The organism is uncultured Lentibacter sp., assembly GCF_937123735.1.
Classification (GTDB): Bacteria; Pseudomonadota; Alphaproteobacteria; order Rhodobacterales; family Rhodobacteraceae; genus Lentibacter.
Genome location: NZ_CAKZKL010000011.1, coordinates 1 through 55144, shown reverse-complemented (window position 1 = coordinate 55144; position 55144 = coordinate 1). Strand labels below are relative to the sequence as shown.

Sequence of the window (55144 nt, the reverse complement as noted above, 5' to 3'; positions counted from 1 at the left end):
TGGAGGGCTACACCGCCTACGAGGTGACCTATCGCGAGATGGTGATCGAAGGCTTGCGCGGCATTGCGCGCAGTGAGAGCCCACGCAACATTCAAGATCAAATGGCGGCAAATCTGCCGCCCAAACTGCAAGCCAAGCTCGAAGCGGCCTAAGCGCGCCGTAAGAGAACCTTAGGCTTTCAAGGAGTCACCCATGGCTGATCCGATTGAATTGGAAGAAGAACAAGAGGAAGAAGAATGCCCAAAGTGCCCCCCGGTTGGGGCGCCTGCCTGGATGGCCACATTTGCTGATATGGCAACGCTTCTGATGGCTTTCTTCGTTTTGATCTTGTCTTTCGCCGAGTTTAACACCCCCAAATTCAAGCAAATTTCGGGGTCTTTGAAAAATGCGTTTGGTGTTCAGAAAGTTGTTCCGGTGGTGGAGCAGCCCAAGGGCACAACTGTGATCTCCATGGAGTTTAGCCCCTCGCCCAGCCCTTCGGTGACGCAGGAGATGACGCAGGAAACCACAGAAGTTCAAAAACCTGAGATAGAAGTCGACAGCAAAAAAGAAGATTCCGTCGATGGCGACCGGGATGATGATTTCGGACAGAGCGAAGGCTCAGGCCAGCCCGGGGAAACGGAAGGTCAGAAAACCGCTGCGGAAATGAATGCGGCCGAGCTGGGAGAAGCCTTGCAAGACGCGATCGCGAGTGGTGAGGTCTCTGTTGAAATGATGGGTGAGAATGTTGTGATCAACTTCCCGACCCAGGATCAAACCGAAAAAGACCTGCCAAGCTTGCTGGAAGAAACCCTTGCCGCGCTTGCAGAAGCGCGCAACGCGAGCGGGCAAGCCGAGAGCGAAGTTTTGTTTGGCGGACTGGAGCAGCAGCTCAAGGAGCTTGCGCAAGTCACCAGTGCCGACCGGGAGGGCGCGGGCCCGTCTGAGCAGACAATTATTGAAGCCCAGCAAAAACAGGCCGCCATCCAGAGCGCATCCCTGACACAAGACAGGCTCTCTGTGGCGCTCGAAAGCGAGATTGCACAGGGTCTTGTAACGGTTGAACAACGCGAAGATTCTGTCTTTGTGACCATCGGATCGGGCGGGGCATTTCCGTCAGGTTCTGCGGATCTGACCCGTGAGGCCACTGAGATCCTCAGCCGTGTCGCCTTTGCCTCCATGGAGGGGGACAGCGAGGTGACAGTGACCGGGCACACCGATGATGTTCCCATTTCCGACGGCGCTCTGTTTCGCGACAATTGGGATTTGGCTGCGGCTCGCGCGGCGAGTGTGGTTCAGTCCATGCAGGGAACCGGGCTTGTGGCCCCCGGAAAAATGAAGGCTGTCAGCTTGGGAGAAACGCAGCCGATTGAAGACAATTCCACGCCTGAAGGCCGCGAGAAGAACCGCCGGATCGAAATTGAGATCAGCTACTGAACCGGCAAGGTCAACTTTGCGGTTGATAGGTCGTTTATGTGAAGAGAAGGCGCAAGCAAGGATGCAAAAGCTATGGCTGTAGACTATCTGAGCACACTGAACAGCAAGGGTTCGGGGCTGAATATTACCCAGCTTGTTGACAGCATAGTTGCGGCCGAGACGGAGCCTGCGAAAAATCTGATCAACGAGAAATCGAGCGCCAACGATTTGTCTATTTCGGCAGTGGCCTTGTTGCGGTCCCGGATGAGCACGTTGCAGGCAGCGCTTGGCGCGGCGGGCACAGGCGGGCTGTATCGCGCTGAAAGTTCAACCACGGCTGTCTCTGTTGAGGTGACAGCCCCCAATGCGCTGACAGAGGCTGCGACACAACTGAATGTCACCCAACTTGCCACTGCTCAGGTGCTTGAGTTCGGGGGCTTTAGCAGCGCAGAGGATGTGCTTGCTGCGGGTGCGGTTTCCGTTGAGGTGGGCGCATGGAGCGGCACCGATTTTGCGGCCAACCCAGATGTGGCGGCCCGGTCTGTAAGCCTCGATGGCACGATGACACTGACCGGGTTTGCAACAGCGCTTTCCGAGCTGACCGGTATAAGTGCACGGGTCGTTGACAAAGGGGACGGCACGTTTTCTCTCAGTGTTGTCTCTGACATGGGCGCTGAAAATGCGTTACGCCTCACCGCATCGACCGCGGCGCTGGATGCCTTTGATACAACAGATGCCTCCAATGAGGTGATCGCTGCGGGCAACGCGCAGATCGAACTGGACGGGATTGCCCTGGAGCGCCCAAGCAACCAGATCACGGATGTGATTGCTGGAGTGGAGCTGACCCTGAATGCGGTGACGTCTTCCGCCCATAGCCTGACGGTTTCGATGGATGAATCTGGCGCAAAAGCGCGTCTGGGCGCGCTGATTGAACAGATCAACGGAATGCGCGGGTATTTGGACGAGGCGACAGCGCGTGGCCTGGGCGGTAGCGAGCGGGGCGCTTTGGCTGGGGATGCTGCGATTGGCGCGATCAAGCGAGAATTGGCAAGCCTGACCACCGCACCATTGAATGGGTTTGGGGATACCCCTCTTTATTTGTCCGAAATCGGTGTCCGCACAGAGCTTGACGGGACATTGAGCTTGGATGAGGAGGCCTTCACCGCAACGCTGGCGCAGGCTCCCGAGAAGTTTCAGGCGATTTATCAATCCCTCAACTCTATGGGTCAGAGCAATCTTGAGGTGAGTTTTTCTGCCACAGCTACGCCGCCTGAGGGTGTCCACAGCTTTGAATTTGACAGCAGTGGCGATGCGACCCTTGAAGGCGAAACCCTCTCGGCGCGGACCAATTCGGCCGGCCAGCAGGAGTATTACGCCCTCACCGGTGACTTTGCGGGGATGACGATCACAGTCTTGGAAGGGGCGGCGGCAAGCACGAACCTCTATGTTGGGGTGTCTCTCATTGATAAGCTTGATGCCTATCTCGCAGATGTTTTGGGCTCCAAAGGCGAAATTGCCACCAAGGAAACCTATTTGGGCACGAAAACGCGCGAGTATTCAGAGGAGCTTTCTGAGTTGGATGCGAAGGCTCTTGTTGTCGAGGCGCGTGAAATGCAGCGCTTTGCCAAAATGGAACAGATGGTCACGCAACTGAAATCGACCGGCGAATATATCACAACCATGATGGAGGCCTGGAAGAACCGCGACTGACCCGCGGTTGCGCGGTGCGCTAGATATTTTGAGGTTTGTCGATGACCAGCTTCTTCATTTTTTCAATGAGCGTGGTGCGCCCGATGTTGAGACGCTCGGCAGCATGGCTGACCATTCCATCTGTCATGGTCAACGCGGCCTCGATCAGCACCACTTCGATATCTCTCAAGTGCCCGCGCAGATCAATGCTGTCGTGGTGGACAAACCAGGGCTTATAGTCTTCTGGCCTTGGCGGCATAGGCACTAAGAGGTCTTCAATTTCCAGCTCGGAATTTCCAAGCAATGCGCTGCTGGCGTCCCACAAAGCGTCTTGCTCGATTTGCAACAGCTCGTTTGGAAGCTTCAGCGACAGCAGGTTTTCGCGAATGTGCGCCCCCGTAACATCTCGTCCCGAAAACAAGGCAAATGCGCGCTCAACCAGATTGCGCAGTTCGCGCACATTTCCCGGCCAATCATAGGCCAGTAGGGCTGTTAAGGCCGTTTCGGTAAAGACTGGTGGCGCGGCCTCGGCATCTTGAGCGCGGCGTTTCTCAACCAGCTTTTCCAGAAGGGCCGGGATATCCTCTCTGCGCTCGCTCAAGGGGGGGACGGCAATGGGAAAAACATTGAGCCGATAGTAGAGATCTGCCCTGAAGCTGCCGGCCTCAACCATGGCGAGCAGATCCTTATGGGTGGCGCAAACCAACCTGAGATTGAGAGGGATATCTTCATTCCCACCAACCCGTTGGATCGTGTGGTTCTCTAAAACCCGCAGGAGCTTTGTTTGCAAGCTGAGGGGCATGTCACCGATTTCGTCAAGAAACAACGTGCCATTATGGGATTGCTCAAACCGACCAAAACGACGCTTGTCGGCCCCGGTGAAGGCGCCTTTTTCGTAGCCAAAAAGCTCTGACTCCATCAGCTCGCCGGGGATAGCGGCACAATTGACGGCCACAAGCCTTCCGGAGCGCGCGCTGTCATCGTGCAGCGCCTGAGCCACAAGTTCTTTGCCTGCGCCTGTTGGCCCTGTCACAAGAACCGGCCCAATTGACGGCGCAACAGTTTCTATCAGCCGTTTCATCTGCATTGTGGCAGGCGAACCCCCGACAATTATTTTGGATGTTGCAGAGTGCGAACAATCGGCCATTTTGTGTCCATCTAGGTTATTTAAATTTTTGGTAACCATTATTTGATTTGTGTGCGAAGATTAGTGTCAGATTAATAAATAGTCCGTATTTTGACACCTAATATGCTAATTGCGTTTAATTGAGTGTCGTTTATACTACACTTGCCTCTGTTTATATTGCCATGGCTGCGATCTCATAATGACAACGAACAAGTCTACCGCTCTGGTGACGCTCCCGACTTCTTCAACCGGACTTGTTCCGCAGAATGCTTCGCGTGGAGAAGCCACTCTCTTGGCCGGCAAGGATGTCACGCTGCACAACCGAGAAGAGGTGCGCAACAAGCTTCCCGATATCCTGGGGCGGGCTTTGGCAAAGGCGTGGCTTGATCCTGATTTTGAGCGTCAGTTCAGTATGGAGCCCTTGGCGGCACTGGCTGAGGCCGGAGTTCATCTGCCGGCGACGATGTTTATTGAGGTTTCAAAATCGGTCGCAGATCGACCAAAAATTGTTGTTTATGAACAACAGGATGGATCCAAGTTCAAATCGCGGGTGCTCTATCTTCAACTCGTTATGTTGGCGGGAAAATGAGCAGGATTTTTTGGGCATATGCGATAGGGCTTGGACTGAGCGTGACGCTTCTTGGCGCGCCTGTTTTGTCACAGCAAGCAGAGTTGAGCGCGGATGAGCGGTTTGATTTGGCCGTGGAGGCTGTTCACGCTGGCGATTATGCTGTGGCTATCTCGGGGTTTACGGCTTTGGCCGAAACAGATGCGCCAGATGCGCAGTTTAATTTAGCGTTGCTTTTGAAAACAGGACTAGGGCAACCCAAAAACTACATTGGTGCTTATTATTGGGCTGTCTTATCTGACCTTGGGCGCGAGCACCGGGCTGTCAAAATGGTAACAGAGCTTGCAGCGTTTTTACCTGTTGAGAAGCGTTCTGAAGTGCATCAACGTATTATCAAACGGTTAAGTGATCAGCTTGCAGACGGTAATAGATCAGCCATTTTGAAATATGCGCGTATACACGCGGAGTTTCTGGAAGAGCCTGATTTCGAAACAGCCTATATTTGGTATTCTATTGCGCAGGCTTTGGCCATACGGGGGGGCGCGCAGGGCAGTGCGGCGATGGTTGACAATATGGAGCCTGCTGCCTTGATTGCGGCCCAAGCCAAGGCCCAAGAGATATTCTTGGGGTCCCCATTTGGTCAGAGGAACGCTATGGACCCGCAGAACTAAGGAACTGGCATTGCCAATACGCTGCTAGATGAGGGCGGGCTCTCCGCCTGGCTTATTTTTGTGAAAGCGGATGATAGTGTTGACATCAAGGTCTGAGAGCCCGGTGGCGCGTGAGATGTTTTCTGCGCTCTCGCCGGCCGCAGCCAAGGAAATGGCTATCTCGACTTTTTCAGCAGCCAGTGAAGCGCCTTTCGGCGGCATCCTCTTGGTGGTCTTGCCAAGGCTCTCGACAAGTATTGCGAGGCCATCAAGATCGTGTCGAATTTTCTGAAGCTGTTCAGAGTTGATTTTTTGGGCGCGGTTTTGTTGATCTTGCAACAGTCTAATGCAGCGTTTGGTTGCGCGCTGCGTGAGCCAAAGGCCCGCGCATACAACCAGCAGAGCAGCCAAAATACCCGCTGACGCAAGTATAAGTTCCGGCGAAATTTCGAGATTAGTAAGTTGCATTCAGCTCGCTCCTTTTTCGGTGAAGCGATTTGGTTTGCTCACTGGCCAGGGCGGGCTGGCTTGAACTCGGAAATCGCTTTGGACTTTAGGAGCAAATTTTGTTCCAATTTGGAGATTTCGAGCAAAAGTTTTTGTATTTCTTGTTTGGTCGTTTCTGGAAGTGGCAATGCGCCACCCGTTTTGAGCGCTGGAGCGATAAACTCAGCGATCAAAGTACTCATCTCTTCAGCCACTTCCTCTGGTCGCGTCGAAGTCTCTTCTTTGTCCCTTGCGAGGGCAAGCAATGTCTCTAAACGGGCAAGCGCTTCTCTTAGTTGCATTGACCAACTTTCAAGGGGCGCAGGCTGCCCGTCATCCTTGCATCTCTATGTAGCTTTCCATCAAGCGCTCGGAAATAAGCTCAAGATTGAGCGGATATTTTCCATCGGCTATTGCTTGCTTGATGCGTGTCACCGCTTCCATATCAATGGGTGGGCTGGACGCCAGCGAGGCAACAGAGGCTTTCACGGACAGCTGGCTGTCCACGGACGCTTGAGGTGCATTTGGTGTCGCGCCTGAGGACGCAACACTTGTGCGGGCGGAGGCACCCTTGGCGTCTTGCGGCGCCGGTGCAACCATTTGCCTTAGATTATGTTTAATTGAGTCAACCATGACATCCTCCTGATACATCCTTAACGACGCATATCTAGTTCGTGTTAGTGATGGGGGATACTTTTTTTGAACTTTCTACCATGGCATTGATTTTCTTGCCAGATTTTATGTTTTCGACGCTTATTATGTCACCAATTTGAGCATTTTCAAGCACTTTTCCGGCTGTAGAAACCTCAAATCCACCGACATTTTTCACAATCATGGCTGTTTGCCCCGCCTCTACGGCCCAGTTAAATTCTAGGTGACGTGCTTTCAAGGGTTGCAGGGCACTCAGGTTCTGTTTGGCGCGCCGCCCAATTACATCTTCCAAACGGAAAAAGGCACCAAGGCGCCTGCCTGGTGGAAGTTGGGTAAGGGATAAGATGTCTTCCGTCAGCACGGCGCCCTTCTTGACGCTGGCCAACAACACGACGCCTTTTGGGCCCTCATCACTTGTCTGGATTTGTGTTTCCGATACCTGTGGCATCAGCACCTCTGTGCGCACCAGAACGTGCCATGTATTCTCAGGGTCCGTGCAGGAGACGCGAGCCGTTTCCCAGCTGTCTGCAAATCTGGGCGTAACGTGCAGAGGGCTTGCGCAGGCGTAGAAGCGTCTTCGGTCTGATACTATTGGCTTGGCAGAAATGTTTTCATTTTGAAGTTGTTCCAGAATGGCTTCTTTGATGTCAGCCCCTGTAACGACTTGGCGTGCCTGAGCGCTCTGAGCCGTCAAAAGAGCAACGATCAAAGTGATGAGTGTCATGCTGAGGGGAGGGCGCTGCATCATTTGCTCAACTCCATGAATTGCACTGTTTTTCCAGACAAATCTCTGGGTCTCATACTGCTGTCTAGCGGCCTTAGGGAGACTGAATTGGGGTTCAGAGTGATGATTTCCAAAAGTTCATAGGGTGTGTCGCGCCCTTTTGTGTAGGCGAGGTGATGTTTGGTTAAGCCATCACGCCGACCAAATGGCAAAGTGAGCTGTTCGCCTTTAAGGGTAAGCCGCGCTGTCAATGGCTCACAGGCCCGCTCATCTGCAACGATTTGCGAAAGCTCGGTGACGGTTTGAACAATGTCCTCGATCACGGTTTGGCGCGACTTGATGGAAGACGCGTTGAGGCTTGCGAAGGGTGTGCGTTTGCTCAAAGTGATTTCTTTTTGAACAACCTTAGAGAGCGCAGATTTGCCAATATGATGGCGGTCCAAGGACACACTGATGGAGACCGGAAGAATTTCCGCCATGTTGCGCCGCTCTGGTGCCTTGATCGTTACAAAACTCTCAAGTGACGCGGTTGCTGGTGATCTTTTGGTTTGCGGTGCAGCGCCGCGCGTCAAGGTGGCGTAGTCAAAGCTGGGGTTTGAGGTTTGGGCTGCCGCCCGAGCTGTTGCGGACACTGATATGCCCGGTTTTGCTGCAAGCGCCTTCTGAACCCCAGCCGAGATATGCGGCTCCAGATTTTCCAGCCAGGCAGGTGATTGCCACGAGGTTTCAACGCGGGGCGGGGCCAGGGCAATGTCAAGTTCGGCCCGTCGCCCGCAGACCACGGGTGCGCTCAGGTTGCCCACAATCGCGTTGATTGTAACGGTTGATTTTTGTTTGGTCGTTTTTCTATTGAGAACGGTGTAACCAAGGATTTTGGAATCTGGGCGCACAACCAGCACATCGCTGCGCATGACCGATTGGGATATTGCGCTGTATCCGCTCACTTGCGCGCCGCCTTGGAGAGCGGCTTGATACAGGGCGTCTTGAAGCGCGCGCTGTTCGAGGCGCGCATCTGAAGGGGCACCGGTTGCAATAGCTTGCCCTGTTGCGCGCACGGCCATAGCCTCAGCCCTTACGGCGTGCGGCAAGCTGCCCAAGCACAGGCCGAGAACAAAGATATAGTGCATGACGTTTGTCATGCGCGTGGGCCAAAGACGAAACATTGCGGCCTCAGAAGCCTCTGTGTGCTTTGAGAACTTGCGCAATCGTTGCACGATCAATCTCAAGATGCACAGAGTAGGTATCGCCACCCTTTGGCTCAATCTTGACCGTTCGGGCGCCCCGAATGACACCAGCAATGGAGGCACGCATTGTGTCTGATTGGAGCACATTCTCCGAGAGCTGCGTTTCGCTTTGCACAGACAAGCCGTGAATTTGTTCGGTCAAGATCCGCATGGCGTCCATGCGCGCGGCGCGAATGGCCATGAGGCGTTTTTGATTGAGTGTCTTGCCCGGCTGAGACGAGATGACAGAATAGCCGACTGCCGAGATCGTTGGGACGGGGACAGATTTTACTGTCGTTACATCGAGCAGTTTCTTTGTCTGTGACAGCTCGCGGGCCTGCGCCTGCGAGGTGATTTCCTGTGGGGATTTGGATGATGTCAGCATCTGGCCCAAGCCCATCTGACAGCCCGAAACAAGCACGAGGCTCACCCCCAAGCCAAGGGCGCGGGCTGTTTTCAGAGGCAGACTGTTCGAAATTGCACGGCTCATTGGCGGTGTCTCCTGTGAAGTGTTGGTTGCCAAGGTGTTTGCAGGATTTATGCCAGCTTTCTTGATTGGCTCGATTGGTTGGAGAAAACCGCCCGAAATACGGGGTTGGCATGGGCTTTGCATATCTGAGGCGTGCGCAGATTTCCGCGTGGGCATGATAAGGCAGTTACTTTTGACAATGCGTTTGCAAATAAGGCTTTACAGCAGCTTGAGTTCCCATCTCGTGGTTGGGGCCAGTCAGCCTTTTGACAAAGGGGGGCTGTCATGGATCTGACACGCCAACAAACCCTGATAGAAGATGCAAAGCTGGCAGCGGGCAGCTCGGTGCTTCCGATCGGTATTTTGATCCTTGTGGCGATGATGGTTTTGCCGCTGCCAGTATTTCTGCTGGATAGCTTCTTTGTTGTGAATATCGTGTTGTCTCTGCTGATTTTGATGGTGGCGTTGCACACGCACCGCCCGCTTGATTTCTCCTCTTTTCCGAACCTGATCTTGATTGCCACTGTCTTGCGGCTGGCTCTCAATGTTGCTTCAACGCGGGTGGTATTGAGTGAGGGCCACACTGGTGCAGATGCTGCCGGGCAGGTTATCAAAGCGTTCGGAGAGTTTGTTGTCGCGGGCAACTATGCTGTCGGTATTTTTGTGTTCATCATTCTCGTGATCATCAACCTTGTGGTGATCACAAAGGGTGCTGGACGTGTTTCCGAGGTGTCTGCACGCTTCACCCTTGACGCCATGCCGGGCAAACAAATGGCGATTGATGCGGATTTGAATGCCGGGATCATGACCCCTGAAGAGGCAACTGCACGCCGCCAGGAAGTGGCGGATGAAGCCGATTTTTACGGTTCAATGGATGGTGCCTCCAAGTTTGTGAAGGGCGACGCCATTGCTGGTCTGTTGATCTTGGCGATCAACATTATTGGTGGTCTGATTATTGGTGTCGCTCAACATCAGATGGCTGTGGGGGATGCTGCGCAAGCCTATATTCTATTGTCTATCGGAGATGGCCTTGTAGCGCAAATTCCGTCTTTGCTTCTGTCAATTGCGACCGCCATCATTGTGACGCGCGTTTCCTCCACGCAGGACATGGCACAGCACATAGGTGGGCAGGTAAATCTGTCTCGCGCTTGGATGCCCACCGCAGGGGTTATTTTTATTTTGGGCTTGGTGCCGGGAATGCCCAATCAGCTGTTCATGTTTTTTGCTGTTCTCACAGGCGTTGCAGCATATTTTGCGCGCAAGTCAGAGGCGCTTGCCGCAGAGGAAGACGCCGTTGAGGCGCAAGATCTGGACGAAGAGGAGCAGGCTGATGCCGAGTCTGTTCTGCTGTCGGATGTCACGGACTATTCGGCCGTTTCAATGCAGCTTGGCTACGGTCTTATCAGCTTGGTGGACGAAGAACAGTCTGGCCCGCTGGTGAGCCGAATTACCGGTGTGCGCCGGGAGGTGTCCCGCGGGCTTGGCTTTGTTGTGCCAGGGGTGCGCATCCGTGATGATCTGTCGTTGCAACCCAATCAATACCGTATTCGGATCGGGCAAACGATTGTGGGGGAGGATATTGCTTATCCAGACCGCAAGCTCGCTTTGCCGGGAGATGGGACACATATCCAGCTTGACGGCATTGAGGTGAAAGATCCGTCCTTTGGCATGGATGCGGTATGGATCAGACCGCAGCAACAGGCCGAGGCTGAGGCAAATGATTATGTCGTTATTGAACCTGACTCAGTGATCTCAACGCATCTTAGCCAGTTGCTCAACAAGCACGCGGCCGATCTGATTGGCCAGGATGATGTTCAGGCGTTGTTAGACCAGTTGGGGGAGGCAAGCCCAAATCTTGTGAAGTCAATCGTGCCGAAGCTTGTGCCTTTGCACATGTTGACCTTGGTTCTGAGGCGGCTTTTGTCAGAGCGGATCCCAATTTCAGATCTGCGGCGCATTTTGGAAGGGCTTTCAAATTTCGTTGGGCCGAATATGTCGCCCAACGATATGGCTGAAGCGTTGCGACCCGCGTTAACGCCTCTGCTCATTCAACAGGTTGCCCCTCTGGGCACGGTATTGCCCTTGATGACGCTCACTCCGGAGCTCGAACAGCTGATGTTGCGCACAGTGCGCCAAAATGGGCAGGACGGGCTTGTTTTGGAGGGCAGCCTTGCTGAACAATTGATGCGCTCGATCAACGATACCAGCGAAAAACTTAGTGCAGATGGGCGTCCAACCATCATGGTGGTTGCACCACAAATCAGAGCGGTTTTCTCAGATTTTGTGCGCACGCATCTGCCGGATATGATCATCTTGAGCTTCACAGAGCTCCCCGAAAACCGTCGCGTTGAAGTCTATGCCACGATTGGCGGCTTTGATGCCCTTGGTGCGGAGGGGAGCACATCGGCCTCCTCGGCCTCGCCGCAATCTCAACCAGAAAACGTCTGAGGTAATTCAATATGCCAACCATCACCGTAATGGCGCCAGACAGCGCACTCGCCATGGATGAAGTCGTTCGTCAATTGGGAGACGGCGCTTATATTTTGTCGACGACGCAGCAAGACGGCATGATCCGGATTAAGGCCACCAACGATCCAATGAACAGTGCCCCCAAACGTAACAGCCTCGTGCACACCGTTTATGAGGATGAAGAGGCGCTTCACGTTGTGGCTGGAGAGCCCCCAAGAAGGTCTGCTCCTCTGGAAAATGGCCAAGATGACGGGGGGCGAAATGCGCCTTCCCAACAGACGGTTAGGCCACATGAGGAGCGCCCACACCTTGTGGCAATGGAGGGCGGTTTGTCTCTCGGGCGGGATGGTGCTGCGCAGGCCTCACACACCGGCGATCTGGCTTCACATTTGGGCAAGTTGATGGCTGCGCAAACCGCTCCTCTTGAGGCTGAGGATGAACCGGCAAAGCCCGTGTTGGCTGAAAAAGAGGTGTCCGGGCCAAGCGCGCCGGAAAAATCATCAGACCCTGAGAATCAGGAAGCCTATAGTGCTGAAAGCATAAGCGATACGGTAGAGGAAACCCTTGAGGCGCGCTTGCGGCGGGTTGAAATCGCGTTGGGCGTTGTCCCAAACAGTCGCGAAATTTGTGAGACTGCCCCTCAAGCTTACGACGGACGTGAGCTTGTTGACGCCGGATTTGATCCCTCAGATGTGGAAAATGCGCTGGATATGCTGGTGCAGCGCGGTTTTCCGGCGGCAAAAATTGAGCGATCAGATCTGATTGGCGCATTGGTTGAAAATATTGTGTCATATGATCCGACACAGGCTTTGGATGCTGATGTGCTGTTTGTGATCGGAGCTTCTGGCAGCGGAAAGACAACCTTGGCAGCGAAATTTGCTGCTTTGCTCAAGGAAACGCGCGAAGCACGCGAGGTGTCTTTGGTAAATTTTGTTGGAGAGGCGGCACCGCAGCTTGGTTTGATGGAGCACTATGGCCGACTTGTTGACGTGCCGGTGGAACACTGGTCTCCTGAAACGAAAACGGGCTGGAGACTGCCAAATTCAGGACAAACTTTGATCCTTGATATGGCGTGCTCACTTGAGGCAGCCCTTGAAATTCTGCCACAATTGCAAACTTTCTTTTCTCAGCACCGTATCCACACGGTTTTTGCGGTGCCAAGCGGCCTTGGAAGCCAGCGTCTTCAGCGCGATCTTGCGCTTGTTGCACCTGCCGCACCGGAAGTTGTTTTGACCAAGCTGGACGAGTGCACTTATTCGGTTCTCGAAATGGCGCAAGTTCATGCCAGCCCCGTTGAAATCGGTTGGCTGGCCGGCACGCGCGCGCTTGTGGGGAATGTCTCGCAGGCCACAGGGGCAATAATGGAACAATACTTGCAAGAAACCCTGTTGGGCGACGAGGTGTCATCCGAAACTGCGCAAATGGAAACAAACGTATGACACAATCCATTACCATCGCGAGCGGAAAAGGTGGCGTTGGCAAAACATGTATCGCAGTGAACTTGGCGATAATGTATGCCAGATTGGGCCACAGGGTATGTTTGTTTGATGCTGATTTTGGGCTCGCCAATTCTCATATTCTGATGGGAAAAAATGCAGGCAAAACGCTGCGGGACACTTTGGTAAACGGTGTTCCGATTGAACAGATATTGGAACGTGGTGTAGAGGGAGTTCAGCTGCTCGCAGGTGGCAGCGGGCTGGTCGATATGATGAATATCGACGACAAGGCCCGCTTTCAGCTTATTCGAAATGTAGATGCCATTGCAGATTCAACCGATATTCTGATTACAGATGCGCCGGCAGGGGCAAGCGACAATGCTTTGTCATTTGTCGCAGCATCCCAGCGGGTGTTGGTCGTTGTGGTGGCAGAGCCCACGAGTTTCATGGACGCTTACGCAATGATCAAGGCCGCCCATACAGAACATGGCCTGAAGCATTTTTCAATTGTGCTGAACATGGCGACAAATTCGGCGGAAGCGTTGCGGAATTTTGAAAACTTCCGTGCGATCGCGGCCCGCTTTTTGGATGTCGAGCTGAGCTTTGCGGGGCATGTCCCTTTTTCGGCACCGATGCGCCGCTCGGTTGTGCAACGCAAACCTTTGTTAGCGTCACAGAATGGAACGCCAGACAAAGAGTTGATTGCATTCAAAAATATTGCGCAGGCTGTATTAAAATCGCCAAGAAACAGCTTTGATGGCATCAGGTTTTTTGCGGATGACTTGGCACAGCTAGGGGATGTCTGATGGTATCACGCGGGCAATACTCAGAACAAAACCCTTCCTCGGAGGAACTGATTGAAGCCGAGCTTCAAACTGTCCGGCGCATTGCGTTCTATTTCTACGGCCGCGTTAAGGGCGCGGTTGAAGTGGATGATCTTGTGCAAGTTGGATACCTTGGCTTGATTGATGCCAGCCAAAAATATGTGAAAAAAAGCGGCGTCACTTTTGGGAGCTATGCCAAAATCCGCATTCGCGGCGCGATCGTTGACTTCTTGCGCCGTAATTCGAATTTGTGCCGCTCGACAATCGCTATGAAGCAAAAGGTCAATCAAACATCACTCGGTCTGGAGAGAAAACTACAGCGCGTGCCTTCCGACGAAGAAGTGGCGCAAGAGCTGTTAATCAGCGTTGAAGAGCTGCGCAAATGGCAACAGGCCTTTGAGGCAAATCTGCATCAATCCATTGATGAGGTGCATGATGAACACTCAATTTGGTTTGTTTCGGATGATGTGAATCCGGAGGAAGCGCTCAGTAACCAAGAGATCAAACGTGGATTGAGGGGGGAGCTTGAGAAGCTTTCTGAGCGGGAGGCTATGGTCATCCAGCTATACTATGTTGAAGAATTGAACGTCTATGAGATAGCCGAGATCTTGGGCATCAGCACCGGGCGTGTGTCGCAAATCAAGAAATCCGCAATAGGCCATTTACGCAGTGGCATGGCCAGTTTTTCAGCGAGCGCAAAGGCGGGCGACCTTTAGAGCGCGCATTTATCGTTACATGGTGAATACTGTCGTCTCACATTGCGAGATTCTTAACTGCGAGCGGTGTTGAACATGGACTTGGGCATCTTCGAAATGGATGGCCAAAGTTAAGTCCCCCTTTTTCACAACAACAACATCCCCTTCGATTTCTGCGATTGGAATGAGGCTCATTCCCTGGGGCTGTGTAAGCTGGATATTTTGACCAACGCGAGGCTTGTTGATAACCAATTCAAATGGACCAATAAGCGGGCTCGTGCAACTCAGCGTCTTATGTTCAAAACGCGTGAAGCTGCCTTGGGCGTAAAAAAAACACAAAGCAGCGATTGAAATAAAGCCAAGAATAATCCCCCAATTTTTTGTCATTCTTTACTCGTTTTACTTGTGGGCTTGCTGGTTTCTGGTTTCGAAGCTTGATCTAATTGCTCCACAACCACCGCTTTACCCGCGTCGACCAACCGTTGGGCATCTTCTATATTCACTTCAATCACGAAATCCTTAAAAAACCTCATCCCATTCACAACTGTTTCTTCCAGAATTTTGACTTTTTTCCAGCTTTGTGGGGCTGTGCTGTTTTCTCCCGCGGCATCATGATTTTGTGCCGCTTCAGTCAGGCTTTGTGCCTTTGGTTGCTTGGAGCTTGGCTCAAGCAAGGCGATGTCGTCCGCGACTGATTTTGGTTCTGCCTTGCCTATGTAAAGAATTTTTTGGCGAATGAGCCATGTCTTTGCGGCGAGCAGGCCCAGGCGCGCTGTTGCGTCTTTCTCGGTGGGCAACTGAGCGCGCAACGCCTCTAAGGCTTCATCTAGCGTTTTTGATTTAACAGTCTTCAAGACACGCAGGCGTAGTCGTTTCATTTGATACGATAAAACGGTGTCGTGACCTGTATCTGCCTTTTTATAATCTGAGACTTTTGCCATAAATTTTCGCTCCTCTCTTTATTTGGCATCCAACTTGCAAATAACGCTCCAAGATTGCCCCTTTTTCTCAAAAAGATGAAGCGAAAGACAGATGGACGGAATTAGACAACACTTTGGTATTCATGATGAGGCTTTAGCGTTGCGTTCAAAGCGCAATACGATTTTGGCATCGAATATTGCAAATGCGGCGACCCCAAATTTTAAGGCCAGAGATGTCGATTTTGAGGCGACCCTCGCAAAAGCTTTGCCCGGCGGGCTTTTGAGCACATCTGATGACAAACATGTTGCGCGGCCAGAGAACCTTCACGCTGGGCGTTTGCAATATCGCGATCCGGTAAACCCTGCGCTGGATGGAAATACGGTCGAGCTTGCGGTTGAGCAAATGGAGTTTTCCGAAAATGTGGTGCGCTATCAGACTTCGTTAACTTTTCTGAATCGCAAGGTTTCGGGTCTTATGGCTGCAATAAAGGGGGAGTGATATGTCGGGTATTGAGAATATTTTTGATATAGCAAGCCGGGCGATGTCTTCGCAAATGACGCGCTTGAATACCGTCGCCAGTAATATCGCAAACGCCAACAGTGTCGCGGGCAGCCGCGAAGAGGCTTATCAAGCGATCAAGCCGCTTTTTGAAACGGAATATGCAAGCCACGCGAAGACCAGCGGTGTTGCAACGGTAAATGTTGCTGGGATCGTGACAGCAAACCGAGAACCCAGCAAAGTTTATCAACCCGAGCACCCCAAGGCCGATGACGAAGGTTATGTTTGGGGCGCAGCAGTGGATGTCGAAGAAGAAATGGTCGAGATGCTTGAAGCCTCGCGCCAGTATCAAAACAATTTGGAAGTCGTGTCGACTTTGCGCTCGCTTATGATGCGCACCGTCAACATGGGCCGCTAGGAAAAGGAAAAGACATGTCCAATATCGACTCAACGGGCGCAGCGGCGCAGCAAGCAATTTTTGACAAACTTGGGATTAACACACAAAAGTCGGCGGCAGAGCGGGCCAGTGATGACAAGTTGGGTCAGGACGACTTTTTGCAACTTATGACCGCACAACTGCAAAACCAAGATCCCTTTGCGCCGATGGAAAACGGTGATTTTATCGCCCAAATGGCCCAGTTTTCAACTGTTTCAGGTATTGAGGAAATCAATACAAACCTGAAATCTCTATCTGCCGAGATGTCTCAAACACGGATAGCAACGGCATCTACTTTGCTCGGTCATTCTGTTTTGGTTCCCGGTTCAATGGCCCGTCCAGATGACAACGGTGAAATACACGGGGTCTTTGAGCTGCCCCAAGCAGCCAGCGCAACGCGGGTTTCATTTACAGATGCCACAACAGGTGAATTGCTTCATTCGGATGACCTGGGGCCACAAGGCACAGGCCTGGTTGGGTTTAGCTGGACAGATATCCCCACAGCGCTGCGAGAGGGGAACAGGAAAATTAAAGTGGATGTGGCTGCCAATACGGGCGCAGGGATGGAGACGATGGGTCCGTCAATCTATGCGCGTGTGCTTTCTGCCTCCTCCTATGGCGAAGCCGAGAATGCTCCAACGTTGGATGTTGAGGATTATGGCACGATTGATGCAAGCACAGTGAGCCGCATTCGCTAAGGCGCTGGAACATTGAAGCTCTGTAGAGCTGGAAAACACGAGACGAGAGGGTAACCTATGTCATTTTATACCGCATTGACCGGCCTTAATGGTGCGCAGGCCGATATTTCAGCCACATCAAACAATATTGCCAACGTCGGCACGACCGGTTTTAAGAGAAGCCGCGCGGAATTTGGTGATATCTTTGCGACGTCCCCGTTGCAAAACGCATCGTCCTCAATCGGTTCCGGCACCATCTTGAAGGGGATCAAGCAGCAGTTCACCCAAGGCAACATTGCCTCGTCTCTGAATGCTCTTGATTTGGCCATTTCGGGGCAAGGTTTCTTTGCGTTGAAGCCGTCGCTCACGTCTACTCAGACAGTTTACACCAGGAACGGGTCATTTAACGTCGATAATGACCGATACGTTGTTGATAGTGCCGGTCAGTATCTGATGACCTACCCTGTCAACCTAGATGGGTCTGTCACGGCGAAAGATCTAGACAGCGCGGTGCCTTTGCAGCTTCCGGTGACATCCGGAGAACCCAAGGCGACAGGTAAAATTGACCTTGGTGTGAACGTGCCGGCGGATGCGCCGGTTGTCACCGATCTGGATCAGTTTGCCGATGGTTACAGGTTTGATCCGAATGATGCGGACAGTTACACCAACTCCACGTCAATTACGATCTTCGATGACCTTGGTAACCCGACGATCGCGACAATCTATTTTATCAAGACACAAAATGCTTCTGCGGAAGACCCAACCAACAAATATGATACCCGGCTGGTCATCAATGATACCATCATTGAACCCGACTTGGTGAATGCGGTGGATGATACGGGTAAGCAAATATTCATTGACCGTTTCGGGAACCAAACGACCTCTGTTCCAGATGACAACTACTTCCTCGAAGGAAAGGGCTCTCCGCTTTACAAGCTGGATGACCTCAACCAGCAGGTCGAGTCACAACCTGCCACCCTTCAAGGCGAGCAAAGCGCATTTGATTTTGGCGAGGAAGGCGACAAGCTCGTAGAGATTGTCACGGATCCGCTGCTGTTCAAGGCCACTCGAGAAGCCGGCAATGCCGACAGTGATTTGTTCTGGGGTAAAGATTTTCTTACCGTGAACGTGGATGACAGCGATGCACCGGTCTCCATTGATCTGCGCCCGGGAAAATACAACGCTGAACAGCTGGCAGCGGAAGTGGAACGGGCCATCAACGAAGCCTATGGTGATGACAAGAAAATTCAAATTTTCCAGAATATCGACGATCGGTTGACGATTGATCTCTTCAAATTGGCGCCCGACGGCTCTTTGCAAGGTCTGGGTGACAAGAAAATCGAGATAGACCTTCTTCAGCCCACATCTGTTTCAGATCTGATGGGCATGGACGTTGAGGGCGCATCACCGGATTTCACGCGCGAAGAGTTTTTGGCGCATACGCAAACCCGCCTCGTAGATGAAATGAACGACTATATCTATGACAGCGATGGCACTCTTGGCACCGGGGCTGCAACGCTCGGCGTTGAAGGGCGGCTGTTTGTGCGTAGTATTGGCAGCGAGATGGCTGAACCACATCCTGAGCCTGAAGTGGTCACCATTACGCACACCCAAGACACCGACAGCGGCACGGTTTCGCAAGAGCGTTTCCTAGCCTACTCATACTATGGCAAGCGCCCCAGTCTTTCTGTTTATGATAAGAACACTGAGCTGAAATCGGTTGATGCTGAGGGTGCACTCGTAAGCTCTGGTGGTAAGTCGGTTGTATACGACAACACGCAAAACACCTTGACAGTCTATGTTCCAACTGAATTTGGAGCACCCACATCCTCCTCTATCCGTCTGGTGGGCGCCTCTACGAACACAGATTTTCAAGATCACCTGAATGGGCGCGAGCTGCGTATCTTTGAAAATGTAGCCATGGATGCAGGCTACCGAATGTTGCGGATCGACACCTCGGGCCTGAACTTGCCAGAATCTGGCTTTGAACTGGATGGCACCGATGTGTCGCTTCTTTATGAGCCCTCACAAGATCTGGAGGCCTTCTTTGAAGGGGCCAAAGCAACTGTTGATGGTGCCTTTGAAACGTTCAATTCCAAGCGAATTGTGATGCGCGAAATTGGCACAGCAGCGCAACGCAACTCGGGTGAGCTTTCCGTGGAAGAGGCAATCGCCTTCGGTCAGACGATGATCGACACAAGCGGCGCTTCCTTGACTGCGCTTGGCCTGCCTGTTTCAGGGGCCGCAATTGCAGCGACTGAAACAACAGCCGCGGACACAGCCGTTGCCGAAGTGCATAGCTTTTCAGCCCTCGGCTTTGCCGAATTGAACAACAAGTTCACGCGCTTCACGATTGGAGACAAAACTGTCACCGCCGATTTTCAAGATGCCAACTTTGCAGATATTGACGCGGTGGTAACCGGGTTGAATGCGCTGACAGCAACCTCGGCCGCAGGTGTTGTGTTCTCCAAAAATGGCAGCGATCAGATTGTTATCACGGCGGCCAATGTGAACACTGATTTGGGGAGTGTGAGCGCTCAGACCGTCACAAACGCAACAACCAGCAAAGTGGCCTGGGTTGATGAAAACAATCCTCCCATCAAAGTATCCTATGATGAAACCAATCAGCGCTTGCAGTTCAATGTTGATCGCACGGTTTTGGGAACGGGCACAGGCAGTAACTTTAACGCCTTCACTGTTTACGGATCTGCGGATGCCGATGGGACAAACGGGCTTGGTATCCCTGCGGGGGGCAATGCTGAGACAGTTCTCATTCGCGGGGGAGAGATCTTGTCTACCGAGCCGTTTATTGCAGACGGTGAAGAAATCCAGCTGAACGACAAACGGTATGGTGTGTCCGTCAGTTACAATGGCGATACGAAATCGTTTACTGTTGCGAGTGGCACGACAGGCGAAAGCATTGATGCCAACGGGGCGCTTGGCGTCAGCACAAATCAGAAATCTTCCAATATCCAGATTGGTCGCAGAATTATTCCGGCCAGCGGGGATGGGAGTGCTGACCAAAGTGAGACGATCGCGCTGGATTCCCGGATTATTGGCGGGGGTGAAAACGCACTGTTTGGCTTTGGTGCGTCCAAGCAGGACTTTACCTTCCAAGAAGGCAGCGGTCTTGCGGCTGAACCTGCAATTGCGACTGGCCGCGCAGCCCAGGGCGACTTGACTGAAGTGTTCCGCCTGACATCCAACAACGGCGAAAACCGCTTCAATGTTTCTGTAAATGGCATTGCTGGTATCATTGATGTGCCGCCGGGCAACTATGTTGGCACCACTTTGGCCACCGCACTCGAGGAAAGAATCAACCAGATTTCAGACCCAGTAACAGGGCAAACTGTTGGTGGCGTGACGGTGCGCTATTCGACGGCCGACAATGGCTTTGTCTTCCAGACGGGGACAACGGGCGACGGATCGACAATCAAAGTCAAAGGCGCCTCTCGCCTGGGTTTGGATGATGTTCCGCTGGGTGTTGGTTCGGTCCCGAAAATATTCAATCTGGTGCAGGCAACAAACGCTGAAGGCGTCGCGCTCTATGTCGACCCTGAGGGCACAGTTGTTACCACCCCTCCAGAAGATATGGTGGATGGCTATTTCCCGCTCTACATTGATGAAGGCGAGCTGACCTTTGACAAAACAGGTAAGCTCATCAGCCCCAAAAACAATGTTCGCTATGAGCAACAAGCAGAAGGCTTTTCGATTTCACTTGATATTGACTACGCGGCGTCAACACAGTTTGCGCAGCCATTTTCGGTGCTGTCGGTCGAGCAGGATGGTTTCACTTCTGGGCGCTTGGATGGCCTTGAAATTGACAGTTCCGGCACCATCCGTGCAAATTATACAAATGGGCAAAACAATCCTCTTGGCAAGATTGTTGTGGCGAACTTCAACAACCAAAACGGTTTGAAACAAATTGGAAACGCGACCTACGTTGAAACTGCGGTTTCAGGCACACCTCAGGTTGGTGAGGCTGGCGCAGAGGGCTTCGGGAATATTCTGTCGGGTTCACTCGAGCGCTCAAACGTCGATATCACGGAGGAACTGGTTAACTTGATCACGGCACAGCGAAATTATCAGGCCTCTGCAAAAGCGATTGAAACAACCACGAGCCTCACCCAGACCATCATCAATATCCGTATGTAACGCGACAAGCTGGGAGAAGTTATATGGACAGGATGATACATACAGCGTTGAACACGTTGAAAAACCTGCATGATGTGCGCTCAACAACGGCGAACAATCTGAGCAGTGTCGACATTCCGGGCTTTCGTAAAGACTTGCCCAATGATGGCGGCACAGCCTTCATCCAATCTATGGATCAAGCCTCTGCGCGGGCCATGAATTTGGAAACTGGGAAGGCGGGGTTTTCGACACGGCAGGGGGCCTTGCGCCAACTCGGTTCTGAAATGGACATCGCGGTGGTGTCAGACGGTTACTTGTATGTGCAGCCTCTCAATGGAGAGATTGCGTTGTCTCGGCGGGGTGATCTGTCAATTGATGCAGACGGATTTTTGGTAAACGGCGCGCAAGAGCGCATCTTAAACGAAAACCTGGAACCGATAGAGCTGCCGCCGTTTGCTGAGTTCAAGCTTTCAGAAAGTGGTGAAATTTCGGTGACCCCACTAGACGCGCCGGCTGGCCAGTTTCTTCAGGTCGATTTTTTGGGCACAACGTCTGCAACAGATGAGCGATTGAGCAAAGGGTTGGATGGCCAAATTCGCCGCCCTGACGGCTCGGTTCCCGCACCTGACCAACAAGTCAAGGTCGCTCAAGGTGTCTTGGAGGCTTCCAACGTTGATACGGTATCAGAACTGATTCACTCTATTGAAACCCAGCGCCAGTTTGAAATGGGGGTCAAATTTATCAAGCTCGCAGAAGATATTGATCGCGGCGGTGCAGAGTTGATGCGGTTGCCGCAAAACTGACGCTTGGTTGGCACAGCTCTTGCAGCATGAGTGTAAGTCTCTGATGTAGGAGTTAAGCGATGTCTTCAAATGCAATGCATGTGGCCAAGACAGGCCTCAACGCACAACAAACCAAGATGCAAGTGATTGCCAACAATCTGGCAAACGTGAACACAACAGGCTTCAAGCGTGATCGTGTGAATTTCGAAAGCTTGCTGTACCAGGTCACCCGCTCAGGGGGCGCGCAAACTGCGGACGGCAATATGCTGACCTCGGCCTCCACTGTCGGGACCGGTGTGAACTTGGTAAACACCCAGAAGCTGTATTCCCAAGGTGGCCTTGTGAGCACGGACAATTCGCTTGATTTGGCCATTGACGGGTCGGGTTTCTTTCAAGTTTTGATGCCGGACGGGCGCATGGGCTACACACGCAACGGCACCTTCTCGCGCAATGGAGAGGGGACATTGACCACTTCAAGCGGATATGTCGTTCAGCCTGAGATTCAAATTCCAGACAATGTAAGCGAAATCAATATTTCCTCAGACGGAATTGTGTCTGTCATGTTGGCAGGAGAGACCGCGCCGCAAGAAGTGGGGCAATTGACCTTGGCCAACTTTGCAAACCCGCGGGGCTTGCAGCCAATCGGTGAAACATTTGCAGTTGAAACGCCAGCAAGCGGAGCGCCCATTGAGGGAGCCCCCCTGAACGGGGGCTTTGGCAAACTTGTCCAGGGATATTTGGAAGGCTCAAACGTCAACGTTGTTCAGCAGCTTGTGGATATGATCGAAACGCAACGTGCATATGAGGTAAGCTCGAAGTCGATTTCATCGGTCGATGAGATGATGCGCTATCTCTCAAATAATCTGTAAAGGCAGAGGATATGACGATGACGGTTTGCGTGCGATCGGGTGTTATACTGTTGTGGCCGCTTTTTCTCGCGGCTTGCGGTGCCAGCTATGTGGAAGAGCAAAACAGTTTGAGCTACCTGCCGGTTATGCCGGCCCAAACCACTCCCATTCAGGCTGGCTTTCCTTCCGGGGCAATTTACAATCCGTCGCAAGCTGGCCTCTTCGCCACCGACAGGCGGGCCAGCCGAGTCGGCGATATTCTGACAGTGTCTTTTTCCGAACGCTTTCAAGCGACCAAATCGCAAAACGCAGCCAATGGAAAATCTGCCAACGTAGATATGAATCTCCCGAACGTGTTTGGCTTGAACGCTCTGGAAGAGGGGCTGAGCGCAGGCACAACGCAGTCCTTCTCGGGCTCGGGGTCGGCTGCGCAATCAAACAGTCTCACAGGCCAGATGTCGGTTACTGTTGCGCGTGTCTTTGAGGGCGGAAACCTGGAAATTCTTGGTCAAAAGAAACTGACATTGAACAACGGGGATGAATATATTCGCGTTCGCGGGATCGTGCGTCCTGAAGATATTTCCTCAAATAACGTTATCCTATCTGATAGGATAGCCAATGCTGAAATCAAATACATTGGCGCTGGTGATGTGGCGGACACTGGCAAGGCGGGCTGGCTGCAACGCGCTGTCACCACCTTGTCGCCTTATTGATAGGAGACGTCGATGCAGCTGTTCTCTTGGGCAAAACCAGTTTTGACGAGCCTTGCTCTGCTGTTGTTTTCGGTGGGCGAAAGTGCCGCCGAGCGGATTAAGGATATCGCAAGCGTCGCGGGTGTTCGGTCAAACCAGCTGGTTGGCTATGGCATCGTTGTTGGCCTTGCGGGCACAGGTGACGGCAATTCGGGCCTTACTTTGCAATCCATGCAGGCGATGGTGTCGCGATTTGGCCTTGTCACCGATGTGTCTGGCTTGAATGCAAAGAATGCCGCCGCTGTCATGGTGACAGCGGAGCTGCCACCCTTCCTGAAGCCCGGGCAAACTCTCGATATAACGGTTTCGACCATGGGCGGAGCCAACTCCTTACGCGGAGGCACACTCTTGATGACGCCTTTGCTGGGCGCGGATGGCGAAACATATGCGATAGCGCAAGGCAACCTGGTTGTTGGTGGCTTAGGTGTGCAGGGTGGAGACCAGTCCTCGCTGGTTGTGAATGTGCCCACGGTGGGGCGTGTTCCGCGCGGCGCGTCGGTGGAGCGAATGGTTCCAAGCTCCTTTTTGGAGACTCCCCATCTGATTTTGAACCTTCACAAAGGGGACTTTACAACGGCCACCAATATGGCCGAGGCGATCAACCAGATCTTTGGTCCGGATGTCGCTGTGCCGCTCGATGCCAACTCTGTGCGGGTGCAAGCCCCTCAAGACCCCAGCCAGCGCGTTTCCTATATTTCTCTGATGGAGAACGTGGAGGTGACGCAGGCTGAGCCGCCCGCACGGGTGATTATCAATTCGCGCACCGGCACTGTGGTGATCGGGGGGAATGTACGGGTGACTCCTGCTGCGGTGACCCATGGATCCATGACAGTTCGGGTGAATGAGGACTTCAATGTTGATCAAGGGCAAACAGTTGTGAGCAACGGCGATCAGACAACCGTTGTGGATAATGAGCCAGTTGTAACACCAGACACAGATATTGATGTGGAGGCTGAGACGGCGCGTGCCTTCATTTTTGATACGGGTGTGTCCCTGTCTTCTCTTGTCGATGCAATCAATGCCGTGGGGGCTTCGGCCGCCGATCTGGTGGCTATCCTGGAGGCTTTGCGCGAGGCGGGTGCCCTGCGGGCTGAACTGGTTGTGATATAGGAGGCTGATGTGGGGGAGATGATCAGCAGTTCAATGAACCTGACGACGGTTGTGCATCAAAGCGGCAGTGCTGGTAGCACTGCGGCTTGGAACCGCACATCGGTAAATCAAGGTCAAAGCCAACGGGAGCAGCTTGCAGACGTTGCAAAAGAATATGAGGCTCTTTTCCTCACCGAGTTCTTGAAGCAAGCGCGCGCGGGAGAGCTTTCAGAAGGGCTGTTTTCATCCGAGGCTGGGAAGACATTTCAGGGAATGTTGGATGTTGAGATGGCGCGCGCCAGCAGCCGAAATATGAACCTCGGTATCGCAGATGCCATGGTTACACAGCTAGGCCGCGGCCTTCCGAAGGCTGGTGAATAGTCATGGCTGGCTTGTTTGACATCGGTAGCAGCGGGATTCAGGCCTATCGAAAAGCCCTTAGTGTCACGGGCCAAAATATTGCCAATCTCAACACTGAAGGGTATCGCCGCCGAGAAGCTTCCATGGAAGAGGTTTCAGCAACACAAGGCGGAATACTGAGTATATCGGACCAAGCTGGTCTTGGTGTGCGTGTGTCGGATGTGTCGCGAGCCTTTGACAGCTTTATCGCCTCACGCGCGCGAGACACCTCATCTGATTACGAAAGAGCAGAGTCGTATAAAGAAGCGCTTACGACACTTGAGAGCATCCTGCTGCCAGAAGACTATGATCTGACATTTTCAATAAACGAGTTCTTCAACGGCATCAGCAGTATCGCCCAAGCGCCAGGTGATCTCTCTGGGCGCGTTGTCGCGCTGGAGCAGGGGCGTTCTTTGGCATCAGCGTTTCAGTCGCTCTCTGGTTCATTGCAAACTTTTCAATCGGCAATCACCAGCGAAGTTGACAACATGGTGGGCTCTTTAAACACCGAGTTGGCTGGTTTGGCGGATATCCAAGCGCGCCTTATTTCTGCCGGAGGGAGTGGCAAGGCCTCCAACGCCCTGATGGATCAACGTGACAAGTCTATTGCTGCGATTGCCGACTACGCAGGCGTTTCGGCCCGATACAACGTGCGCGGTGATACAACTTTGACACTCGGAGCAACTGGGAGTGGCCCCGTGCTCTTGGAGGGAAAAACTGCCAGCCAAATCTCGGTTATCGCGCAAGACAGCCAGATCGATGTGTATATCGGTGCCGGGGGGGGCGCCTTGCAGACCCAGCAAATGACCTCTGGTGGATTAGCGGGTTTGATCGCAGCATATGAGACGGTCTCGCAAACTTCCCGAGAATTGGATGCTCTTGCACGCAAAGTGGCCAGCGAGCTGAACTCTGTGCATTCGGAAGGTGTCAGCCTTGACGGAAAAACGGGAGGGGCGCTGTTCGGTTTGGATAGCTTTATGCTTGAACCCTCTGCGACAAACCTCGGGTCGGTAACCGGCTATGTCTCGTCTGTAGGGCCCTTGCCAGAAGAAGATGTGGAGCTAGAAATCGTTTACAATTCTGCCAACTCAATGTGGCAAGGCCGCGATGAGGCAGGTGATGTGGTCGCACAGGGGCAAAACGGATTTGTTTTTGCGGGTCTAAATGTGTCGTTGGTGGGACAGCCGGCTGATGGTGACACGTTCGCGCTGGAATTGTCGCGTGGAAAGGCTGCAAATATGCAGTTCTTGTTGACCCGTCCGCAAGAGTTCGCAGCGGCCGGCCCACTTCTTACAACCTCCGATGTCAGCAACACAGGCTCTGCGAATTTGGCGTTTGAGGCATTTTCAGCACAGGCGCCGAGCGACCTTCCAATGCTCACGCAGCTGCTCGCCAACGACATTGGTATTGCGGCGGCAACACGGTTCCGCTCGGACGGTGTTATTGGTGTTATCCCGGCGGATGTATCTGAGGTGGATCTGTTCTCGCTCACGCGGCAAGATCTCGCGTCGTTTACTTTGGCCGACGCCCAATTTGCCAACTTGAGCAGTATAACCCTGACGCTTGATGAGGTGAGCCACCAGTTTGATACTGCGGCTTTTGCGGAGCGCCGCAGCACTGAGAGCAACGTCAACTTGTCGGAGTTGGCCGACATGCTCAATGCTGGAATTTTGCAATCATCAAGTGGGGCCAGCTTTGCGGATCTCGGCTTGTTTGCAAGTGGTGAAGCGGGCGTTCTGTCGATTGCAAGTGGAATTGCCGGACTGAGCGCGGCCGTCTTGCAAGCCGATGAAACCGTTACAGGCAGCATTTCGCAAAAAAATGACATCGGTTCGCAAATTCAAGTGTTTACCCGTGAAGGGCGTCAAATCGCCGGAACGCCGCTCAGCGACAGCGAGGTGATGCGATATCTGACCCCTGCGAATGGATTTCTAGAGACGGTTGAATATCGGGCTGAACATTTGAACGGGGTGGGCAGTGGGGGTTTCCAATCAACAGAGGTTTCGCGTGCAACGCCGGGTGGGGCCTATGGTCTCAAAGTTTCGGGGGAAGGGTTTGCACCTCCTGTATGGGCTGGAAGTTCTCTTCCGGTAAGCGTCGCTACTCCGGCGCAAACGCTTTCGATTGCCGTTGGAAGTGATCCAGAGACCAAACTTGAGATCCCTCAAGGGGTTATGGCCGATTATATCGCAGAGCAAGTCAACACGCTGAGTTCAGATTTGGGGATCAGGGCAAAAGCCGAAACACGAGTCTTGTTGCAAGCGATACCGGAGGGAATTGTCAGTTTTGGCCTAACAGGGGAAAACAAAGACCCAGTGGCCATCCAAGGTTACGCCCGCGCCGGCGATCTCAGTGACATGGTTGAGCTGATAAACGCACAAACCAGCAACACGGGTATATCCGCGCATCTGTCCTCTGATTTGGGCCAGCTGGTATTGGTCAACGAAGCAGGTTCCGATATTTTGTTGAGTGATATCGTGGTCGAGGGGGAGGGCTTTGAGGCTTTTGCTGTTGGGGCGCAAGGCCAGCTGCGAAGCGATAGCCCCGTCCTTCTTGGAACAGCTGCAAATCAATTTGCGCGCTTTGGTGGCGAGGTGAGCCTGTCTGCCGCGCGCAGCTTTACGGTGAGTGGCGCTGGAGGCACCAAAACGAGCACCGCCGATCCGCTTCATCAGGGCTTCATCAGCCGCGCAGCTGATCCTGCGGGCAGTTGGCAGCAGTTGAGCTTTAGGGCAATCGAAGGGATCGACGGGAACGAAGCCCGCCCCGATGGGAGCTTTGCAAGCGCCGCGGCGGCATCGTTTTCGGTTTCACTTGAAACGGACGGATCAAGCGCGCGCTTATCTGCCTCGGTTCTCAGCTCGGATCTGGATGAGTTGAGCTCCCAGGCGATTGCTCAGGCGCTTGCAACTGATCTGCGGTCTTTGGCGCCTGTGCCAGTGTTGAGCGGGCGCAGTTTTTCTGATGTTGATGGTTTGCCCAGCGATGGCGAAACCATAACTTTAGAGTTAGGAGAGCAAAGTTTTGTTCTGCGCATGGTGGATGGCGAAGTTGTTGTTGAGGGCCCTGAAGCGGAGCGGTTAACGGCTGGTTTTGACGACAGTTTCAAGCTTGTTGTCAGTGCGTCGCAAGGCTTTGAAACCGGGCAGACCTTGAGAGTTTCGTCCGATGCGAGCACCGCTTCCATGACCGCATTTGGCCTTGAAGTGGACCAGCAATTAGAAGTTCTGACGGGCCGTTCGTTTTTGCAAAACACGTTGAGCAGCCAGCCTCACGTTCTGTCGCTTGAGATTGATGACACACAATACGATATCTCGCTGACTCTTGACGAGAATGACGTTGTTCAGATCGCACAAAACCCAGATTTGCCTTTGGGCACAACACTGTCTGTGAACTCCGTTTCCGACACTGAAGTTCAGATCACCATTCGCCGCACGGAGGCTGGAACAGCTGGGGCCTTGCGTATCCTTCCGAGTGAAGGAGGCCGGGCGCTTGGCTTTGTGACCTCTCCAAATCAAATCTTGGTCAATCAAGATGGCTTGCGTTTAAGCGCGCTAGACCAAAGTGCGATTGATGTGCAGGCGACGTCTGGTGGTTTGATTTCTGAACGTATTTCTTTGAAAAACCTGCCGCCTGAAGAGCTGATTGTTATTCTGACCGGGGATGGGGCGCGCAGGCTTTCGGCTCAATTTGAGAGAGATACGTCTGATATTGAAGTTGGGTTGCAGCGGCCACTTGATATCGTTGTTGAAGATGGTGCGTCTGGACGTATTGAAATTTTGGACCGGGAAAGCGGGCACTCCATCGCAAGCCGGTATCTGGATGAAACGGGTCGCTTCTCCGTGGCTGGTGTAGACTTGGTGATAAGCGGTGCGGTGAAAACGGGCGATCGCTTTAGTATTGCACCCAATACTGCCGGCGAAGGAGACGGCCGCAATGTGGCCAAACTGCTTGGTTTGCAAACAACTGATTTACAGAGTGGCAAAGGCGGGTTTTCGCAAAGTTTTAGTGTCTTGATCACTGATGCAGGCGCGAAGGTGCAGGCCAGCACAATTGCGGCGGCATCGTCCTTGGCTGTGCGAGATGCTGCTGCTGAGATGGAGTCAGAATTCTCAGGTGTGAACCTGGACACCGAAGCCGCACGGCTGTTGGAGCAGCAACAAGCCTACCAGGCTCTCGCGCGTGTCTTGAGCACGGCAAAAGAGCTTCTTGATACCTTGATGAACGCAATTTGAGAGAGGGGCTAGGCCATGACCATCAGCACCAAAATGTTTAATGAGCAAACGATTGCCAATTTGGGGCGATTGTCTGACCAGTTGAACGGGCTTCAGGAGCAGGTTGCCTCGGGGAAGAAGCCGATCAAGCCGTCTATCGACCCTATCGAAATGTCCAAGCTGTCTGCTGCAAAAGACTTGCAGGCTGGTCTGTCGCGCTACCGTGGGAATATGACCCGTATTGAAAATCGCTTGTCAGAAACGGATGTTGCGCTTGGGCAGGTTCAAAACGTTATGATCCGTATCAAGGAACTGGCGATTCAGGCTACAAATGACACCCTGAATGCACAAGACCGGCTGTCTATTCAAAAAGAGGTTGCCGAACATAAGCGGTTCCTCGTGGGTTTGGGCAACAGCCGAGATGCACAGGGTCAGGCATTGTTTGGTGGATACATGACCAATTCTGACCCCTTTGAAATTGGCTTGGACGGCTCGGTGTCTTATTCTGGAGATGATGGGATGCACAGCCTGCCGGTCTCGGCATCGCTCAGCATTTCAACGGGCATAGACGGGGCATCGAGCTTTATGCGCATCCAAACAGCGCAGGGGCCAAAATCAGTCTTTGATATTGTGCGAGAGTTTGAAACAGCTTTGGAGACGTCAGCGCACTATCAAACCGACGTAAATGTGACCTCTGCCGAAGGCGCGCTGCTGTCATTTGACATTGGGCGGCAGCCTGAACCGCAGTCACTCAGAATTGAGGGGGCTACTGGCAGCGCTGATATCACCGTAACTATGGTTTCTGGGGCCATGCAGCCAATGATCGAGGCAATCAACGCCGAAAGCGCACACACAGGTGTGGTTGCCGAAGCCTCTGAAGACGGGAACGGCATAGTTCTGAGCGATTTGTCAAAGCGTCCATTTCGTATTGCACAGTTTGAGACAGGTGCCGTGCGGGGGGCGCAATCAAAGCCGGACAACCAGATCCTGGTACAGGAGATTGTAAGTGGCGAGGCCGTAGGCTCATCCGTGGTGCTGGTTGATAAAGATGGTGCCCTTGATGTATCCCTGTCAGGCCTTGATGCAGTTATTTCTCACATGGCGTTGACCCAAGCACAGGTGGGCGCATTTTCTGCGACTGCGGAACTGAGATCTGACATGCTGGCACAACAAGAACTGATGGTTGAGGAAACTTTATCCGGCATTGAAGACGCGGATCTTTCGGCTGTTGTAACACAGCTGCAAAGCCTGTTGGTCAATCGTGATGCGTTGCGCCAGGTCTTTGCAAATGTGGGTCAACAAAGCCTCTTTGACCTGATCAGGTGATCTGAACTGTCTTTTAATCTGAGCGAGAACGCGGGGCGCTCAGCGCTCTACATCTCTGATGGTTTCTTGGATTTCAAGGTAAGCGGAAAATAGATCGGCTTCGGTGACGACACCCAATAAATGACCAGTTTCAGATGAAACCACGGGGATGCTTTCGCCAACAAATGACGAGGCTTTTTCGATGCTCTGTTGCAAGGATGTATTTGCCTCCAACAACAGAGGGGCATGGTCAACCAGATCATCAACAGCCGCATCTGGCGGTGCTGTCAACAATTGATTGATTGTGAGCTTGCCTACAAACAAACCGCTATCTGAAACAAAATATGCCTCAGTATGGTTTTTTCGTCTGAGAGCGTCGAGGAGCTGTTTGACAGATTGCTCTGATCGGCTTGTGACAAAATCTGATGTTGCATAGGCGCCAATTTTTGTTTGCGTGAGCAACAATTGGCTGCGGCCCTGGCGCAGATCTATTCCGCGGTCAATCAGTTGACGGTCAAAAAACGAATGGCCAAAAATATTGGAAGAAACCACTTGGCTGACCACAACAGCCAAGAGTGTAATCAAAGTAAACTCGTATGAGAGGGTCAACTCAAGGACAATAAAGACTGTCGCCAAAGGCGCGCCAACCACGCAGGCCGCAACCGAGGCCATTCCTGCAAGGGTTAATGCTGTGCTTAGGTCTCCTTGGGAAGTAGAAACAAAAGCGCTTCCGAGCACTGCTCCTGCTGATGCACCGACAAAGAGTGCAGGTGAAAAGACTCCACCAAAGAAGCCAAACCCAAGGCAAATGCTGGTGAGGAATATCTTGCCCGCAAAGAGCGCCAAAGCAAATCCCAACGTTGGAGGAACGTTTAGTAGCTCGCCCAGTGTCTGGGTGCCGAGCCCAAGCGTCTCGGGAATGTAGGCCCCGACGAGAACAACGCAAAGCGAGGCAATAAAGAGCGACTTGTAAGCCGGCAACGCGAGCCGTTTGTTCAGGGACATGAAAAACCGCAAGCTCTGCATGAACAGTATCGCGACAAACCCGAATATCACAGCTGACAAAATGACTGGCAAGAGAGCCTCAAGGAGGGGCGGGGCCTCGCTGCGCAATGACAAGGGATTGGGGAGTTGGAAAACATAATTGACCATCGCAGCCGCAACTATCGCGCTTGTTGCTATGGGCGCCATCGCGCGCGCTGAAAAATGCCTCAGGATTGCTTCATGAGCAAAGATGATCCCCGCAATCGGCGCGTCAAAGCCGGCTGAAATTGCAGCAGCGACACCACATCCAATCACAACATTGGAGCGCATTGGCACGAATAATGTTTGTTTGAGCGCAAGGCCGAGGGTAGCCCCAAAATGAACGAGCGGACCATATTGCCCAACCGAAGCGGACCCGCAAGCGGATACAAGTGCAGCCAAGGTTGAGGCGAGTCCCATTTTGAGATCGATGGGTTCCAGATCTTGATGTGCGGCGTATATCGTATCGGCCGGACCATGCCAGCGGTTGACATTAAACAACCGCCGCAAAACCAAAATTGCGACGGCAGCACAAGCAATCAAAAAGACTGTGGTTAAGTTTAGCGTGATCGGTCCGTAGCTAAGGGCTTTTATGTCCGAGAAATGGTTTTGATCGCTAAAATAGCGAACGATATGGACAAAAAGAGCGGCGGCAATAGAAACAATAACCCCGATCACAGCTCCAAACGCCGAGGACGCGTAGGTCGATACAATGTAGCTATTTTTAAGCTTTGTTGTTGTTTGGTCGATATTCATCACGATCAGCTTTATTTTATCAAAAGGGTAACTCCTTTCGGAATATATTTCTAATAATCAATTTATTCCACATGGCACACTTTATGCAGTTTCCTTGCGAGATCTAAACAAGGAGAGACACATATGTACGGAATTATCAGGGCGGGAATGGCAACTGCTATGCATGAAATCGCGGTTGTTTCAAACAATATCGCGAACTCTGGCTCAACAGGTTTTAAGAAAAGCGACGTGTCATTTACTGATATCTATGGGTCTGCAACACCTGATACCGTAGCTCGCACAACAACAGGTTTTGGTAGCTCAATATCAGACACAAGGCGCAACGATGGCCAAGGCACAATTGTAAACCGCGCAGGCGCCCTTAACCTGGCGTTGGTTGGCCAAGGCATGTTCGTCACCTCCGCGCCTGATGCCGCAGGCGAGGTTTCAGATTCAAATTTGTTCACGCGAAATGGAGAGATGTCATTAGACAAAGACGGATTTTTGCGCGCGTCAGATGGCTCATTTGTGCGTGGCGTGGTTGCATCGGAAGATGGAGCTGCTGGGGCTACGCTAACCACGATTCAGGTTCCTTTTAAGTCTGAGGAAGGCGATACCATGAGCCAACTTGAAGTGAGTGCAGACGGTGTTGTGACCGTGACTTATGGAAATAAAAATGTTGAAGAGGTTGGCCAACTGGCACTGGCCACTTTCTCAAACTTGGGTGGTTTGCGCAATGTTGGGTCCGCGCGTTTCGCACAGTCTGGTCAATCCGGAGAACCGCTCATTGGGGTCGGCGGTCAGAACGGCTTTGGGTCGATCGAGGCAGGGGCTCTTGAGGGGTCAAACGTTGATATTACTCAAGAAATGACTGTAATGATCCGTGCACAACAACAGTTTAGCGGGGCTGCGCGCGTTCTTCAGGCCAATTCGGATCTCGTTGAAAAGTTGACGCGATGATTAAACCCTTAACAGGGGCGTCGAGGCTCATTCGTCGGTTTCAGTCTCAGACGTTGGCCGCATTTCAAGCACCAGCTTCAAAAGAAACCCAATCACCCCGATGCCCCAAATGACAAAAACAAAATGCCAAGCCGTGAGGTTTGACAGGGGGGAAAAGCGCTCTCCTGCAAAGGGAATGCTGAGAATACCCAAGCCAGCGGCAAATATAAAATATCTTATAATCATGCATTGACGGCATATCGGTGATTTTTGTTTTTCACGCTTCATGAGTGCTCCAGTCAATGATGTGCCATTCGATAGCAAGAAAAATTTACTGGAGAAAAGTTACAATTTACTTTAGATAATCTGCAACTAAACTGGAGTTGCGGGATTGCTACCCTTAAATATGCCTCAATTGCCGACCTCGGCTGGACTGATTGGCAGTAATGATTTTGGCCTGACGAGAACTGACAATCGCATGCGGCCAAAGGCCGAAACTTTGCTGCCAGCGGTCAATGTTGGTGACGAACGGGAGCTTGCGCGTGCTTACAACTCTGATGCATCTAAGATCCAGATTTACCATCCTAGCCAGGCGCCCTCGGGTATTTCAACTGAGAATGCGCTCTTGGCCAAGGCCTTGATGTCTCCTGTCTTTGCACATTCTTCGGCAGCGACTAAGATGGCTCGGCTGTCAAATATGTTCCAAGATGCACCACGATTTGGATCTGCTGTAGATTTGTTGTGCTAAGCCGTTCGGAGTCAGATCCCGTCGAGAAAAGATACCTCTAGGTTGGGAAAATCTTGGAGAAATTCACCATCCTCGATTTTTGTCCAATTCCAGCCTGCTGGTGGGGCAAGCTCAGGTTTGGCACGAAACATGTAAATGAACGGTTTGAATTCCTTATCGGCTGTATCGATATTTATTTCCGGTGCTTTAAGCCCATCGAGACTTGAAGAGAAGAAGCTTCTAATTTTGCGCGGAAGTCCGTTTGCCTCATAGGTTAGTTGTTTAAAAGCAAACGCGTCCAATACTTCAGAGGCATTTTCGATTTCTGCGTCCATCAGGTGGCGTAGATAACTTTCAGATGTGTCCAGTATCATATCGCTGCTGATATCAGCGTATCGAAGAGATAATTCGTTTGCGTATTTGCCGGCATAGGCTTCCAAGCCCAAGTTCTCGGAAAGATAACGCTGGGCAGATAGCGAGCATACGGCCGAGTAAATCCACATAGGACAGTAACGAAGCATTTATTTCTCCCCAAGACACGTCCGCCACAAAGCGTTGATCTATATAGGAAGCGGGATTACTTTATCTGCTCCCAAGCGTCAATTATGTCATTTACAATAGTGATGCAGCTCTTCAGATCGTGATCGGAGCTACCCTTGAGTGCCAGTAATAGCTGGTCCCGGCAATACTCGTATATTTTAAAAAGATTTTGAGCAATTTCACTGCCGGCCTCAAAATCCAAGCTGGTTTGCAAAATATAGATTGCAGTGAAGGCTTTTGAAAAATGGTTCTTGCGCTTAGCGGCCCCGAGATTTGGCGCATCAAGCAAAGCCAAGCTGCGCGTGAGCTCGCGTAAGGTTAGCAAGATCATCTCATGTGGATCAGAAATATTGCTCAATGCAGCTTGCTTTGATCTTGCATATTGATTTCGTGCAAACGCGTAATTCATAGATCGCTCCCGAGCTTCATTTGTTATAAAGTATAACGTCTGAAGGGGCGTCTTGTTTAGTTATTTGCACAGCAAAAGTTATCTTTTCAAAGCTTCCCTGTCAGCTGAGTACTCGGCAAGTGGAACGGTCAGTTTGACCTGTTCGTGTCCTGCTTCGTCAAAGTGACAAATTTCAACGTAGACGTTCAATTGGCTCATTTGAGCGTCTGTTTGTCTTTCACGCTGCGTAAAGTTTTTGAATAATTCCATTGCTGACCCTAACCTTGCTTCCTGCCAAACAGCTGCAATTTTAGTGCCAAGGGGCAGATTTTTGCCCTTAAGAGTTAGGTGACGATAAAGGATGTTATTTCCACAGAGTGAATGAACGGTTCATACCCCCAGCGGATGAGTGAGTTGTTTATTGAAGCCTTTATAAGTTCAGCCAGGTTGCTCCGTCCTTCTTTGGAGAGCAATGCCTCTTCTGTTAGATCAACAGTTTGATCGAGGATTACAGGGCGTAGCTGAGGTTCTCGTTCTTCCAGAGCGGACATTAAGTTGCTTGCGCTCAGAGGGGTTTCAAATATGGAAACCGCTATTTCAAAACTGAATAACTTGTTGCTACCAGGAATATTGCCAATAACGGTCGAAGGATAAGGGTAGTATTGAAAGTCTGGCTCTGAAAGTATGTTGCCTTCTGCCAATTCAGTGTCATCTACTGAGGGCTCTTCTGCGTCTTGCTCAGAGGCTGCTTCGTTGATTGCCTCGACATTCGGCGGGTTCAGGGGGCTTGTCTCAGGGCTAATGCTTAAATGGCCGATGGAAAATGCGCCAATTGTGAGCGCGGCCGGGAGGCCGTATAGAGCTGCAAGTTTTATTGGCGCGCGCATTGATATTATTCTCCCCAATAGAGCAACGACCTTTGTTTTAGCATTTTTAGGCGCAGTGTCATTTTTTTGAAAGGCTGGCTAAGTGGAAAATTCTGATTTGACGACTTTTTGACATTAGAATTTTTTGATTAAGCTTTGAGCTTGTTTCTGAACTGATCCAGTTTTTGTGCATTTATTTCATATGTTTGAGTTAAATATTTGAGAATAATTTTGCGTTCTCCGGAAGTTGGCTCGGTTATTGCCTTTTGGTTCTGAGAAATTCGGAGACGCGCTATGACTTCTATTTTGATTGAAGCTGCCAAATTCCCACAGGCCGAAAGGTTATGTGCCAGTGTGGCTATTCGGAAAATTAGCGCTGAGGTCGTAAAGGCTCCAGCTGAAGGTTCTGTTGGGGCTGTTTGGGCATATTCAGCAGATTATGAAGAGGTACTCGGAGGGCAGCAAGCGCTTCTGAACATTGCGCGAGCTCAAAAACCAAAGTGTGTCGTTGTTTTCAAATTTGGTGCAGACAAGTTTTCCATTGTAAGTTCACTTGGAGGCAAGCTGTTGCGCGTGAGCTTACCTGAAGATGAGGGTTTCGAGCTCACCGTTGCAGCCGAGATACTGGCTGCGGATATCTCAAAGATGGTAGCCGCTGATCCAGCGACCTCGCAAATGTTATCTTTGGCCAGCCGTGTCGCAACCTCTGACGTCACTGTATTTGTGAACGGACCAACCGGGACGGGGAAAGAGGTTCTTGCGCGCTATATCCATGATCGGTCTGATCGGGCCGAAGCACCTTTTGTTGCTATCAACTGTGCGGCTATCCCTGAAAACATGCTGGAAGCGGTGCTTTTTGGCCACGAGAAAGGGGCGTTCACAGGTGCGTCTGTTGCCAACAAAGGCATTTTCAGGGCTGCTGACAGAGGCACCCTTTTGCTCGACGAAATTTCGGAAATGCCCCTTGGTTTGCAATCCAAGTTATTAAGGGTTTTACAAGAACGGAAGGTGACGCCGCTTGGTGCACAGGCGGAGATTGAAGTTGATGTGCGCGTCTTAGCGACAACCAACCGCGATATGCGGCTTGAAATTCAGGAAAACCGCTTCCGTGAAGATCTCTTTTATCGTTTGAACGTCTTCCCAATGAGCACGCAAGCTTTGAGCGCGCGCCCGCTTGATATTTTGCCACTCGCTATTGGGCTCTTGCGTAAGCATGCCTCGTCGATTGAAGCAATTCCTTGGATAACAGCTGAGGCGCGCTCTTTGCTAATCAGCCATGAATGGCCCGGGAACGTCAGAGAGCTTGAAAACGTGATCCAACGCGCTCTTGTTTTGCAAGTTGATGGGATGATTCAAGCAGAAGACATCATCATTGATGGCGCACGAATTCCCCATGTCATGCCCAGCCCGACAAACCCACATCCGGCGCTGAGCCGCTTGAGCAGTTGAGGGGGTTAGAGCGATGACACAAATTGGCGGATTGAAGTATCAAGTTGACCAGACCCATCTGCAAAGCCTGAAAAAGGCTCATGAGACGCTAGGCACAGAACAAGCTGGCCCGAGCTTCTCAGAAAGGCTCTCAGACGGGTTGCAAGATGTTGCTTCAGCTCAGGGTGAAGCATCAAAGCTTGCGCGAGATTTCGAGCTTGGCCTTGAGCAGGATTTGTCAAAGGTCATGGTGAGCCAACAGGTTTCCTCACTGGGTTTTCAGCTTACTCTCAATGTTAGAAATAAGGCTTTGAGCGCCTACAAGGATATCATGAACATGCCCGTTTGAGTTGTTCTCTTGCGGTGAATGTAAATAAGGACGCGTTGCGATATGGCCACGAACACACAAACTCTCGATAGGACGACAGCAGTAAATTCTGGCGGGAACAGTTTGGTGCCTGCCTCAGGAAATATGCTTGCTACAATTCGGAATGTGACCCAGCAACCCAGCTTTCAGCGGGCCTTTCCGACTTTGATTGCTGTTTTGGCAATCGCAATTTGCCTGATTGTTTTTGCAATAATGCAAAAACCTGAACGCACGACGCTTTATGCATCTCTCCCTGAAGCCGAGAAGTCACGCATTGTCGACGCACTCACGAACGCCGGTGTGGATGTCACGCTTGACCCGACAACGGGGGAAGTGATGGTTCCTGCAGCGGATTATCACAGCTCGCGGATACAGCTGGCGGCACTCGGTCTTCCACAGTCTGTGCCGGACGGCTATGATACTTTGGGAAATATCCCGATGGGAACATCTCGCTCGGTCGAGACCATGCGTCTCAAGCAAGCGCAGGAAGTCGAGCTGGCGCGTTCCATCACTGAGATTTCTGCGGTGCGCTCGGCTCGGGTTCATTTGGCATTGCCTGAAAAATCTGTCTTTGTGCGCGAACAAATGCCGCCCACGGCGTCCGTGTTTTTGCAGTTGGACCGTGGACGCGCAATGGATGAGAACCAAGTGGCTGCAATCATCAACCTGGTAGCTGCTTCCGTTCCGAGCCTGGCAAAAGACAACGTCACTGTTGTTGATCAAAGTGGACGCCTCTTATCTAAGGCGCCTGATGATCCGTCTTCGATTTTGACAGACAACCAGCTGCAGTATCGTATGCGCCTAGAAAACATCTACCGCTCGCGCATCGAAAGCCTCGTCACACCCATTGTTGGGCCTGGCAACGCAACTGCGCGCGTGAACATCGATTTTGATTTTACGCGGCGTGAAGTGACTGAGGAAAGCGTCGATCCTGAGGGAAATGCGTTGCGTAGCGAGCAAAGCACATTGGATGTAACATCAAAAAGCGCAGCCATCGGAATCCCCGGTGCATTGTCCAACACGGCCCCCACCGAAGCGGAGCTGATTACCGATGGTTCGCAGGCTGCTGGCATGAGCGACAAAAACGGCGTGCAAAGTGAGTCCTCAAGCCAGGTTCGAAATTACGAAGTTAGCCGCAAGGTTCAGACCACCCAGCAGCCAACAAACACCATTGTCCGTATCAATGCGGCGTTGCTGGTGCGGGATCAAAAAGTCAAAGATCCGGAAACTGGTGAAATGGTTGTGCGGCCTGTTGATGCCAGTGTTCTTGCCGATATTGAGAACTTGGTGGCGAGTGCGATCGGTTTGCAAGCGGATCGCGGAGACGTTCTCACCGTTAAATCACAACCCTTCATCGAGGAACTGGAGGGGATTGAAGTTGATTGGTATGAGGCTGAGTGGGTTGAGGGTTTGGCCAAGCAGGTGGGCATGATTTTGATGCTTGCAGTGGTTTCCTTGGGCGTGATCCGGCCTCTGCTGAACCGCCTTCTGGTCCCTGCTGGAGGAGAGATGGTCGCGCGTGGCGGTCTTTCTGACGAAGATGCAGCGGCGCTTGAGTCCGTCGAAGTCAACGCCGGTGAAACCTTGGAGGATATCAAAGCGAAGCTGAAGCCTAAAAAGGCCAACATATCCATGGAAATGCTCGACACCGCCAATACCTATGATGACAAAGTTGCGATTATTCGGATGATCGTATCCGATGAAGCGGGGCGTGTTTCGAATGTATTCAAGCAGATGATGAAAAAGGAAATGGATGTTTTGGGTTAACCCTAAACTCTGATGAGGATTAATTATGTCTGATGCAACGGCCGTTCAAAACGAAGAAGAAAGCCTGTTTGATACCCTCACGGGGACACAAAAATCGGCAATATTGATGATGCTCTTGGGCGAGGATGAGGCAGCAGAGATATTGAAAAACCTGTCTCCGCGCGAAGTGCAGCATTTGGGCGGCGCGATGTATTCTGTTCAAGGCGTTGACCAGGACACCGTTAACTCTGTGTTGGACGAGTTTTTGGCAATCATCAAACAGCAAACCAGCCTTGGCTTGGGGGCGGGCAACTACATCCGCAACGTCCTTACCAAAGCACTTGGGGGAGATAAGGCTCAATCCGTCCTCAGCCGTATCACACCGGCCTCATCAGAACGCCCGATTGAAATTCTTGATTGGATGGACGCGCGCGCCATCGCTGAATTGATCATCGATGAGCACCCTCAAATTGTTGCGTTGATTGTCTCGTATCTTGATTACGGGCTCGCGGCCGACGTTTTGGGCCTTTTGCCGCCAGATCTTCAGCCAGAGGTGGTCCGTCGCATTGCGACGCTGGAAACGGTTCAGCCTGATGCTGTGCGTGAGCTGGAGCGTGTGATGCAGCAAAAGTTCCAAGCGAACACCACCTTGCGCGCATCGCAAATTGGCGGCGTGAAGGCAGCGGCCAAAATCATGAACTTCACGAAGACGGCCATGGAGCAGCGCATCATGAAGGACATCAAGAAAGATAGCAAAGATCTCATGCAGGCCATCCAGGACAATATGTTTGTCTTTGATAACCTTGTGATGTCTGACGACCGGTCTCTTCAGACATTGTTGCGCTCTATTGATACGGAAGCCTTGGTGCTTGCGCTCAAGGGGGCTGACGAAGGGCTGCGTGACAAGCTCTTTGGTTGTATGTCAACGCGGGCCGCTTCGAACATTAAGGATGAGATGGAGGCGCTTGGGCCTGTCCGCCTCACGGACGTTCAAGAAGCGCAAAAACAGATTATTTCGGTTGCTCGCAAGATGTCGGATGATGGGACGATTGTTCTTGCCGGCCGTGGCGGAGACGAAATGGTATGACCCAAGAGTTTGTGCCACATACGGGCTTCTTGCGCTCTGAGGATGTCGTTTCTGGCGTGCCTTTGAAACAGTCTGAGATAACGCAGTTCATCAACACCATGGATGCGGAGGTCTTCAAAAAAGATGAAGAGGCTTCTCGCCGTGAGAAAAGCCCCTTCCAGCCCAAGAGCTTGCTTGATTTGGCGCGTGAAGCAACAGCGCGCATGGCAGAAGAAGCCGCCCAAAAGGAACCCGCTCCTATAGTGGCACCGGAGCCGACTTCGCCGGAACCTGAAGCCGAAATTGCGGCCAGTTCGGAGGCTCCAGAACCAACAGATCTTGCGCCCGAACCGCCCTATGAGGACGCGCCAGAAGATGCGGTCGCGCAAGAGCCCGTGGCGATGCAAGCAGATGAAGAGCCTTTGGAGCAAGAACGCGAGTCACCTAGCTCGAGCGTCTCTGAGGCTGCTCTTCAGCAAGCTTATGAGGCGGGTCTCGCGGATGGGCAACAACAAGCCAGAGACGAAGTGGAGGCCATGATGGCACAAGCGCTTTCGCTCCTGGAGCAGACTGTTGGGGCTTTTGAAGCAAGCGCTCATAGCGCCAGTGAAACTTTGGCCCAGACGATTGAAGCAAGTGTGATCAGCTTGGCCACCGCTCGGGCTGGGGTTGAGATAGATGCGTTGCCCGAGCTGTTTCTGGCCCGTATTGAAACCTTGGCAGAGCGCGTTCATGCCTCGGTATCTCATCCGGTGGTGCGCCTTCATCCCAATGATCTACTGGTTCTGAAACCGATCTTGGAAGAGTCAGAAAACCTGTTGGGCTTGCGCCTTGTTCCAAACGCCGAGTTGCAGCGGGGAGATATTGACATTGCCCTGGAAGGCATACGCCTGACGGATGTCTTGCCACGAATTGAACCAAAAACGACGCGCGTGGAATATATTCCGCTTGTTTCAGCCGCCGAGATCGCTGAGCAGCCCGAGCCCCAAGAACAGATGCACGATTTGAGCTTGGCGGAGGAACCATCCGAGGAGGAAAACAACGTTGATAGCCTGTCCTCCGCCGAGCAGAATCTAGAGGCCGCCCCGGATTTGTCCAATATCAATGGTGATGACGAGCAATGAGCGCGAGCGTTATAGAGCCTTTACATGCATTGATCCGGCAAATGGGCAAGCCGCCTGTCTTGCAGGCCTCCGGGCATGTGACACGGTTTGATGGCCAGGTGATTGAGTGCGACGGATTTCCAGTGTCCGTCGGCTCGATTTGTCATGTTTATCTCCCCGATGGAGGCACTGTGGAAGCAGAAATCATCGGGTTTCGTGACGGAAGAAACCTCGCATTTCTCTATGATCAGAACGCGGATATTGAAGTGGGCGCGCGGGTCACTGTTGAAAATCCGGGAAGGAACATCGCTGTTGGAGAGGCGTTGCTTGGACGCGTGATTGATGCGCAAGGCAATCCGCTTGACGGTCGGGGGGCACTCACGCTGGATCAGGAGTGGCCCTTGCATGGCAAGCCAGTGAACCCGCTTGAGCGTCGTCCGATTTCCAAGCCATTGGATGTCGGTGTCCGCGCGGTGAACGCGTTGCTCAGCATTGGTCGTGGTCAAAGGGTTGGGATTGTCGCTGGCTCGGGTGTTGGGAAATCTGTTCTGTTGTCAATGATGACACGCTTTTCAACGGCGGATGTTATTGTCGTTGGCCTGATAGGGGAACGTGGGCGCGAAGTTGGCGACTTTGTCGAACGTTCCATGACTCTTGAGGCGCGACACAAAATTTGTGTTGTTGCCGTTCCAGCAGATCGGGCGGCACTCCTGCGCATTCGCGGAGCAAACAGAGCAACTGCGATTGCCGAATATTTCCGTGCGCAGGGCAAGGATGTGTTGTTGATTATGGACTCCTTGACACGCGTTGCTCACGCCAAACGAGAAGTTGGATTGGCACTGGGCGAGCAACCCACTGCCAAAGGTTATCCGCCATCTGTCATTTCGATGATCCCCAACCTTGTGGAACGGTCAGGAACAGGAACAAAAGGGGAGGGGGCAATTACCTCTATTTATACTGTTCTTGCCGATGGCGACGATACCACAAATGATCCGGTGGTTGATACGGCGCGGGCTATTCTGGATGGTCATATTGTTTTGTCACGCAAGCAAACCCAATTGGGAATTTACCCGGCAGTTGATCTTACCGCATCTGTCAGCCGTGTCATGAATGATATTGTTTCGAGCCCGCATCAGGCGGCGGCAGTGAAATTCAAAAGGTTGGTATCAGTATATATGGAAAACAGAGATTTGATGTTGATGGGAGGGTATGCGGCCGGTCAGGATCCCGAGCTCGATCTCGCAATAGCCCTTTGGCCTCAAATTACGGCGTTTATCAAGCAGCCTGCGCATGATGCGGCATCGTTTGATATGAGCGCACAAAGTTTGTTGGAACTCATAGCTGACTGATTATGTCCAAAAAATCGCGCCTTTATACTCTGATGATGAAAAAAGAGAAGCTCTTGTTGCGACAAAAGGCACATGCGCTCGACGGGCTTTTGACAGATCAAGCTAAGCTTGCAGAGTTAAATGAAAAACTGGCAAATTTGTTGACGGAAAACGAGCACAAGGCCGGCCCTCAAACAGTGCAAGCCTTGCGGTCGCGCGCGCATTACGGTCGTGAAATGGCGGAGCAAAAAGAGTTTGCCAAAAACCGTCTGGAATTCTTGGACATAGAAATAGTAACTGCGCAAACAAGACTTGCGCATTCCAAACAGCGAGAGCAATTATTGGGTGAAAAAGCCCATGCCGAACATCAAGACTTTATAAAAGAGGCAGAAAAAGTCGCCGAGCAATTGGCACCAACACGAAAAGTTTCTTTTTGAATTTTTGTTGGTTGGCATTTTTATTGCTAGATTAAGTTCGAATTTTGAAACCCAAGAAAGCTTGTTATGAACAGTGTTGGATCAGCGGCAGATATTGCGCTTCCCAAGGACGCGGGGCAAAAAACTGCATTTGAGGAAATGCCGCCTCTGAAATCCACACTTGGCGCGCCAAATGTCAGTGTTGCAAGAAATGTCGTTGCCTCACATCAAGATGGCGAAGCGAATGAGCAAAGCGATCATCAGAACACGTTTGAACAACTCTTGGCCCAAGGGCAAGAAGCCACCTTTGGTGAGGCGGACGCGTTAGACCTCACAGAGGCTTCTGAGATTGTTGATGTGAAATTAACACCAGCAGAACCGCTTGCCGCTGTTGTGCCTGCCGCTGAAACTGTGAGCTCGGGTGCTAAACGAGGTCTTGATCTTATTACGCCAGAAACTGGTCCGCTATTGCTGAGTGCTGATGATACTCCTCCAGTGCAGTTTCGCGATGACGCAGTGGGCGCAGGGCAGGGCGCACTCCTGGGATCGACTGATTCCAATAGTGAGAAAAGAACCGAGAAATTTGCGGTTGTAGATACTGCTTCAAGGCCCAAACTAGAGACCCTATCTGTTCAAAATTCTAAGGCGCTCGGCTTTGTGACGCCGGAGCAAGACGTGCTGGAGCACACGAATTCGGCACAAGCGTCAACATCCGCGCGGCTCGCTCCATCGCCCGCAAAGACGTTTTCTACCGCGACTGCTGAAGCTGCTCTCAGCAGTGCCATGCACAATGCGCATTCGCTCAAGGCAGACAACAGCACGCCCCCGCAAATGCCGACACCTGAACCCATTGGTACCAGTCTGCGACATGAAGCTTCCGTGGACAAGATAAGAGATAAGGTTGCGGGCGCTGTGCCGGCTGCACCGACCACTGAGCTTGAGGTCACCCCCTCAGAAGAGCAATCGCACGAAGCGCGTTTGGTCGCGCCGCTCGTGGCACCTCACTCAAAACTTGCGAGCAGCGACAAGGCTTCAGGCTCAAAGGTGCGTGCTGAGGAGACAATTCTTGCTGACGCCAAAGCCCCCCTGGTCAAGCTGGCAGATGCCGACGCCACAGACAATGCCAAGCCAGAACCGGCCCTGTCGCAATTTGCCCGCTACTTGGGCCAAGGGCCGCTTGGCCAGCCGGATCTTGCCAGTGCAGCCCCAGATATGACAGGCGCAAAGGACACCAACCATTCGTTGCCTTCGCCAGAGCTACAGCCAGAGCAACAGCCCGAGCGTTTTGTGCTCAAGCTGGCTTTTGAGGGCGAGGAAGTTTCGACCACGAATAGCGAGTCTGCGCCAGCTTCAGCCGTTCCAGCCAAGCCCGAGCTTGGGCAAATGGAACGCGGCGCGCCATCACAGGCGCAAAATCAACCTCTGGCGCAACTCCAAACGCAAGTGTTGAGAACAGCGATTGCATTGAATATGCGCGACGCCCAATGGGGGCAAAAACTGGTCGCGCATATTGAGAAGATGCACAGCGAGGGCGTGGCACGTTATGATTTTTCGCTACGGCCAAAAAACTTGGGAGATATGAGCGTGAGCCTGGAGTTTCGCGGAGATGATACACAAGTTCGCATCGTTACAGAAACCACCGCAGCTTCCCGCGTGTTGATTGGCGCTGAAGATAGATTGGCGCAAATGTTGGATGCGGCGGGCTTTCGTCTGAGCTCGATGTCAGCGTCGATGTCGGGATTTCATCATCCGCCGTCTGGGCAGGGGCAGCCACAAAATGGCAAGCAAAAACATAGCTCAAGCGTTTCTTCAGACAGAAGCTCTCAACGCGGTGGGGAAACCGCTGCGGCATCGGCGTTGCGTGGTGGAGATCACGCCGGCACCGTTAATCTTATTGCATAAATTTTAGGAGTCATTTCATGGCTGACCAAGAGACCGAAGAACCAAAGAAAAAAGGCGGACTTGTCAAGATTATTGGCTTCGTTGTAGGAGGGCTGCTGCTCGTGGGCGTAGGCCTGGGAGCCGGTTTCTTTTTGTTTGGTGGTTCTAACTTGTCGCCGAGTGATGAAATTGAGCAGATCATTGAACGTAAGCTCAAAGAGAGTGGGCAGCTTCCTGAAGAGGAGGAGGTTGTAGAAGACCCTGACGCCGAGCCGGAATTGAATAAGAAAGATGTCCCTGATGTGGACACATTTGTGACGACTTACTTCGAATTTGACGGCAACTTTACAACCAATTTGCGCAATTCACGGAAGTTTTTGCAGCTTGGTGTCGGCGTATCTACTCAATATGATGACAGTGTTATCGAGCATGTTCAAACGCATCAGCTCGCGTTGCGCTCGGAGGTGTTGGGCACAATTAGTGAATTCAGCGAAGAGGACATTCAAGGCAAGGCCGGGCGTGATTTGCTGGCGCAAAAAATGGTTGAGGCCATCAACGCGAGGCTGGAAATGCTCGAAGGTTTTGGTGGTATCGAGCATGTCCATTTCACCTCATTTGTGTTGCAGTAAAGGGCTGTTCAAAGATGGCGTCTTCCAAAAAACTTACCTCCGATGAAGTGAATGCACTGATAGACGGGCTTGGAGACCAGGCAGAAACGCTCTCGGTTGGAAGTGCTGGCGAACATGTTGAGGTGCGTGCCTTTTCCTTCGGGTCTGACGATCTGTCGCTTCTGGGCGACTATTATGCTCTTCGGATGATCAACGAGCGCTTCTGTCGTTTTGCACGCAGCGTCTTTTTGCCGATGTTGCGCATTCAACCGCGCATCTCGTCTTTTCCACCTGAAGTAAAAACTTTCGAGGAATACAGCTCGGATGCTGAAAGCTTCATGAGCTTGACCACAAGCCGTATGGAAGAGCTCCGTGGAAGCAGCCTGTTGGTTATGCCCCCGAATTTTATCTCGCTGTTGACGAATGCCTATTATGGCGGCACCGCCGTGCGCCCTCTGCGCAAGCCAACGGGCGAGTTCACCGCAACGGAACAGCGGGTGATCGAGATTGTGACAGAAGGGCTCATGAGCTCGATGCAGATGGCCTGGCGTGATTTGACGCCAGTATCTTTTTCGGTGCAAAGCCATGAAGAAAACATGCAGTTTGCGTCTTTTGTCGACAACAGCGAAACCGTGATTGTTTGCACGTTCCTCGTGCAGCTCCCGGGCAATGAGCCGGCTGCTTTTGACGTCGTGTACCCTTTGCAAACCCTTAAGCCGATCGCCTCTCTGTTAAGGTCGCGTGTTCAATCAGAGTTTGTTGATGATGACATGTCTTGGCGCCAAAAGCTTGAGCGGGCTATTTTGAACATCCCACTTGTGGTGACTGCTGAACTGGCGAAACCCAAGGTGTCCATGCGCAACTTGCTGACTCTGCAAAGTGGTGACACTTTTCCCATCCAGCTTTCCGATGGCATCAAGGTTTTGGTCGAGGGAAAGGATATTTTCATTGCTGAGCTCGGTCAACTTGGCCCACAAGCGGCGCTTCACTTGCGTGAACGCGTCAAAACCAACAAAGATAGCAATTAGAGGAAAGGCACCCCATGGTAGATGAGGCCTCAACAGCAGAAGAAAATGTAGAGCGCAAGCCAGAGCGCGACGGCAGCGAAAACCTGCGTGTGCTTGAAAACATTGAAGTCCAAATGACCGTCGAGGTCGGCCGGTCTGAAATCACCATTCGTGACCTACTGCGCTTGAGCGAGGGGTCGATCATGGAGCTTGACCGGCTTGCCGGAGATCCGCTTGATATTTTGATCAACGGCACCATGATCGCAAAGGGCGAGGTGGTTATGGTCGGCGAGCGGTTTGGAATACGGTTCGGCGAGATTGTTGAACCAGAGAAACGCGTTGAAAGCCTTTAACCTCTGCGCCGTCAAATTCCCGTCAGTGGGGATAGTGATTTTCGCCCATATACACTGATTTAACTCAATTTTTCCGTATCCCGAAAGGTTGGCACGCAACTTGCTTTGTTAACGCTGTGAACCAGCAAGGTGCAACATGGTCGATATTCAACCCTTTCAGATCATTATCGTGATTTGTTTTCTCGCAGCCCTTCTGGCTGTGCAAATCTTTGTCAAACGGTTCGGTCGGCATGGGAGCCTTAAGCTCTCCGGCCAGCCGATCCAGATCGTGCAGTCTTTGAGCCTCGGCCAAAAAGAGCGCCTCATGCTCGTGCGGGTGAGGGAGGTTGATATTCTTGTTGGCCAGGCCAAGCAGGGGGCCATCACGCTTTTGCCACTGCCAGATTCTTCGGTTTCGCAGGAGAGCAAAGATGCGTGAGATACATTTCATTGCTGGGTTCTGTTCAGTCGCTTTGATCGCGAGCGCTGCGCCCGCAGTTGCACAGGGGTTTGACGTGTCTGGCTTGCCGGCTCTGTCGTCTGCGCAGGGGGAAGACGGCGCGACGACTTACTCACTGTCGTTGCAAATTTTGGCGCTGATGACTGCGTTGACCCTCTTGCCATCTCTGGTGCTGGGGATGTCTTCTTTCACCCGAATAATCATTGTGTTGTCAATTTTGCGTCAAGCGTTGGGCACCCAGCAAACGCCGCCCAATCAGGTTTTGATCGCGATCGCGCTTTTTCTGTCGCTGTTCATTATGCAGCCCACTTTGACGCAAATTTATGACTCTGCCCTGTCGCCATTTCTGTCTGAGACGATCTCAGCAGATGCGGCGATAGCGGAAGCTTCGAGGGTTATGAAAGACTTTATGGTGGCCAACACCCGGCGTGATACGCTTTTGATGTTTTCGGATATGGTGGGCGCAACGGCCTATGAGAGCAACGCGGATATCCCGTTTTCAACATTGTTGCCCGCGTTCATCACCTCGGAATTGAAGACAGCATTTCAAATTGGCTTTTTGATTTTCCTACCCTTTTTGGTGGTTGATATGGTGATTGCTTCCATCCTGATGTCTTTGGGGATGATGATGCTGTCGCCTATGCTGGTTTCCCTGCCTTTCAAGCTCTTGTTGTTTGTTCTGGTCGATGGCTGGGCGATGACAGTGGGCTCACTTGCCGCAACCTTTAGCACCCCTTGAGGCACCATGGAATTTGACAATAATATAGAATACCTACGCCTCGCTTTCTGGCAGATCATTATGGCATCAGGCCCGATTTTGGGAGTGGCGCTGGCGATTGGTTTGTTGGTTGGTATTTTGCAAGCGGCCACATCAATCAACGAAATGACCTTGAGCTTTGTGCCCAAGCTGATCCTTGTGCTGATGACGATTGCTTTGTTATCGACATTTATGATGACCCAGCTGAGTGATTACTTTGCTTTCATCTTTGAAGAAATTGCCGCTGTCGGCCGATGAATGCGCTTAACGCCATATCACTTGGCGGGTTGCCGGGCGTCCCCCTTCAAGGTCTGCTTGATTTGCTCTTGCAGTTGTTAGTGGTCACCTTACGGGTCGGGGCGTTTCTTATTTCATCACCCTTTTTTGGCTCAGGGATGGTGCCCTTGCAGATCAGGATCGTGTTTTCGTTTGGTTTGGGGCTCTTTGTTTTTTCGCAGATTGAGCCGCCGGTTCCGGAGGTTTTGACTTCGTTTTATGTAATTCCCCTGGTGATCCAGGAGTTGGCAATCGGTCTCAGCGTCGGGTTGACGCTGACAATCCTTTTTGCGGCTGTTGGCCTGGCGGGCGAGAAAATCGCCGCAACTTCGGGGCTGTCCTTTGCGATGCAGGTCGATCCATCTGGTGGCGGCCAATCTCCGGTGATCAGCCAGATGTTGACACTTTTCTTGCTCGTTATTTTCTTTTCACTCAATGGTCACATGCTCATCCTCGCACTCGTGATTGAAAGCTATAACACAGTGCCGATAGGGCGTGCCGTGGTGTTCCCCGTAATGATCCAAACCGGAATTGATGCCGGCGGTTTGATGTTTGCATTTGCGGCCAGCATCATGCTGCCTATTGTTGCTGTTTTGTTCATCATCAATTTGGCAATTGGCGTCATCACCAAGTCAGCACCACAGCTGAACCTGTTTTCATTTGGCTTTCCGATTACAATCTTGAGTGTTTTTGTTCTGCTCATTTTATCCGTGACGCCGATTGCATGGTCTTTTTCAGACTTGCTGAATGATGCATTCAATGTCCTGCAAACCATGATTGGGGGTATGCCTGATGGCTGAAGGTGGTGACGAGAGCCAGGAAAAGACAGAGGACCCCTCCCAGAAACGGCTTGAGAAAGCGGCAGAAGATGGGGAGGTCTTATCTTCAAAAGAGATGTTCGTTTTTTCGACCATGGCCATGGGTATTGCGATGCTTTACGCATTTTCGCTCTATATCCCCTCGCAAATCGGCCATTGGATGGCGTTTTTTCAGTTTGGATCTTTGGACCAAATGGATAGCCAAGTTCTGATCCGCTTGGGGGATGCACTTTGGATATTCCTTGTGCTGTCTGCCATTATCGGTTTGCCAATGCTGGTTGCTGTATTGGCAACTCAGGGAGCCGTGGGGGGAGGGCTCAACTTCACGGCCAAGGCGCTGGCCTTCAAGGGCAATCGCATCAACCCACTGAGTGGCTTCAAGCGCATGTTTTCTGTCAAAGGTCTGGTTGAGTTGGCTAAGGCGATTGCAAAGGTGACACTGTTGGGGGCGGCTTTTGCAGGCGTGATCGCTGCGTTATTGCCCACAGTCTTGCGCTTGACGAGCACAGGGTTGGTGCCAGCCCTTCATGAGGTGTTCTGGGGAACCCTGTTTGCCTTGGCGGCGGCGCTCGTTGTCTTGGGCTTAATAGCAGGCCTCGATCTCGCCTATTCATGGCATGCGCATATGCAAAAGCTCAGGATGAGCCGGCAAGACCTCAAGGATGAACACAAACAGCAAGAAGGCTCGCCGGAAGTAAAATCACGCATTCGCCGCCTTCAATATGAGGCCAGCCGCAAAGCTTCAGAGCAAAATGCCGCATTGGAAAATGTTTCCGATGCAACGGCAATCATTACCAACCCGACGCATTTTGCTGTGGCGCTAAAATATGTGCCCGGCGAAATGCGCGCGCCAGTTATCTTAGCAATGGGACGTGGAAAGATGGCAGAACGGATTATTGAAAAGGGTGCTGAGCATGATGTGACGGTCTTCCGCAGCCCTCTGTTGGCACGGGCGCTCTATTTCACTGGCGATATAGGCCAGGAAATTACCGATGGGGTTTACACTGCGGTTGCGGCTGTCTTGGCTTATGTTTTCCGCTTGGACCGGGGTGAAAATCCGGAGGAGCCTTGGGTGGATATTCCTGATGAACTGCAGTTTGACGAACACGGCAAAGCCCTGAACGGAGAGATCTAGAATGGCTGGAAAACGCACCCGCAGTATGGGCGAAATGATTTCGACAGTTTGCTTCTTTGGCATGTCTGCATGGATATTGCTGGAAGCGCTCGCACTCCTTGGTCAAGTGCCAAAGATCCAAGTCTGGGGGCTTTTTTGCGCGTCTTTCATGTGCTTCTTGGGTGGTCTGCGTTTTGTAATAGCAGACGTTGCCGAGGCGGGGCGGAGGAGGTTTTCAAAATGAAAGAGAAAACACGCCATATCGCCTGTGGACGATGTGAACACTACTTTGTGACCTTTGAAGCGGCCCGTCCGCACGGCTGCAAGGTTTTCGGCTTCAAATCGAGCCAACCACCCAGTTTTGAAGTTTTTGCGGCAACTGGCATGAATTGTGCTCAGTTCAAAGACAAGTTTCAGCGCCGACCCCGCGCAACACCAAACACTGTGAGGAGATAGGCATGAGCACGCAAGCCAAAGCTGTTGAAGACAGTATCAAAATTGCACTGGACGCTGCGGACGCGGCCACGGATGCGACGAATGAATTTGCCCGTATTAACCAAGAATATGCTGCCGTGGAGGGCGAGGTGAAAAAGATATACAAAAATGCGACTATTGTTTTTGTAAGCTCGGCGGTGGCAAGCCTGGTCGCAGTCGTCGTAGCTTCAATGATGTATTACCGCACATTGGAGGCCATGGAGACCAGCAGCAGCACGTCGTTGGAGGCGCTGGTTATATTTGCAGAAAACGTCGATAAGCTGGCTATGAGCACGTCCTCTCTGGACAAAGCCATCGAGCAACAACTGAGCTTGGCCAAAACGGCTGAGGAAACAACGCTCATGCTTGGGCGCCTTGAAGAAAAGCAACTTGAGGTGCAGAGCGAGACGAGCGAAGGCCTGACCCAAATTGCAGAAACAACCAATGCGGCAGTTTCACAATTCAGTTCGGCGATGCTCGAAAAGTTTGAGACAGACCTGAGTGCGCAGTCAGAGACCATTTTGGCCTCTCTGAGCGAGCTGCAAACGGCGCAAAGCGATCTGTCAGAAATCTTGTCAACAATGGCTGGAGATGCTTCCGGCGGCGGCGAAGTCTCTCGTGAGTTGAGCGCCAAGATAGAAGGTATCCTTCTGTTGCAAAAAGAAATCTCAGCCAAGATCACAGCGGCGAACAGCCCGCCACCAAAATCGCGCAAAAAGCCGGTCGCCGTGAAGAAGGCTCCGAAGCCGAAAGCAGATGACCCGATCACCTATCCCTGACGAAAAGCGCGCAGCCAGATAATTGCACATCTGTGCACGCGGTATTGAGGTTTGACGATGGACGAAAACAATACGCAAGAGACAGCAGCAGATGGCTTGCCTCCGATGCAGATGCTCAAACTCCAGAAATCCGGTATGAGCGCTTTGGGCGTGTCTTTCAGGCTGAGAGAGGGAGATATTCTGGCTGCCATTGATGGAGAGCCGTTCTTGGGTGATGAAGAGACGCTTAAGGCGGCCTTTGAAGATTATGACCCCAACGAGCCAGATATCGCATGGTTGCTTACGTTTTGGCGCGATGGAGTTTTCTTCAATCTCTGCTTTGAGACACCTTTTCGGGCCCGGTTTGATTTTGCGACGCCCGAGGAAGCGCTTGAAGTTGCGCAAGAGTTCAAGAAGCTGCATTTTGACCGCATTGAAACCTACCAGAACTACGAAGTTTTCCGCGATATTCGGTTGAATGCCGCTTTGCATGAGACACGCCCTGACGGCCTGGCGACCATTGCGCCGCTTCTCTGGATGCTCAATCATCGCCTATATTATCCGATGATTGCTGTCAGCATAGTCTATGCAATCACGGCTCTAACCCATATCGCACTTTTTGTTTTGGCCTATATTCTGACAAGTCTCTATGTGAAGCGTGCTCAGATAAACCTGTTGCGCTCTTATCATTTGTTTGAAGACAAACTTTATTGGCTGACCGTTGCAGCAACCTCTGAAAGCGAGGCACGCAAGGTTTGCCGCCAGATTTCTCCGGATGTTCGCTTTGCATTTGAGCAGGAGCAAAAAGAGGTCAGGCCCAACAGGCTCGAGCGCAAACGTCTGCGTGAACAACAAACACAGGCCTAACTTAACGCGTTTTTCCTGGAAAGGGCTAAAGTATTCGCACTGGGTGCCGTTCTCTCATACATGGGGGAGCCTATGCGATCAGAATTTATAGACGAGCTGTCTTTGGCCGAGTTGCCACGCCAAAAGGTAAGTGCGCGCACGACCTTGAACCTCACAGGTTTGCCCACAGATCGTATGGTTTGGTTGCAACAAGGGTTGGCAAGGGGCAGTGACGGGGTTGCCTATGAGGGTGGCCAGGTTTTGAACCTGCGCGAGTTTCTTGCTTTATCGCACTATCAGAGCGAAGTGCGCACCCAAGCGCCCTGTATCCTTATTCATATTCCCCGCGGGCTTTTTCGCGACAGCCTTTGTGAGGAGAATCCGCTCACCTGGACCCTCGCGCGATCAATCGCTGTTGAATGTCTCTCGCAAAATCGTGTGGCGTGAATGTCCATGGCAAGTTTACACCGCCCCCATGCCCTTGGTCATGGGCAAGCTGTTCACCTCTTCCATTCGGAGGTGCTTTTTGTGCAGGGTATGCCTGTGACATCCATTTTTTTGGTTGTGAGAGGCACTTTGCTCAATTTTTCGGCCGATGGAGCCCAGCTTAAGCGCTGGGTTGGACCACAGCAGATTGTCGGGATCAATGATGCGCTGGTGGGCGGCACTTGGCAAAGTCTCGGGATTGCACATGGTCCGCTTGATATGGTGGCTTTCAGCTTTGAAAGCCTTCAAGCAGCTCTCGGAAAGATACCCAGTGGGCACCGCGCATTGCTCAACGAATTGATCGGTGCACCGGTTGTGCAACAAAGCTGAAGCAGGCTTATGTGAGCCCGACCATGGCCGCTTGCCGACGCCGCCGGAAAGAGGAGGGGATACTTTGCATGTCGCGGTATTTTGCAACTGTGCGCCGCGCAAGCTTCACACCCTCTTTGGCCATAAAGTCTACAATCTGGTCGTCACTATAGGGCTTTGAAGCGGGTTCTGTTTCGATCAGCTTCTTGATCTTGTATTTGATCGCAGACGCGGCTTCCAAGCCATCTGCATCGCCACTTTGCAGTCCAACGCTGAACATGGCCTTTAGACGGAAACTGCCCTGGGGTGTAGACATCATCAAACCCGATGTCACCCGGCTGACCGTGCTCTCATGCACATCAATGGCCTCTGCGACATCTCTTAAAACAAGCGGTTTGAGCGCGCCAATGCCCTTATCCAGAAAGGCCTGCTGGCGGCGCACAATCTCGGCTCCGATCGCCAATGTGGTTGAATTTCTCTGCTCGATAGCGCGGTGCAGCCATTTGGCATCGGCGACGCGCTCACTCATGAACTTTTTGTCATCCTCTTTTGAAACCGATTTGAGAGCCTCTTTTGCAAAGCCGCGCTTTACACGCACACTTGGCATTGTGCTGCGGTTGAGGTCTACTTTCCAACCATCCGGGGTTTGCGTCACAATCAGGTCGGGTGCGCGCACAGGCTCGGAGACCTGCTCAAAGAGGCTGCCCGGCTTCGGATTAAAGCTGCGCAGAAGTGTGATCATGCTGCGTAGTTTTTCAGAAGAGACACGGCAGGCTTTCTTAAGGGCCTTGATATCGCCGTTGGCAAGGCTTTCGAGGTTGTTCAGCAAGCGCTCGAACTCTTCGCTGTCCTTCCCCTGCGCTTTGGCTTGCAACCACAAACACTCGCGCAGCGAACGGGCAAACAGGCCCGCTGGTTCAAGCAAATGTAGCTTGTCCAAAACGCGTTCAACTTCCTGCTCTTCAACCCGCAGCATAGTGGCAAGCTCTGCGAGACTTTGCCCCAACCAGCCTGAGGGCTCAATGGCTTCCGCCATGGCATATCCGATCATGCGCTCTCTTGGAGCGCTCAAAAGCCTGTCGATCTCGGCGCAGACATGGGCATAAAGAGATGGCTGAGCTTGGGCAACAGACGAGGCAATCATGTCCCAATCCTGAACCGCCGCACCCGAACTGTTCGATTGACCCAAATCCAGCATACTGGACTCGAAGGTGTTTTCCATGGCTTCCGAGGTGATCGGCGTGTCAGCCACTGTTTCGCCGTTTGGAATTTCCACGGGCTGAACCGTGCGCGCGTCGGGGTCTTGCTCAGCGGCTGAGGGGGCGGTCTCATGCAAAGTTGGCGCTGTCACGTCAAGAAAGGGATTTTCGATAGATTGTTCTTCTAGAAACTGCCCCAGCTCGAAATTGTTCATCTGTAATAGCTTGATCGCTTGCTGCAATTGAGCGGTGATTACGATTGACTGTTTTTGACTGATTGTTTGTGACGCTGAAAACTTCATATCCAATCCTCCTAACAAATGGTTAACGCAGATGGAGGGATCGGGAAAAGAATTGAATTTGACACTCATTTTGCTGGTTTTTTGACAGGTCGCGCTCTGAGGCCTGATTTACAAGGCGCTTCTAGCGCTCCTGGGAAGTGTCAATTTTTTGATCAACTGGCTTTGGAGAAATAATCTGTCTCTTGCCGCAATTTTGGTCCGGCTTTTGCTGAGAACCCCGCCGGTTTTTGTGGGTGCAAAGAAAAAACTAAACAATTCTCAATTCTGTCGTTTCCCTATTCAGGAGCCAGACTGCAATTGCCGAAAAAGGTTATCGGAGGCCGTCGCAAATGTTGCTCTTGGCAAAAACCTAAGGGAGTCCTGAGATGACTGTTATCAATACAAA

Annotated in this window: 58 protein-coding genes (1 of these 58 cut by a window edge); 42 read left to right on the top strand and 16 right to left on the bottom strand. The window is 52.1% G+C overall.

Features of this window, described 5'->3' with window-relative positions:
• From Q0478_RS03485 to fliD, 3 genes are all read left to right on the top strand, one after another.
• A protein-coding gene (locus Q0478_RS03485; RefSeq protein WP_298676249.1) for a MotA/TolQ/ExbB proton channel family protein crosses the window boundary here: on the top strand, nt 1–152 show its end. The gene continues 610 nt to the left of window position 1, outside the view; the window shows 152 of its 762 coding nt (coding positions 611–762); its start codon lies off the left edge, out of view; its stop codon occupies nt 150–152.
• Between the two features lie 40 nt (nt 153–192).
• On the top strand, nt 193–1416 hold the full coding sequence (locus tag Q0478_RS03480) for an OmpA family protein (RefSeq protein ID WP_298676247.1): 1224 nt from the start codon (nt 193–195) through the stop codon (nt 1414–1416).
• A gap of 72 nt (nt 1417–1488) precedes the next feature.
• Nucleotides 1489–3105, top strand: coding sequence for a flagellar filament capping protein FliD (gene fliD, locus Q0478_RS03475; protein ID WP_298676245.1), 1617 nt, complete (start codon nt 1489–1491; stop codon nt 3103–3105).
• Between the two features lie 19 nt (nt 3106–3124).
• On the opposite strand, the gene Q0478_RS03470 is transcribed toward fliD, so the two are convergent.
• Nucleotides 3125–4231, bottom strand: a complete 1107-nt coding sequence (locus tag Q0478_RS03470) for a sigma-54-dependent Fis family transcriptional regulator (RefSeq protein WP_298676243.1) — start codon at nt 4229–4231, stop codon at nt 3125–3127.
• 178 nt (nt 4232–4409) lie between these two features.
• Here Q0478_RS03470 and Q0478_RS03465 point away from each other — a divergent pair, with 178 nt between their 5' ends.
• Together Q0478_RS03465 and Q0478_RS03460 are read left to right on the top strand one after the other, a co-directional pair.
• On the top strand, nt 4410–4799 hold the full coding sequence (locus Q0478_RS03465; protein ID WP_298676241.1) for a hypothetical protein: 390 nt from the start codon (nt 4410–4412) through the stop codon (nt 4797–4799).
• A gap of 83 nt (nt 4800–4882) precedes the next feature.
• Entirely contained in the window at nt 4883–5449 is a 567-nt protein-coding gene (locus tag Q0478_RS03460; protein ID WP_298676238.1) for a hypothetical protein, read from the top strand.
• A gap of 24 nt (nt 5450–5473) precedes the next feature.
• Here Q0478_RS03460 and Q0478_RS03455 read toward each other — a convergent pair whose 3' ends face one another.
• The 6 genes from Q0478_RS03455 to Q0478_RS03430 form a co-directional block, all read right to left on the bottom strand.
• Nucleotides 5474–5896 (bottom strand): hypothetical protein, encoded by a 423-nt coding sequence (locus Q0478_RS03455; RefSeq protein ID WP_298676236.1) that lies wholly within the window; start codon nt 5894–5896, stop codon nt 5474–5476.
• A 38-nt stretch (nt 5897–5934) separates the two neighbouring features.
• Nucleotides 5935–6216 carry a hypothetical protein gene (locus Q0478_RS03450; RefSeq protein ID WP_298676235.1) on the bottom strand — a complete coding sequence of 94 codons (282 nt, stop codon included), beginning with the start codon at nt 6214–6216 and terminating at the stop codon, nt 5935–5937.
• A gap of 31 nt (nt 6217–6247) precedes the next feature.
• Nucleotides 6248–6547, bottom strand: a complete 300-nt coding sequence (gene flgM, locus Q0478_RS03445) for a flagellar biosynthesis anti-sigma factor FlgM (RefSeq protein WP_298676234.1) — start codon at nt 6545–6547, stop codon at nt 6248–6250.
• A gap of 34 nt (nt 6548–6581) precedes the next feature.
• Nucleotides 6582–7313, bottom strand: a complete 732-nt coding sequence (gene flgA, locus Q0478_RS03440) for a flagellar basal body P-ring formation chaperone FlgA (protein ID WP_298676233.1) — start codon at nt 7311–7313, stop codon at nt 6582–6584.
• Entirely contained in the window at nt 7310–8350 is a 1041-nt protein-coding gene (locus Q0478_RS03435) for a flagellar assembly protein T N-terminal domain-containing protein (RefSeq protein ID WP_298676273.1), read from the bottom strand. Before Q0478_RS03435 ends, flgA begins: the two co-directional genes overlap by 4 nt.
• Before the next feature lie 109 nt (nt 8351–8459).
• Nucleotides 8460–9002 (bottom strand): LPP20 family lipoprotein, encoded by a 543-nt coding sequence (locus Q0478_RS03430; RefSeq protein WP_298676231.1) that lies wholly within the window; start codon nt 9000–9002, stop codon nt 8460–8462.
• Nucleotides 9003–9266: 264 nt separating this feature from the next.
• Here Q0478_RS03430 and flhA point away from each other — a divergent pair, with 264 nt between their 5' ends.
• Genes flhA through Q0478_RS03410 form a run of 4 tightly spaced genes read left to right on the top strand, consistent with a single transcriptional unit; the run spans nt 9267 to nt 14426 of the window.
• On the top strand, nt 9267–11429 hold the full coding sequence (flhA, locus tag Q0478_RS03425) for a flagellar biosynthesis protein FlhA (RefSeq protein ID WP_298676229.1): 2163 nt from the start codon (nt 9267–9269) through the stop codon (nt 11427–11429).
• A gap of 11 nt (nt 11430–11440) precedes the next feature.
• Nucleotides 11441–12889 (top strand): hypothetical protein, encoded by a 1449-nt coding sequence (locus Q0478_RS03420; RefSeq protein ID WP_298676228.1) that lies wholly within the window; start codon nt 11441–11443, stop codon nt 12887–12889.
• Complete coding sequence (locus Q0478_RS03415) at nt 12886–13692, top strand: P-loop NTPase (RefSeq protein WP_298676226.1); 807 nt, start codon at nt 12886–12888, stop codon at nt 13690–13692. The genes Q0478_RS03420 and Q0478_RS03415 overlap by 4 nt, the downstream gene beginning before the upstream one ends.
• A complete protein-coding gene (locus Q0478_RS03410) occupies nt 13692–14426 on the top strand; it encodes a sigma-70 family RNA polymerase sigma factor (RefSeq protein ID WP_298676224.1) in 735 nt (244 codons plus the stop codon). Before Q0478_RS03415 ends, Q0478_RS03410 begins: the two co-directional genes overlap by 1 nt.
• Nucleotides 14427–14441: 15 nt before the next feature.
• Here Q0478_RS03410 and Q0478_RS03405 read toward each other — a convergent pair whose 3' ends face one another.
• Nucleotides 14442–14792, bottom strand: coding sequence for a hypothetical protein (locus Q0478_RS03405; protein WP_298676222.1), 351 nt, complete (start codon nt 14790–14792; stop codon nt 14442–14444).
• A complete protein-coding gene (locus Q0478_RS03400) occupies nt 14789–15346 on the bottom strand; it encodes a hypothetical protein (protein WP_298676220.1) in 558 nt (185 codons plus the stop codon). The genes Q0478_RS03405 and Q0478_RS03400 overlap by 4 nt, the downstream gene beginning before the upstream one ends.
• A 91-nt stretch (nt 15347–15437) precedes the next feature.
• Between Q0478_RS03400 and flgB the strand changes: the two genes are divergently transcribed.
• From flgB to flgL, 11 genes are read left to right on the top strand one after another with little or no spacing between them, the layout of a single operon-like run.
• Nucleotides 15438–15824, top strand: a complete 387-nt coding sequence (flgB, locus tag Q0478_RS03395) for a flagellar basal body rod protein FlgB (protein WP_298676218.1) — start codon at nt 15438–15440, stop codon at nt 15822–15824.
• A gap of 1 nt (nt 15825) precedes the next feature.
• Nucleotides 15826–16242: a flagellar basal body rod protein FlgC gene (flgC, locus tag Q0478_RS03390; protein WP_298676216.1), complete on the top strand. Its 417-nt coding sequence runs from the start codon at nt 15826–15828 to the stop codon at nt 16240–16242.
• Between the two features lie 14 nt (nt 16243–16256).
• Nucleotides 16257–16958 carry a flagellar hook capping FlgD N-terminal domain-containing protein gene (locus Q0478_RS03385; protein ID WP_298676214.1) on the top strand — a complete coding sequence of 234 codons (702 nt, stop codon included), beginning with the start codon at nt 16257–16259 and terminating at the stop codon, nt 16956–16958.
• Nucleotides 16959–17015: 57 nt separating this feature from the next.
• Entirely contained in the window at nt 17016–21092 is a 4077-nt protein-coding gene (locus tag Q0478_RS03380) for a flagellar hook-basal body complex protein (protein ID WP_298676212.1), read from the top strand.
• A 23-nt stretch (nt 21093–21115) separates the two neighbouring features.
• Nucleotides 21116–21874, top strand: a complete 759-nt coding sequence (locus Q0478_RS03375) for a flagellar basal body rod C-terminal domain-containing protein (protein WP_298676210.1) — start codon at nt 21116–21118, stop codon at nt 21872–21874.
• 59 nt (nt 21875–21933) lie between these two features.
• Entirely contained in the window at nt 21934–22722 is a 789-nt protein-coding gene (gene flgG / locus Q0478_RS03370) for a flagellar basal-body rod protein FlgG (protein ID WP_298676208.1), read from the top strand.
• Nucleotides 22723–22733: 11 nt separating this feature from the next.
• Nucleotides 22734–23414, top strand: a complete 681-nt coding sequence (locus Q0478_RS03365; RefSeq protein ID WP_298676206.1) for a flagellar basal body L-ring protein FlgH — start codon at nt 22734–22736, stop codon at nt 23412–23414.
• A gap of 12 nt (nt 23415–23426) precedes the next feature.
• Nucleotides 23427–24563, top strand: coding sequence for a flagellar basal body P-ring protein FlgI (locus tag Q0478_RS03360; RefSeq protein ID WP_298676205.1), 1137 nt, complete (start codon nt 23427–23429; stop codon nt 24561–24563).
• An 18-nt stretch (nt 24564–24581) separates the two neighbouring features.
• The gene (locus tag Q0478_RS03355) at nt 24582–24923 is read left to right on the top strand and encodes a rod-binding protein (protein ID WP_298676271.1); all 342 of its coding nucleotides are present in this window, start codon (nt 24582–24584) and stop codon (nt 24921–24923) included.
• 2 nt (nt 24924–24925) lie between these two features.
• Nucleotides 24926–29176, top strand: a complete 4251-nt coding sequence (gene flgK / locus Q0478_RS03350) for a flagellar hook-associated protein FlgK (protein ID WP_298676204.1) — start codon at nt 24926–24928, stop codon at nt 29174–29176.
• A gap of 15 nt (nt 29177–29191) precedes the next feature.
• Nucleotides 29192–30481, top strand: coding sequence for a flagellar hook-associated protein FlgL (gene flgL, locus Q0478_RS03345; RefSeq protein ID WP_298676202.1), 1290 nt, complete (start codon nt 29192–29194; stop codon nt 30479–30481).
• Nucleotides 30482–30520: 39 nt separating this feature from the next.
• Here the strand turns inward: flgL and Q0478_RS03340 are convergent, their stop codons facing one another.
• The gene (locus Q0478_RS03340; RefSeq protein ID WP_298676270.1) at nt 30521–32239 is read right to left on the bottom strand and encodes a chloride channel protein; all 1719 of its coding nucleotides are present in this window, start codon (nt 32237–32239) and stop codon (nt 30521–30523) included.
• Nucleotides 32240–32362: 123 nt separating this feature from the next.
• On the opposite strand from Q0478_RS03340, the gene Q0478_RS03335 reads away from it, so the two are divergent.
• A complete protein-coding gene (locus Q0478_RS03335) occupies nt 32363–33178 on the top strand; it encodes a flagellar hook-basal body protein (RefSeq protein WP_298676201.1) in 816 nt (271 codons plus the stop codon).
• Nucleotides 33179–33205: 27 nt separating this feature from the next.
• Here Q0478_RS03335 and Q0478_RS03330 read toward each other — a convergent pair whose 3' ends face one another.
• From Q0478_RS03330 to Q0478_RS03310, 5 genes are all read right to left on the bottom strand, one after another.
• Nucleotides 33206–33445 (bottom strand): hypothetical protein, encoded by a 240-nt coding sequence (locus tag Q0478_RS03330; RefSeq protein WP_298676199.1) that lies wholly within the window; start codon nt 33443–33445, stop codon nt 33206–33208.
• Between the two features lie 471 nt (nt 33446–33916).
• On the bottom strand, nt 33917–34405 hold the full coding sequence (locus tag Q0478_RS03325; protein WP_298676197.1) for a hypothetical protein: 489 nt from the start codon (nt 34403–34405) through the stop codon (nt 33917–33919).
• Between the two features lie 56 nt (nt 34406–34461).
• Nucleotides 34462–34833 (bottom strand): flagellar protein FliS, encoded by a 372-nt coding sequence (locus Q0478_RS03320; RefSeq protein WP_298676195.1) that lies wholly within the window; start codon nt 34831–34833, stop codon nt 34462–34464.
• A gap of 78 nt (nt 34834–34911) precedes the next feature.
• Nucleotides 34912–35082 (bottom strand): hypothetical protein, encoded by a 171-nt coding sequence (locus Q0478_RS03315; protein ID WP_298676193.1) that lies wholly within the window; start codon nt 35080–35082, stop codon nt 34912–34914.
• Between the two features lie 74 nt (nt 35083–35156).
• Nucleotides 35157–35699 carry a flagellar basal body-associated FliL family protein gene (locus Q0478_RS03310; RefSeq protein ID WP_298676191.1) on the bottom strand — a complete coding sequence of 181 codons (543 nt, stop codon included), beginning with the start codon at nt 35697–35699 and terminating at the stop codon, nt 35157–35159.
• Between the two features lie 273 nt (nt 35700–35972).
• On the opposite strand from Q0478_RS03310, the gene Q0478_RS03305 reads away from it, so the two are divergent.
• The 21 genes from Q0478_RS03305 to Q0478_RS03205 all read left to right on the top strand — a co-directional run bounded on the left by Q0478_RS03305 (nt 35973) and on the right by Q0478_RS03205 (nt 53279).
• Entirely contained in the window at nt 35973–37127 is a 1155-nt protein-coding gene (locus Q0478_RS03305; protein ID WP_298676189.1) for a sigma 54-interacting transcriptional regulator, read from the top strand.
• A 13-nt stretch (nt 37128–37140) separates the two neighbouring features.
• Complete coding sequence (gene fliE, locus Q0478_RS03300) at nt 37141–37455, top strand: flagellar hook-basal body complex protein FliE (protein WP_298676188.1); 315 nt, start codon at nt 37141–37143, stop codon at nt 37453–37455.
• A gap of 42 nt (nt 37456–37497) precedes the next feature.
• Nucleotides 37498–39240, top strand: a complete 1743-nt coding sequence (fliF, locus tag Q0478_RS03295) for a flagellar basal-body MS-ring/collar protein FliF (protein WP_298676186.1) — start codon at nt 37498–37500, stop codon at nt 39238–39240.
• 25 nt (nt 39241–39265) lie between these two features.
• Complete coding sequence (fliG, locus tag Q0478_RS03290) at nt 39266–40306, top strand: flagellar motor switch protein FliG (RefSeq protein WP_298676184.1); 1041 nt, start codon at nt 39266–39268, stop codon at nt 40304–40306.
• Nucleotides 40303–41409 carry a FliH/SctL family protein gene (locus tag Q0478_RS03285; RefSeq protein WP_298676182.1) on the top strand — a complete coding sequence of 369 codons (1107 nt, stop codon included), beginning with the start codon at nt 40303–40305 and terminating at the stop codon, nt 41407–41409. The genes fliG and Q0478_RS03285 overlap by 4 nt, the downstream gene beginning before the upstream one ends.
• Nucleotides 41406–42737 (top strand): FliI/YscN family ATPase, encoded by a 1332-nt coding sequence (locus Q0478_RS03280; protein WP_298676180.1) that lies wholly within the window; start codon nt 41406–41408, stop codon nt 42735–42737. Before Q0478_RS03285 ends, Q0478_RS03280 begins: the two co-directional genes overlap by 4 nt.
• A gap of 2 nt (nt 42738–42739) precedes the next feature.
• Complete coding sequence (locus tag Q0478_RS03275) at nt 42740–43153, top strand: hypothetical protein (protein ID WP_298676179.1); 414 nt, start codon at nt 42740–42742, stop codon at nt 43151–43153.
• A gap of 66 nt (nt 43154–43219) precedes the next feature.
• Nucleotides 43220–45034 carry a flagellar hook-length control protein FliK gene (locus tag Q0478_RS03270; RefSeq protein ID WP_298676177.1) on the top strand — a complete coding sequence of 605 codons (1815 nt, stop codon included), beginning with the start codon at nt 43220–43222 and terminating at the stop codon, nt 45032–45034.
• 17 nt (nt 45035–45051) lie between these two features.
• Complete coding sequence (locus tag Q0478_RS03265; protein ID WP_298676176.1) at nt 45052–45642, top strand: flagellar basal body-associated protein FliL; 591 nt, start codon at nt 45052–45054, stop codon at nt 45640–45642.
• Nucleotides 45643–45656: 14 nt separating this feature from the next.
• The gene (gene fliM, locus Q0478_RS03260) at nt 45657–46649 is read left to right on the top strand and encodes a flagellar motor switch protein FliM (protein WP_298676174.1); all 993 of its coding nucleotides are present in this window, start codon (nt 45657–45659) and stop codon (nt 46647–46649) included.
• A gap of 14 nt (nt 46650–46663) precedes the next feature.
• Nucleotides 46664–46981 carry a flagellar motor switch protein FliN gene (gene fliN, locus Q0478_RS03255; protein WP_298676172.1) on the top strand — a complete coding sequence of 106 codons (318 nt, stop codon included), beginning with the start codon at nt 46664–46666 and terminating at the stop codon, nt 46979–46981.
• A gap of 136 nt (nt 46982–47117) precedes the next feature.
• Entirely contained in the window at nt 47118–47399 is a 282-nt protein-coding gene (locus Q0478_RS03250) for a flagellar biosynthetic protein FliO (protein WP_298676171.1), read from the top strand.
• Nucleotides 47392–48159 carry a flagellar type III secretion system pore protein FliP gene (gene fliP / locus Q0478_RS03245; RefSeq protein ID WP_298676169.1) on the top strand — a complete coding sequence of 256 codons (768 nt, stop codon included), beginning with the start codon at nt 47392–47394 and terminating at the stop codon, nt 48157–48159. Before Q0478_RS03250 ends, fliP begins: the two co-directional genes overlap by 8 nt.
• Before the next feature lie 6 nt (nt 48160–48165).
• Nucleotides 48166–48435: a flagellar biosynthesis protein FliQ gene (gene fliQ, locus Q0478_RS03240; RefSeq protein WP_298676167.1), complete on the top strand. Its 270-nt coding sequence runs from the start codon at nt 48166–48168 to the stop codon at nt 48433–48435.
• Nucleotides 48432–49253, top strand: a complete 822-nt coding sequence (gene fliR / locus Q0478_RS03235; RefSeq protein WP_298676165.1) for a flagellar biosynthetic protein FliR — start codon at nt 48432–48434, stop codon at nt 49251–49253. The genes fliQ and fliR overlap by 4 nt, the downstream gene beginning before the upstream one ends.
• The gene (locus Q0478_RS03230; protein ID WP_298676163.1) at nt 49246–50406 is read left to right on the top strand and encodes an EscU/YscU/HrcU family type III secretion system export apparatus switch protein; all 1161 of its coding nucleotides are present in this window, start codon (nt 49246–49248) and stop codon (nt 50404–50406) included. The genes fliR and Q0478_RS03230 overlap by 8 nt, the downstream gene beginning before the upstream one ends.
• 1 nt (nt 50407) lies before the next feature.
• Nucleotides 50408–50629 carry a hypothetical protein gene (locus tag Q0478_RS03225; protein WP_298676161.1) on the top strand — a complete coding sequence of 74 codons (222 nt, stop codon included), beginning with the start codon at nt 50408–50410 and terminating at the stop codon, nt 50627–50629.
• A gap of 214 nt (nt 50630–50843) precedes the next feature.
• Nucleotides 50844–51638, top strand: coding sequence for a hypothetical protein (locus Q0478_RS03220; protein ID WP_298676159.1), 795 nt, complete (start codon nt 50844–50846; stop codon nt 51636–51638).
• Between the two features lie 57 nt (nt 51639–51695).
• Entirely contained in the window at nt 51696–52484 is a 789-nt protein-coding gene (locus Q0478_RS03215) for a hypothetical protein (protein ID WP_298676157.1), read from the top strand.
• Between the two features lie 72 nt (nt 52485–52556).
• Nucleotides 52557–52910, top strand: coding sequence for a hypothetical protein (locus Q0478_RS03210; protein WP_298676156.1), 354 nt, complete (start codon nt 52557–52559; stop codon nt 52908–52910).
• A 96-nt stretch (nt 52911–53006) separates the two neighbouring features.
• Entirely contained in the window at nt 53007–53279 is a 273-nt protein-coding gene (locus Q0478_RS03205; protein WP_298676155.1) for a hypothetical protein, read from the top strand.
• Nucleotides 53280–53286: 7 nt separating this feature from the next.
• Here the strand turns inward: Q0478_RS03205 and rpoN are convergent, their stop codons facing one another.
• A complete protein-coding gene (rpoN, locus tag Q0478_RS03200; RefSeq protein ID WP_298676154.1) occupies nt 53287–54759 on the bottom strand; it encodes an RNA polymerase factor sigma-54 in 1473 nt (490 codons plus the stop codon).
• Between the last annotated feature and the right edge of the window lie 385 nt (nt 54760–55144).

What these genes read in the sequence shown, in the direction of transcription:
- Q0478_RS03470 (WP_298676243.1), bottom strand. Translation starts at nt 4,231, where the DNA reads ATGGCCGATTGTTCGCACTCTGCAACATCCAAAATAATTGTCGGGGGT.
- Q0478_RS03380 (WP_298676212.1), top strand. Translation starts at nt 17,016, where the DNA reads ATGTCATTTTATACCGCATTGACCGGCCTTAATGGTGCGCAGGCCGAT.
- fliP (WP_298676169.1), top strand. Translation starts at nt 47,392, where the DNA reads ATGCGTGAGATACATTTCATTGCTGGGTTCTGTTCAGTCGCTTTGATC.
- Q0478_RS03360 (WP_298676205.1), top strand. Translation starts at nt 23,427, where the DNA reads ATGCAGCTGTTCTCTTGGGCAAAACCAGTTTTGACGAGCCTTGCTCTG.
- flgA (WP_298676233.1), bottom strand. Translation starts at nt 7,313, where the DNA reads ATGATGCAGCGCCCTCCCCTCAGCATGACACTCATCACTTTGATCGTT.
- fliM (WP_298676174.1), top strand. Translation starts at nt 45,657, where the DNA reads ATGGCGTCTTCCAAAAAACTTACCTCCGATGAAGTGAATGCACTGATA.
- fliR (WP_298676165.1), top strand. Translation starts at nt 48,432, where the DNA reads ATGAATGCGCTTAACGCCATATCACTTGGCGGGTTGCCGGGCGTCCCC.
- Q0478_RS03355 (WP_298676271.1), top strand. Translation starts at nt 24,582, where the DNA reads ATGATCAGCAGTTCAATGAACCTGACGACGGTTGTGCATCAAAGCGGC.
- Q0478_RS03305 (WP_298676189.1), top strand. Translation starts at nt 35,973, where the DNA reads ATGACTTCTATTTTGATTGAAGCTGCCAAATTCCCACAGGCCGAAAGG.
- Q0478_RS03325 (WP_298676197.1), bottom strand. Translation starts at nt 34,405, where the DNA reads ATGCTTCGTTACTGTCCTATGTGGATTTACTCGGCCGTATGCTCGCTA.
- Q0478_RS03410 (WP_298676224.1), top strand. Translation starts at nt 13,692, where the DNA reads ATGGTATCACGCGGGCAATACTCAGAACAAAACCCTTCCTCGGAGGAA.
- Q0478_RS03220 (WP_298676159.1), top strand. Translation starts at nt 50,844, where the DNA reads ATGAGCACGCAAGCCAAAGCTGTTGAAGACAGTATCAAAATTGCACTG.
- Q0478_RS03280 (WP_298676180.1), top strand. Translation starts at nt 41,406, where the DNA reads ATGAGCGCGAGCGTTATAGAGCCTTTACATGCATTGATCCGGCAAATG.
- Q0478_RS03340 (WP_298676270.1), bottom strand. Translation starts at nt 32,239, where the DNA reads ATGAATATCGACCAAACAACAACAAAGCTTAAAAATAGCTACATTGTA.
- flgM (WP_298676234.1), bottom strand. Translation starts at nt 6,547, where the DNA reads ATGGTTGACTCAATTAAACATAATCTAAGGCAAATGGTTGCACCGGCG.
- Q0478_RS03465 (WP_298676241.1), top strand. Translation starts at nt 4,410, where the DNA reads ATGACAACGAACAAGTCTACCGCTCTGGTGACGCTCCCGACTTCTTCA.
- flgG (WP_298676208.1), top strand. Translation starts at nt 21,934, where the DNA reads ATGTCTTCAAATGCAATGCATGTGGCCAAGACAGGCCTCAACGCACAA.
- Q0478_RS03215 (WP_298676157.1), top strand. Translation starts at nt 51,696, where the DNA reads ATGGACGAAAACAATACGCAAGAGACAGCAGCAGATGGCTTGCCTCCG.
- Q0478_RS03415 (WP_298676226.1), top strand. Translation starts at nt 12,886, where the DNA reads ATGACACAATCCATTACCATCGCGAGCGGAAAAGGTGGCGTTGGCAAA.
- Q0478_RS03480 (WP_298676247.1), top strand. Translation starts at nt 193, where the DNA reads ATGGCTGATCCGATTGAATTGGAAGAAGAACAAGAGGAAGAAGAATGC.
- fliD (WP_298676245.1), top strand. Translation starts at nt 1,489, where the DNA reads ATGGCTGTAGACTATCTGAGCACACTGAACAGCAAGGGTTCGGGGCTG.
- fliQ (WP_298676167.1), top strand. Translation starts at nt 48,166, where the DNA reads ATGGAATTTGACAATAATATAGAATACCTACGCCTCGCTTTCTGGCAG.
- flgB (WP_298676218.1), top strand. Translation starts at nt 15,438, where the DNA reads ATGGACGGAATTAGACAACACTTTGGTATTCATGATGAGGCTTTAGCG.
- flgL (WP_298676202.1), top strand. Translation starts at nt 29,192, where the DNA reads ATGACCATCAGCACCAAAATGTTTAATGAGCAAACGATTGCCAATTTG.
- Q0478_RS03330 (WP_298676199.1), bottom strand. Translation starts at nt 33,445, where the DNA reads ATGAAGCGTGAAAAACAAAAATCACCGATATGCCGTCAATGCATGATT.
- Q0478_RS03250 (WP_298676171.1), top strand. Translation starts at nt 47,118, where the DNA reads ATGGTCGATATTCAACCCTTTCAGATCATTATCGTGATTTGTTTTCTC.
- Q0478_RS03450 (WP_298676235.1), bottom strand. Translation starts at nt 6,216, where the DNA reads ATGCAACTAAGAGAAGCGCTTGCCCGTTTAGAGACATTGCTTGCCCTC.
- Q0478_RS03430 (WP_298676231.1), bottom strand. Translation starts at nt 9,002, where the DNA reads ATGAGCCGTGCAATTTCGAACAGTCTGCCTCTGAAAACAGCCCGCGCC.
- Q0478_RS03335 (WP_298676201.1), top strand. Translation starts at nt 32,363, where the DNA reads ATGTACGGAATTATCAGGGCGGGAATGGCAACTGCTATGCATGAAATC.
- fliF (WP_298676186.1), top strand. Translation starts at nt 37,498, where the DNA reads ATGGCCACGAACACACAAACTCTCGATAGGACGACAGCAGTAAATTCT.
- fliE (WP_298676188.1), top strand. Translation starts at nt 37,141, where the DNA reads ATGACACAAATTGGCGGATTGAAGTATCAAGTTGACCAGACCCATCTG.
- Q0478_RS03225 (WP_298676161.1), top strand. Translation starts at nt 50,408, where the DNA reads ATGGCTGGAAAACGCACCCGCAGTATGGGCGAAATGATTTCGACAGTT.
- Q0478_RS03375 (WP_298676210.1), top strand. Translation starts at nt 21,116, where the DNA reads ATGGACAGGATGATACATACAGCGTTGAACACGTTGAAAAACCTGCAT.
- Q0478_RS03265 (WP_298676176.1), top strand. Translation starts at nt 45,052, where the DNA reads ATGGCTGACCAAGAGACCGAAGAACCAAAGAAAAAAGGCGGACTTGTC.
- Q0478_RS03365 (WP_298676206.1), top strand. Translation starts at nt 22,734, where the DNA reads ATGACGATGACGGTTTGCGTGCGATCGGGTGTTATACTGTTGTGGCCG.
- Q0478_RS03275 (WP_298676179.1), top strand. Translation starts at nt 42,740, where the DNA reads ATGTCCAAAAAATCGCGCCTTTATACTCTGATGATGAAAAAAGAGAAG.
- Q0478_RS03405 (WP_298676222.1), bottom strand. Translation starts at nt 14,792, where the DNA reads ATGACAAAAAATTGGGGGATTATTCTTGGCTTTATTTCAATCGCTGCT.
- Q0478_RS03320 (WP_298676195.1), bottom strand. Translation starts at nt 34,833, where the DNA reads ATGAATTACGCGTTTGCACGAAATCAATATGCAAGATCAAAGCAAGCT.
- Q0478_RS03270 (WP_298676177.1), top strand. Translation starts at nt 43,220, where the DNA reads ATGAACAGTGTTGGATCAGCGGCAGATATTGCGCTTCCCAAGGACGCG.
- fliN (WP_298676172.1), top strand. Translation starts at nt 46,664, where the DNA reads ATGGTAGATGAGGCCTCAACAGCAGAAGAAAATGTAGAGCGCAAGCCA.
- Q0478_RS03400 (WP_298676220.1), bottom strand. Translation starts at nt 15,346, where the DNA reads ATGGCAAAAGTCTCAGATTATAAAAAGGCAGATACAGGTCACGACACC.
- flgK (WP_298676204.1), top strand. Translation starts at nt 24,926, where the DNA reads ATGGCTGGCTTGTTTGACATCGGTAGCAGCGGGATTCAGGCCTATCGA.
- flgC (WP_298676216.1), top strand. Translation starts at nt 15,826, where the DNA reads ATGTCGGGTATTGAGAATATTTTTGATATAGCAAGCCGGGCGATGTCT.
- rpoN (WP_298676154.1), bottom strand. Translation starts at nt 54,759, where the DNA reads ATGAAGTTTTCAGCGTCACAAACAATCAGTCAAAAACAGTCAATCGTA.
- Q0478_RS03435 (WP_298676273.1), bottom strand. Translation starts at nt 8,350, where the DNA reads ATGGCCGTGCGCGCAACAGGGCAAGCTATTGCAACCGGTGCCCCTTCA.
- flhA (WP_298676229.1), top strand. Translation starts at nt 9,267, where the DNA reads ATGGATCTGACACGCCAACAAACCCTGATAGAAGATGCAAAGCTGGCA.
- Q0478_RS03315 (WP_298676193.1), bottom strand. Translation starts at nt 35,082, where the DNA reads ATGGAATTATTCAAAAACTTTACGCAGCGTGAAAGACAAACAGACGCT.
- Q0478_RS03210 (WP_298676156.1), top strand. Translation starts at nt 52,557, where the DNA reads ATGCGATCAGAATTTATAGACGAGCTGTCTTTGGCCGAGTTGCCACGC.
- Q0478_RS03310 (WP_298676191.1), bottom strand. Translation starts at nt 35,699, where the DNA reads ATGCGCGCGCCAATAAAACTTGCAGCTCTATACGGCCTCCCGGCCGCG.
- fliG (WP_298676184.1), top strand. Translation starts at nt 39,266, where the DNA reads ATGTCTGATGCAACGGCCGTTCAAAACGAAGAAGAAAGCCTGTTTGAT.
- Q0478_RS03230 (WP_298676163.1), top strand. Translation starts at nt 49,246, where the DNA reads ATGGCTGAAGGTGGTGACGAGAGCCAGGAAAAGACAGAGGACCCCTCC.
- Q0478_RS03385 (WP_298676214.1), top strand. Translation starts at nt 16,257, where the DNA reads ATGTCCAATATCGACTCAACGGGCGCAGCGGCGCAGCAAGCAATTTTT.
- Q0478_RS03420 (WP_298676228.1), top strand. Translation starts at nt 11,441, where the DNA reads ATGCCAACCATCACCGTAATGGCGCCAGACAGCGCACTCGCCATGGAT.
- Q0478_RS03285 (WP_298676182.1), top strand. Translation starts at nt 40,303, where the DNA reads ATGACCCAAGAGTTTGTGCCACATACGGGCTTCTTGCGCTCTGAGGAT.
- Q0478_RS03455 (WP_298676236.1), bottom strand. Translation starts at nt 5,896, where the DNA reads ATGCAACTTACTAATCTCGAAATTTCGCCGGAACTTATACTTGCGTCA.